This is a genomic window from Salinicoccus sp. ID82-1 (genome assembly GCF_021991715.1).
Lineage (GTDB): Bacteria > Bacillota > Bacilli > Staphylococcales > Salinicoccaceae > Salinicoccus > Salinicoccus cyprini.
This window is the reverse complement of the sequence record NZ_JAGFLY010000002.1, coordinates 228,745-286,415: the sequence shown is the minus strand read 5'-3', so window position 1 is coordinate 286,415 and position 57,671 is coordinate 228,745. Positions and strand designations below refer to the sequence as shown.

The following is a 57,671-nucleotide window of genomic DNA, read 5'->3' as shown; positions in this document are numbered from 1 at the left end:
CGACAAGGAACTCGGACATTTCGTTCTGGAATTCTTCGTTATTCGCTACGCTTTCGAGAGCACCTGTGAACTTATCGACAACTTCCTGTGGTGTCCCTTCAGGGAACGCCCAGAAGAAGAACTTGTCGTAGACGATATCAGCACCCTGTTCTGTGAATGTTGGTGTATCCGGTGCACCTTCAAGTCTCTCTTCGCTCATTACACCGAGGGAACGGAAGTCGCCGGAATCAATGTACTCCTGAACCAGTCCTTGCTGAGTCGGGATGATGTCGATCTGATCGCCGAGCAGTGCTGTCGTCTTATCCGCTGCGCCACCCACATCGACTACGTTGAATTCCGTGCCTGTCTCTTCCTGGAACTCAAGCAGCTGCAAGTGCGTAAATGCACCTGTTTCTGTAGCGACCTGGATTTCACCAGGACTTTCCTGCGCCATTTCAATCAGTGTCTCAATATCCTGGATATCGGAATCTGCATTGACAATGAATGCGTTTCCATTATCCTGCACAATTGAACCGACAAGTTCGAAGTTTTCATAGTTGACGTCTGTCAGACCAAGTATATCGTTGATGATCATGGAGTTGTGGAAGGCCAGTACCGTGTAGCCGTCTGCTTCAGCATTATTGACTTCATCCACACCGACTGTACCGCCTGAACCTGTAATGTTATTGACGATCAGTTCCTGCCCGAGTTCCTCGGAAAGGTATTCTGCAGTAACGCGGGTGTTGCGGTCCGTATCTCCGCCTGCACCAGCAGGTACTACTACGTTGATTTCCTGTTCAGGGTAGGAAGCACCTGCATCCGCGGAGTCTCCTCCTTCTCCTTCTGATGAAGCGTCTCCGTTGTTACAGCCTGCAAGCACTACCATAAATAAAAGTGTCAGAAAGATGAATAGTTTTTTCATAGATTAGTCCCCTTATCCAATTAATTTAACTGCTTCTCGTTTTCTTGAATTCCTTATATAGACTGAATGCGATGGAGCCTATGGCGATAATCCAGAATACTGCGGCAATCGGCTGTGTCAGGAATGGCATGAAATCTCCACTTGACATCTGCAGACCTCTTCTCAGATTGACTTCGGCAATCGGGCCGAGAATGAATCCAAGAATCAGCGGTGTAAGTGGAAACTTGCCTTTGATCATCAAGTAGCCTAGAATTCCGAAAAAGATGAGTGCGCCTGCGTCGAAGATGCGGTTGTTCACACCAAATGAGCCAACTACACACAAAGCGATGATGACCGGGTACAGGTAGTGCTTCGGTATGCTCAGAAGCTTTACAAATCCTTTCATTCCGCTGAGCAGCAGTACTGCCATGAATACGTTCGCAATCAGCAATGAAACGAAGATGCTGTAGACGAGCGGCCCATTATTTTCAAAGAGCAGTGGACCTGCCTGCAGGCCGTGGATCATCAGGCCACCAAGCAGCATGGCTGTTACCGTATCCCCCGGTATACCAAGGGAAATCAAAGGAACGAGTGCCCCACCGACTGCGGAGTTGTTGGCAGACTCTGATGCAATGACACCATCATCAATGCCTTCGCCGAACTTCTCAGGCGTCTTCGACTGCCTTTTGGCAGTGACATAGGCGATGATATTTGCTGTACCGCCACCGATGCCCGGCAGTATGCCGATACCGACACCCATCAGCGTTGATCTGATAAAGTTGACCGGTTTTCTGAACACCGCACCAAGTGGGAACCCGACTTTCGTTTCTTCGCTATTGCCGTCTTTCGTCTTTGCAATATCCGGCTTCCGGTCTTCAATCACTTTGAGCATTTCGGATATGGCAAACAGCCCAATCAGGACCGGCAGCAGCTGGAACCCTGCTCTCAGCGAATCTACTCCGAACGTCCAGCGCGGATAGGAATCGATGGGAGCTGCACCGACAAACGAGAGTGTCAGGCCGATGAGTGCTGCAATCAGCCCTTTTACGAGGGAGCCTTCCGAGAGACTGGAAATCAGTGTCAGGGCAAACATCGTTATCGCAAAGTACTCGAAAGGACCGAACTCAAGCGCCACCTGTGCAAGTGGTGGTGAAAGCAGCATGAGGATGATGATACTGATAAGTCCTCCGAAGAATGATGAAATGATGGACAAGCCGAATGCTCTGCCCGCCAGCCCTTTCTGCGCCATCGGATAGCCATCAAATGTCGTTGAGATGCTTGATGGTGTACCGGGCAGATTAAGCAATATGGCTGGAATCATCCCTCCGGATACGCCGCCTATGTAGAGGCCCATCAGAAGCGCCATCCCGTTCGCGGCGTCCATTCCGAACGATATCGGAAGACATATGGCCACTGCCATTGTCGCGGTCAGACCGGGTATCGATCCGAAGACCAGACCCAGTGCGACACCTGCCAGTATGATCAGTATTGTGTTAAAGTTGAATATCAGCGCGAAGCCTTCAATGAATAAATTCATGCTTTTCCCCCTATCCTAGTAGCCCGGCTGGCAGCATAAGGTTGAAGAAACCTTTGAAGATCCAATATATCAGCACAGAACTCGCAATAGACAGTACTGCAAAAATGATATATTTCATCTTATCTCGCTGAGTCGCCATGATCACCATCTGTATAAAGAGATACAGCGAAGTGGAAATGATGAACCCAAGAAGGCTCATTACTGCTACATAGGCAATCAGCAGCAGAAGTGTCAAACCGACCAGACCGTAGTGTTTCTTATCTTCTTTCTCTGATGTATCGTCAGCAATATGCTGCTCCTCGGAAACTGCGAGTGTGCCATCTGCGCCTGTTTCAGCTGCATGATCTTCTTTTACCGGTTTCTTTAGAAATGCAGTGATCATCATGATCAGACTCAGTACTCCGATGCCGATGGAGGCAACTTGAGGGAAAAACGCTGATCCGATTTTTGCAACAGTCATCTGCTGGAACGATAAGGTCGAAATGAACAATCCAATTGCCAGGACCAGCAGTACGGCACCTGAAATGATGTCCATTTTTCTGCTTGATTCCATATTCTCACCTCCTGATGGCTAAGTTCTCATCATGCTTTGAATTTCTCGTAGGTCTTGCTCGGATATTTCTCAAGGGCTGCCTTCAATACGGCTTCCATCTCCTTGAAGTGTGCAGGATCAACAGGTGTCACCGGCGGTCTGACCGCCTTGTCCACAGGCAGACCGACAATTTCCATGCCTGCTTTTATCAGTGAGACTGCGTATCCTTTTCCTTTGCCCCTGATTCTGTTCAGCGGCAGAATGACATCCTCATAGATTTCTTTGGCAGCTTCCTGGTCCCCTGATTTCAATGCATCGAAATATTGCCTTGAAATGTGCGGGATGTAGTTGGAGATTGCCGAAGAGTAGGAATCGTAGCCGAGTGGCATGTAGGCTGCCATGGTCACTTCGGCCATCGGCATGCCATTCAGGAAGTCGATTCTTCCGGCGAACCTGTGTGTAAACTCATTGTTCCTCTCCATATTGCCATTGCCATCCTTGAAACCGACAATCTGCTCGATCTCTGTCAGCCTTTCCAATGTATCCGCTTCCAGAATTGCGTTGTTCCGCTGATAGACGATTGCATTCAGATTCGTTGACTTTGCGATCTGGGCAAAGTACTCGTAAAGTCCATCCTGTGAACCTTGGACGAGATAGGGTGGCATGATCAGATAGCCTTCAACACCTTGAGCCTCTGAAATCCTCGCTCTTCTCTTTGCTTCCTGGATGTTGCCGCCTACACCTGTGTAGACCGGCACTTTGCCATCCACTGTTTCCATCGTGAGCTCAATCAGCTGCTCATATTCCTGATCGTCGAGGTTCGTATACTCCCCTGCCCCGCAGACCGGGAAGATGGCATCCAGACCATTTTCCAATAGAAATTCTACATTTTTCACGAAAGCTTCAGTATCGATTTCTCCATCTCTTTTCATTGGTGTTACAGGAAATCCGAGGATTCCTTTCGGTGAAGTTCTATTCATAGCAATACTCCTTCTGTAATTTGATTTTTGTCTATGCATCCGCAATGTACAGCTTATGACCAGCCCTCGCCCAGTACACTTTTAGAAAGCCCTTTCATAAATGAGTACAGTCATCTGTCTGAAAATCCCAACTGATGCATATGACAGTTTTTCTTCTGAATACCTCCTTTTAACTAGTTTGTTAATTGGAGTATATCTTTAACATAATTTTCTGTCAATAATTTTGTAAGACAATTAACTAAAAAATGAAAACGCTCTCAAAAGAAGCGCTATTGCAACTCCGATAATCAGCATGACAGCAACATAGGGACCATTCCATCTGAAAGCGACGATCGACCACCTTGTCTTAAGAATATTGCTCACCAGCAGGTTTGTCAGGCTGATTGGAGATGTCACGACGGACAGGGACCAGGCCAGGATAAATACGAATGCCATCGTTACTGGTGAAAATCCCACTGCTTCCGGACTGACCTGCAACATGATCAGAGGCACGACGATGATCTGATGGAGACCAATCATCGTCAGCCCTATCGTCAGCAGTATGATGGCCAGTATCAGCAGCAGGGCTGACATGTCTGCGATAGTCATGAAATATGGTGTGAGCAGATCATTGAAATCTGTCTGCATCATGACACTCGCAAACAACCCCGCAGTGAGGAACATGAGCGTCTCGTTGCTCGCACGAGACACCGTCCGGACCGTCTCCTTCATGTCTGTAATAGTGGGACCGAGCTTTCCTGAAAGTACTCCCCAGAGTAATGGAATCAGTACTGTAGAGAATGTAATGATGGAAATCATCTCAAGCGGCAGGAATCTCTCTGTAATGATCAGCATCCCCATAAGCAGAATGATGAATAGAAATATCTTCTGGACATTCGACCAGTCTTGCTTATGCATCTCGTTCTGTTTCAAACCTGCTCCATGAGCTTCTGATCCCGACTGCCTTGAAACGAACAGCAGAAGGCTTATAAATATCTGCAGAATGCCGAATATGAGGCCAACCATGACATAGCTGCTGAATGAGACATCCATCATGAAAAGAACGGTCGCAACTGAAGCAAAGTACGGCGACCATACGACTGCAGAAAGATACCCGCTGACATAAGCTTTGCCGAGAAAGCTTATGTCAAAGCCGATATCCTTTACCACCTCATGTGTCAGTCTGACTGCCCCGATATTCAAAACGGGTGAGAGCATGAAGAGAATCATGAGCAGACCGCCATATGCTCTATTCGGCTTCTCTTTCTGCGAGATGAGCACACTTTCAATGGAAGACAGATAGCCGCTCAATCTCAACGGCACAGCTATCAGCGGCGCCAGAAGTATCAGCACCAGAATCGGGATGTTCTGCTGAACGCCGAGAATGATGGATGCCGGTTCCATGCCATATACGATTCCAAGAACGATGCTCAGAAGGATCAGTATTCCGGATATCGTCCGGGTAATTGTACGGGCTCCCTGGAAACTGAGTCCAAGCACGACACACGCCACCAGCGAAAGTAGTACCCCTATGAGGATGCTGTCATGAATGACCGACAGAAAATACAGGATGAAGAGAAGGACGAAGGCGTACTTTTTCATTCCATTCTCCTCCGTTCCGCTATTTTGTCGAAGTTCTGTCCTGGAGCTGGTGGACAGTCACCTCTCCCCATCCGAGATCGGACACCTTATACTCTTCGAGCAGTTCCTCATCGAGTTCGACGCCGAGACCGGCAATGTTACGGTCAGGTGCAATCAGATAGCCATCTTCATACTGGACACCGTTCTTTACAACATCCCCTATGTAGAGCTTTGGACCTGTCGGATCTGAAGTGAACTTGAGATGCGGTAGAGCACACCCAAGATGGGCCATTGCAGCAGTACCAATCGATAGTTCCTGGGTGGTACCGATGACAATCGACTTCCTGCCATTCTCTGCAAGTGCCGATGCTTTTCTGGCTGCAGTGAGCCCGCCGATGAATATCGGAGAAATATTGAATATGTCCACCGAATCTTTTTTCAGCATTTCACTCTGCTGCATCGAACTCCAGACATGCTCACTGACTGGATAGTCGATTCTCGTTCTGAAATTGTACAGTCCTTTAAAATCGTTTCTTGGTGCCGGACTTTCGACCATTTCAAGACCGACTTCATACGGCACCAGTGCCTTGAACGTTCTCAATGCCTCTTTCCAGTCGAGCAGATGGCTGAAATCAAAGGATTTTATCGTGACTTTACTGCCGAATTCTGATTTGATCCGCTTCAGCAGTTCAATATCCGCTTCGGTATTCTTGCCGACATAGAGTCTGAAGACGTCGAAACCTTGCCCGTATCTCTCCCGGACCGTCTCCATATTGCTTTCGACCTCTTCCATGAAACGCTGCCTGAATATTGGATAGCAGACCTTCATTCTGGAGCGTACACGCCCACCAAGCAGTTCAGCGGCTGAGACCCCGAGAATTTTCCCGCAAAGGTCATAAAGCGCGTTGTCTATGCCATTGCGTATGAAGCTACCCTTTTCATAGTAGTACATCGCTTCAGGGAAGTTGTCGAGCAGCTCCCTGTTGATGTCCTCGATGTCGAAAGGGTTTCTGCCGACCAGCAGAGTGTTGAGCGTCCTGCTGAGATCGATGAGATCAATGGAATATTTGGGGAGGTGCGAGAAATCGGACATCTCCCCAATGCCTGTGACGCCTTCATCCGTTTCAAGCTTTACAATGACATGCTTGTTGACGAACCCGGTATGTCTTGGTATGCCGACAGCATGCAATCTGACATTGCTTATTTTCATTTAGTGATTCCTCCACACTTCATTTTCTTCAGTTCACCCGGTTCAGTGGCGCTTCACCGGAAAGGACCCGCAGGATTTCCTCCGCTGCTGCGACCGACAGGTTCTCCATCGCCTCTGTCGTCTGAGCACCGAGGTGCGGTGTGGCGATGACCCGATCATGCGCAATCAGCGGATGATCGGAAGATGGTGGTTCCTCTTCGAATACATCGAGTGCAGCCATGCCGATTTCACCGTCGTCCAAAGCTTCGAGAAGGGCTTTTTCATCAACCACACCACCTCTCGACGCATTGATCAGAACACAGTTCTCCTTCATCTGCCTGAACTGGTCTGTACCGATCATGTTTCTCGTCGCTTCCATCAGTGGAACGTGCAGACTGACGTAGTCGCATTCAGCCAGAAAGGCTTCAAGATTCTCAACGGCTTCGACGCCGTTTTCAAGCGTCGCTTCGTCCAGGAAAGGATCATATACTCTGATCTTCATGCATAGACCTTTTCTGCACTTTTTTGAAACAAGTCTTCCGATATGGCCATAGCCGACAATGCCGAGTGTCTTCCCTTCGACTTCGGAACCAATGGCAGCATCTCTGATTTCATAGTTGCCTTTGGCGAATTCCCGATTCACTCCAACGAGGTTTCTTGACGCAGCCATGATGAGCGTCACAACAAGTTCAGCTACTGCGTTGGTGTTGCCGAGCGGCACATTGGTCACGGTGATGCCCATCTCACTTGCCTTTTCAAGTGAGATGTTATCATAGCCTGCGCCATGTCTGGCAATCACCTTCAGCCGAGCAGCCTGTTCGATGACTTCATCCGTGATGGGTTCTGTTCTGGCGAGAATGGCATCTGCATCCGCTGCGTATTCCCGCAGCGTCGATGCACGCGTATCTGGAGGCCGGACGATTTCACATCCGGCTGCCTCCAGCAGCTGTATGCCGCTCTCATGTACTTTTTTGGGGATCAGTATTCTGTACGTCATCATAAACCTGCTCTCTTCATGTTATGACTGGTTGAAAATCCACTTGCTCCGGTACATTCAAATGCATCTGGATCAACCAAAGAACTTGATGGCACAAGTTTTCGTATGCGTGTAGAATTCGAGTGCTGCCTGACCCTGCTCTCTTGTATGGGAGCTTGACTGCTTCATTCCACCGAATGGCGACTGGTATTCGACGCCTGCCGTCTCCTGGTTGACACGGACCATTCCTGCTTCCGTCTGATCGAGGAATTTGTGTGCATTTGCCAGGTTTTCCGTGAAGATTGCAGCACTCAGTCCGTAGATTGTATCATTGGCCATCTCAATGGCTTCGTCGAAGTCTTTTGCTTTTTGGACAGTGGCTACCGGTCCGAAGATCTCCTCTTTCACAAGTGCGTGATCGGAAGGTGCATCAGTAATGACAATCGGAGAAATGTAGTAGCCGTCCTTATCGATACTCACTTCTTTTTCAGCGATGATCTTCGCTTCGTTGCGTGCCAGTTCGATGTAGGAGCTGACTTTGTCATACTGCTCTTTTGAAGCAACTGGTCCGAGGTAGGCATCTGCATCGAGTGCGTTCGACAGTGTGATTTCCTCTACACCTTTCTGCAGGCGTTCGATGACCTCATCATAAATGTCGCTTTCCACAATGATACGGCTCGTCGCTGTACATTTCTGCCCGGCCGACTTGAATGCACCGCTCAGAACAATCGGAATCGTCTTGTCCAGGTTGGCATCCTTCATGATGACAGCAGCGTTCTTGCCGCCCATCTCCGTCTGGAACTTGATATTTCGTTTCGCGCAGGTTTCAGCAACATATAGACCTGTATTTTCAGAACCTGTGAAGGATACACCATCAAGGTCTGCTTCCTCGAGCATCGCCTTGCCGACGACACTGCCCTTGCCGATGACGAGGTTCAATACACCCTTGTCGAGCCCCGCTTCTTCGAAAAGTTCCACCATTCTCGTTGCAGTCAGGGATGCATTTTCAGCCGGTTTCCAGATGACTGCATTCCCGCAGATCAGTGCCGGAGCCAGTTTCCATACCGGAATGGCAACCGGGAAGTTCCAAGGGGTGATCAGACCAATCAGTCCGACAGGTACTTTCTTCGAGTACTGCAGTACATCCACATCACTTGATGGGATGAGCTGTCCGTCTGATCTGACACCTTCCCCAGCATAGTAGCGCAGAAGGTGGATGCCGCGTGTCACTTCACCTTTCATTTCACCAATCGGCTTGCCCATCTCCCTGCTGCCGAGCTCTGCCAGTTCGACAAGATTCTCTTCCAGAGCAGAAGCCATGCTATAGAGCACCTCAGCACGCTTCACGCCAGTCTTGCGGGCCCATTCCCCTTGGGCTGCCTTGGCTGCCCTTTCCGCCTGGAATACATCTTCTGCTGTGCCCTGGTTGACTGTTCCGACTTTCTCGTTCAGATCGGAAGGGTTATATACCTCGACCTGACTATTTGACGGTGTGCTCCATGATCCATCGATCCAGTTCTTAGTTTCCATTATAAAATCTCCTTTGTTGTTGTTTTTAGTATGATTTGAGTGCCCATCTGGACAGCAGCTGTGAAACTGCCTCCCTGTCCGCATCATTCAGTGGTGCAACAGGCGGCCTCGGCGGCCCGGCAGTCATATTAAGTATCTCCATCGCCTCTTTGATGACGACGACGTTGTTTCCGGAACTGTACTTTTCACGCAGATCCTCAAACTCCACAATTTCATGCCATATGCCAAATGCTGTGCTGTAGTCCTGTTGCTGCAGTGCATCAAGCAGTTCGAATGACTTCTTCGGATGTACATTGACAAGGCCCGAAGTGAATCCTTCAGCACCCGCACTATAGTAGAAAGGTGCCCATTTCTCAGCAGTGCCGCATATCATAGTGACACCTGCATCCTGAGGGAGGGATTCCAGGGCTTTGGCAAAGCGTGGCAAGTCATTGATGGCGTATTTCACGCCGACCAGCTGCTCCAGATCGGCAAGCTCAACAAGAATGTCATCACTGACAGACGGATTCTTGAAATAGATGACTGCGGGCAAGTCTACAGCCCTGATGATTTCTTCGAAGTAGTCTTTCGCGCCTTCCGAAGTAATGTAGGGGTGAACCGGCATGTGGATCATGATGGCATCCGCGCCGTCAGCTTTCGCTTTCTGTCCCATTTCTATGGCTGTGCCTACAGAATAGCCGATACCTGCAACGACCAGACATCGACCACGAGCAATTTCAACAGTCCTTTTCGTCTCTTCCATGGCCTCTTCAATGGTCAGTGCATAAAACTCACTCGTATTTCCGCAAGGGACAATGACTTTCAAACCGTTCTCAATAAGAAATTCGACGTTTTCCTCTACACCTTGCCAATCAATTTCTCCAGTTTCACCATCGAAAGGCGTAACAGTAATTCCTGAAATCGTTTTCAATTCTTCTGAAATTTTTTTGCTCATCTTTACCTCCTATATCTATTTGTAATACAAATATAAAATATAGTAATTATAAAGTCAATGTATTCGAATAATTTAGATAAATAATTGCGCAAAAAAGAGACCTGATTCATTTCAGATCTCTCATATGATTCACACACCTTTTTGGTTGGCAAGTATCTTTTCACGTACATACTGCAGATGGTTATACATCTCTTTGAACGCTTCGACAGGATCCCTGCCTTTCAACGCTTTGACAATTGCGCTGTGGTGTCTGACTGTAATGTCCGGTTCACGGAAAGTGATCAGACTATCCGTTTTCTGATGGGTGATCAGAAGTGAATCAATCATACCACTGACAACCGGGTTGTTCGCACTCTCTGCAATAATTCTATGGAACTCGCGGTCCAATGCGCCGTAATCATCATCGACAGTATTGGCAATCGCAACAATTGTCTCCTCAAGACGGGCAATCTGATCTTCCGAAATCTTCTCCGCAGCAAGCGTCACCAGGCCAAGTTCCAGCGTCATCCGTGCTTCAATGACTGCCGGCACGTTGTTGATGGATAGTGCCAGCATGGCTCTGAACGGACTACTGCCGATCTTTTCATTGATGTATGTACCGCCACGCGGCCTTCTCTTGACGATTTCAAGTGTCTCGAGGGAACTCAACGCCTCTCTCAGTACCGGTCTGCTCACATCAAACATGTGCATCAGATCCATCTCGGGCGGAAGCTTGTCCCCCGGCTGCAGGTCCCCTTCCATAAGCAGCTGTATGAACTTTTCCAGCACTTGCCGGGATAGAGTATTCCTTGTTACAGAATCAATCTTGAACTCGACCATAATTCCTCACCTAATTCGTCAAATTTCATTTATTTTAAAAATAGCGCTTTCATTAAAAACTAATTATTTATAATTGTATGACAAAATGAAATTTATGTCAAACTACCATACATATACTTCACTACCCTTTAAGGAATATCCTTACTCCATTTAGCACAGCAACCAGACGGTAATCGTCTATCGTCCCGTTTCGGAAAAATCTGAAGTTGGAGACCGTATTGCGCTGAAGCCGCTGGATGAATAGAAAAAGAAAGCTTGCTGGAATCGATCGTTTCCAGCAAGCTTTTACTATTTGAATCTATAACTTTTCCAAAATACCATAGAGATCCGTATAGGCCTGATCCGGCTGGACATCGAGTGTTTCAGGTTCAACCCTGTTTCTGTTGATCCAGGCTGTCTGGAAACCGAAACTTGCGGCTCCCATGATGTCCCATGTATTGGACGACATGAAGAGTATTTCGTCCCGCTTCAGTCCAAGCTGATCCAAAGCATACGCGTATGCTGCAGGGGTTGGTTTATACTGTTTGATCTCATCGGCACTGATGACTTTATCAATGTGATCATGGATATCCGAGCTTTCGACAAGCGGAACAATCATATCTTCCGAACCGTTCGAGAAGACGACACGCTGCTTATCGCTGCATTTTTCAAGCACATCGGAAACTTCCTCAAAGAGTTCGAGGTTCAGATAGGCCATCATCAGCCTTTCCTCGTCCTCCTGCTCAAGTTCAACACCTTCTGTCCGGCACGCGTAGCGCAGAGCGTCACGTGTCACTTCATCGAATGGACGGTAGCGCCCCATCAGCTGACGCTGGAAGAAGTACTTCACCTGCTTTTCCCGCCAGGCGGTGCTGATCTTCTCCCCTTTTTCCGGAAAGACCGATTCACATGCCGCTTTTATCGAATGCACGTCAAAAAGTGTGCCATAGGCATCGAACACGAGTGCTTTGATCATATCCATTCCCCTTTCACCTGCTGTGATACTCAACTGCTACCCTATATAGAAAATAGAAAACAAGATAAGGTGTTCATTTCCTAACCCGCAGGGGTGATGGACACACCATTCTCTTCCGCCTGGAAGACCCAGTTCTGCGACAGCATATTTTTCAGATCCTGCTGTTCTTCTTCATCCAGCTGCAGGCCGGTCACCTGGTTGTTATCGTATATATAGTCTAGGCCATCCTCTTTGCCGTACTTCATTCTGATAAGGTTCTTAAGTCCATTTTCTGTTAAGAACTTCACCTTGTATCCCTCATTCAATATTGATTCCAGGTTGCCGGATGCATGCATCTCTTCAAGTGCGCTGTAATCCGTATTTCTGCTGACTGACTTGAAGTCTTCAGTTTTCCCGTTCTTCACCTTCTCAATGATGTCCGTGCTGCTGTAGCCATTGCTTCTTAAAGATTCTATCGCATATGCTTCTGCTAGTGTAATCGACTGCATGATGATTCCTCCTTGGGTTGTTCCAATGTGTTTAATTCATATCATAACAAAAAAAGACCCTTCACCTGGATGGATTTGCATCCCCAGTGAAAGGCCTTCTATAATATCAGATTTCAGGATAGAACATGACTTTACCAAAATTCTCATCCCGATTGATGATTTTACTGAACGTTTCAGGTCCTTCGATCAGTGAGAGCCTGTGCGTAATGATCTTCTCGACATCAATCTGTCCGGTGCTCATATAATGGAGTGATGCATGCCATTCCTTGCCCGGGAAAGGCGCTGAGATGGCATTCCAGGAGCCGAGTACTGTCAGTTCATTTCTGACGATCCGCTCAAAGTAGAAGCGTTCGATATTGATGTCTGCATACGGAATGCCAAGGTAGACGACCTGTCCGCCTTTTTTCGGCAATGCCAGCACATGGGCGGAGGTGATGGGTGATCCGGCACTCTCCACTGCCAGATCGACGCCCTGTCCGCCTGTATGCTTCGCCACTGCTTCATGTGCCGGCTTTTCCATGGAGTTGATGGTGACATCGGCACCGATAGCCCTGGCTGTCTCCAGTTTGGCGTCATCGATATCAATCGCATAGATTTTCTTTGCACCGAATATCCGTGCCCACTGGATCGCAAGGAGACCGATGTTGCCACAGCCGATGACAGCCACTTCTGCACCCGGCTGGATATTGGTCCTATAGAATCCATGGGCGACGACAGCTGAAGGTTCGACCATTGCCGCCGTATCAAAGTCCACATTGTCCGGGACAGGTATCACGTTCTCCTCCGGCAGTCTGGCAAATTCGGCAAATGCGCCGGGGTGGTAGGCCCCCATGACATGCAGGTTCTCACAGCGTGCCAGTTCGCCTTTCCTGCAGCTTTCACATTCTCCGCAATAGAATGCAGGACATCCGGCGACGCGGTCGCCGACTTTGACTGTCTTCACTTCAGGACCGACTTTGACCACTTCCCCGGCAAATTCATGCCCGAATGTCGTCCCTTCCACATAGGGACCGAGCTTTCCATATCTCGAAATGTCCGACCCACAGATGCCTGCCGCTTTGACTTTGATAATGACATCATCTTTGTTCTCTATCATCGGTTTCGATGCATCTTCGAATCTTAGATCTTGTTTACCATAGAGATTTAATGCTTTCACCATCATTCCTCTTTTCCTAGCTTACTGCTTTTTCTTCCTTTACATGTTCATCAGATTTCTTTTTCTTCCCAAAGAGAATACTGATCAGCGCCGCCCCGATGATAATCGGATTGAAGATCATCTGATTTTCAAAATAGAAGTCCCCAATGTTACGCATCGGTCCAAGCATGAATTCCAGCATTACATCTACCATATTCAACCCTCTTTATAATCGTATTTGATTTCTCTCATATTACTTGTAATCAATAGGTACTTGATGACTGCTCCCCGGAAATGAGTGCCACAGCGCCACTCGTACCGATACGGTTGGCGCCCGCTTCAACGATGTTCACCGCATCTTCGTACGTTCTGATGCCGCCTGCCGCCTTGACGCCGAAGTCAGGACCTGTGACAGAACGGAGCAATCTGATATCTTCCACTGTCGCACCACCGCCATTGAATCCAGTCGCCGTCTTTACGTAGTCGGCACCTGCTATCTGGATGATCTTGCAGGCCGTCACTTTTTCGTCTTCAGTCAGTAGTGCAGTCTCGATGATGACCTTGGTCGTCAGTCCATCGGATGCTTTGACGACTTCACGGATATCATTCTCCACAACATCGAATTCACCGGATTTCAAAGCGCCCAAATTGATGAGCATATCAATTTCCTCTGCCCCGTTTCCGATGGCCTCTTTTGTTTCGGCCACTTTCGTCTGTGTCGTTCCGCCACCGAGTGAAAAGCCGATCGGTACACCCACTTTGATGCCGTGGTCTGACAGGATGCTATGGGCATGCGTGACGTAGTATGGATTCACGAACACCGTCCTGAATCCATGTTCGATTGTCGTGTTGCAGAAATCCGTAATATCATCTTTCGTCGCCGTCGGCTTGAGCAGTGTAAAATCGATCATTTCAATCAGTTGCTGTCTATTCAAGAAATCACCCTGTTTTAAAGATTTTAGTCGACTGGTGTCAGCAGTACTTTGATTGCTTCGCCGCTTTTGATCTTGTCGTATGCTTCTTCCCACTGTGTAATATCGTATTCGTGCGTGACCAGTGCTTTCGCATCCACACTGCCGTTGTTCATCAGCTCAAGGGAGGGTTCCCAGTCCGCAGATTTCTGGCTTCTGCTGCCGACAATCCGGATCTCCTTCTGGATCACCTTCTCCATATCGAAGTTGATCTTGGCGTCTGCAAATATGCCAACCTGGCAGTAGTGCCCCTTCTTCCTCAGAAGATCGAGTCCCTGATGGGTTGCAGGTACGGCACCGGAGCATTCGAATACAACGTCCGCCCCGTAGCCGTCCGTCAGATCATCCACAAGCGCTTTCAGATCCTGCTCCTGTATATTGACGACATGGTCAATGCCAATTTCTTCCGCCTTATCGAGACGCACCTTGTCGTTTGTCAGTCCGGTAATGATCACTTCAGCGCCTCGGCTTTTGGCTACCTGTGCCGTAAACAGACCGATTGGACCTGGACCCATGACGACCACGACATCGCCTGCCTTCACTTCCGTCTTCTCGACGGCGTGATGTGTGCATGCCAGCGGTTCCGTCATCGCAGCAGACTGGTAGTCGACGTTATCAGGCAGATGATGGACGCTGTCCTTCCTTGCGATCAGATAGCTGGCAAACCCGCCATCCTGCTGCGTACCAAGACCTTTGCGGTAGCTGCATAAATTATAGTCGCCGCTCTGGCAGTATTCGCATTCTCCGCAAATATAGAATGTCGTCTCCGAAGTGACACGGTCACCCGCCTTGAACTCGGTGACGTTGTCGCCGACTTCAACCACTTCGCCTGAAAATTCATGGCCCAGAGTGACCGGGACTGCGACCTTGTAGTGGCCTTCATACGTATGGATATCGGAACCGCATATGCCAGCATACTTCACTTTTATCTTGACCTGGTCTGGACCAGGTGTACCTGTTTCCTTTTCCTTGATTTCAAGGTTGCCGAAGCCGAGTTCGGTCTTTACCAATGCCTTCATCATAACGTCCTCCTAATGATTGATGTATCAGTTGAACAGAGCGAAAATCTTGAAGATGATCCAGTTGACGATGTTACCACCCTGGTCGATACTGGAAACTTGTACTGAACCTTCCGGCATGTCGAGATCTGCTGTCTGTGCCATTTCCGTAAATATCGGAGCAACGTCTGTTGCGATGTAGAGTGAGATCGCAATCATGACAGTACCGACGATGACCGAGTGGACGATGTTTCCGCGTGCAGCACCAACGATGAATGCGACGATGAACGGAATGGTCGCCAGGTCACCGAATGGCAGGACTGCGTTACCTGGAAGGATGATCGCCATAAGGACAGTGATTGGAACGAGAATCAGTGCAGTTGAAATGACCGCCGGGTGTCCGAGTGCCACCGCTGCGTCCAATCCGATGTAGATGTCCCTGTCGCCGAATCTTTTGTTCAGCCAAGTACGTGCCGATTCAGATACAGGCATGAGGCCTTCCATGAGAATTTTCACCATGCGTGGCATGAGTACCATGACCGCTGCCATCGCCATACCGATTTCGATGACTTCCCCTACGCCATATCCAGCAAGTGCCCCGATGACCGCACCGAGGAAGAGACCGATGAAGATGGATTCTCCGAATACACCGAATCTCTTCTGGATGGAATCCGGATCTGCATTCCAGTTTTTGACGCCAGGAATCTTTTGAAGTCCTTTTACGAGGAATATCCCTGGTGCGTAGGAAATTGTACTTCCTGTCGCAATGGATACACCTGGAAGGTCGTAGAATTTGCTCATCATCGGTGCTGTCCAGTCCGCCACTTTAAGTGCGACAATCTGGAAAAGTACCGCGCCGATCAGACCTTGGATGATGCTGCCTGAAACGGCATAGATCATCGCTGCCATGAATGTATAGTGCCAGAAGTTCCATATGTCCACGTTCATTGTCTTTGTCGTTTTCGTCAGAAGCATGACGACGTTGACAATCAGGCCGAGTGGAATGATGAACGGTGCCACAACAGATGCCCATGCGATGGATGATGTTGCCGGCCAGCCGACATCAAGTACGTTCAGACTGACACCGAGCCGCTCAACCATGCCTTGTGCAGCCGGCCCCAGGTTATTGACGAGCAGGTCGATGACGAGGAAGATACCGACGAATGCAACCCCGATGGTCAGACCGGATCGGAATGCTTTCCCTGGCTTCTGTCCAAAGAACAGACCGAGCAGGAATATGGCAACCGGCAGTATGACTGTTGCACCGAGATCTAGAAATCCTTGTATAAAATCAACAAAACCTTGCATGTGATGTTTCCCCCAGACGTTTTTATAATAATGATCGGTTCCTCATTAGCGAGAAACCGAATGGGTCGATCTATTTCTTCAGTTCCTCCAGGATTTGAGCTTTCGTATCTTCAACGCCGATGCCTGTGAGGAAGTTTCTTGCATTGATGACCGGGAAGTCGTATTCCTTCTGCGTCATCGCTGTAGTGACCAGCAGGTCTGCTGAATCTGCATAGGCACCAACTTCCGAGATCTTGATCTGCTTGAGATCCACTTTGATGTTATTGTCTTTCGCGAGTTCCTCGATTGCGTTGTTGACCACTGTTGACGTTGCGATTCCTGCTCCACATGCTACCAATACTGTTTTCATATTATCCATCTCCTTAAAATGTAAAATCGAGTTTATTTTTTAATACTTCAACAATTTTTGTCTTATCTGTTTCGTTCACGAGATACTTGAGAGTATCCTCATCCCTGAATACCTGCATCAGTCCCTGCAGCAGACTCAGCTGCGAATCGGACTTGTCCATTGCCAGCATGAAGACCAGCTCTACATCCACCTTTTCGTTCGGATCTCCCATCATCCCGAATGCCACCGGATTTTTCAGTACGGCTACGCTGATCGTCTTTTTGATGACGTGTTCGACGTCCGTGTGCGGAATGGCGACAGAAACGCCGCCTGTAGGGAGTCCAGTGGCAAATTCCTCTTCTCTTTCGATGACTGCTTTCAGGTAGGAATCCCTGATCAGTCCTTTTTCTTCGAGATTATTTGCCATGGCTGTCAAAACCGCTTCTTTTGAATCCGCTTCCAAATCTAAAAGAATGATGGACTCATCAAAAACCATATCTTTCATATTCTAAACTCCCTTATCACTATTCAACCGAATGTTTTTGTAGTACTTTGCAGATTTCCTCATCTGTCTGTGCATCAAATAAAGCCTTGCGTCCATTTTTGGACTGTGCCAGATCTTTCAGCTGAAGCAGTGCTTTCAGATGCTGCTCCTTATCCACCGCAGCAATGACTACGATGACGTGAATGACTGCACCTGCAAATTCGATTCCCGCATCCACCTTCAGCAGGCTCATCGACACAGTGTTGACGCCGTCCTCGGGTGCAGCATGCGGGATGGCAACGCCTTCCCCAAGGATGATGTATGCATTATCTTCGGTGTTCTGTTCGACCATCTTCTCGACATAGCGCTGTTCGATATGTCCGCTGTCGACCAGTGGTGCCGCACATTGCCTGATTCCTGCTTCGAATGACGGTACCGACTGTGCCAGTGAGATGCGGTCAGCGGTAATCAGTTCATCGAGCGTATAGGAAGCGGCGCCGTTATGGCCGGCATCTTTACTGTTCTCATTACTGATGTACCGTTGCAGATCTTTCGACAGCTGGTTTTCATTCTTCACATCCGCATGCTTTCTGACGATTTCCATGATCTCCTCGACATTAATCTCATGTGCGGTATAGCCTTGTACTTCAAGCATGACCTGGCGTCTGAGACGATTCTTTTCTTCCCGCTTGAGGTAGGAGCTTGCAAGAAACAGCTTCTTCTCGGTCTCAAGGAAGACAGGGGAGAAGATGATGTCGAAGTCGAGCGTATACTCATAGAATTCACGTACCGACAGCGAATCGAGAAAAACGAATTCCGGGAACAGTTCCTTCAGTTCGGTAAACATCAATCTCGAAACGGAAACCCCTTTCGGACAGACGACAATCGCTTTCGTCTTCTGTCTGAGGCTTTCACCCTGCCTGCGCATCCAGCCGCCGATCAGCATCGTAAGATAGGCAATTTCATTTTCCGGGATCCTTGTACCGATCAGCGTCTTGAGCGGCACTGTGGACTGCCCGATCAGGTGAAAGAGCTCCTTATAGTCCTGCAGGATGAAATTTTTGACGTCCCCCACTTCGGTAAGATGATACTTGATGCGGTAGTAGGCGGGCGTCATATGCAGCAGCAGCTTATCCAGCAGTTCGTCCCGCTCCTGAAGGGTAATGCAGGCTGTATTCTCAAAAATTCTGAGCATGTCCTCGAGCGCCTGCTTCAGATGCGGAATGCTCTCTTCCGTCAGCCGGTCCGCCCAATATACGTTTGTTGAAAGCAGATGCAGTGTAATGAACAGCCGCTCCTGCTCCGAAATATCCGTATCGTGAAGAATTTCTTCTGCTGCCTGAAATTCCTTGGTGTGCGAAATCTCCTTGTAGCCGATCTTGAAGGATTCGATTGTGTTGCCCTGGCGGATTCTGCGAAGGACAAGCAGCAGGTCGAAAGGCATGATCAATACTTTTTCATCTGTAAACTTCAAGTTCAGTTTCTGCTCGACACTTTCAATCCTCGATGCAATCTCAGCCAGCTCAGAGCCCTCGATACCGACAAGCGACCTGATCCGCTCCTCACCGCCATTCATCTGGACCAGCGTGTCGAGGACATTGAAAAGCAGCTTGCGGATGTGGAACTCTTCACCCTCGACGAAATATCCATCGATTCTTGAATACTTGATTTCGAGGCTGTAATCCGATGCCAGCTCACGCACTTTCTTGAAATCGTTCAAAATTGTGTTCCTGCTGACATCAAGCTCTAATGCAAAATGATTCAGTGACAGTTCTTCTTGGCTTCCAAGCAGCATCAGCAGAATCATGTACTGCCTCTGGTGCTCTGAATAGATGTTCGTTTCAGCAGCTGACACTTCATGATCATACCTCAGGTTCGTGATGACCGCCTGGTTGATGATGAAGTTTCCCTGGCTGTTCCTTTCTATGCTCGGGAGGTTTTTGGATGCGATGAATTCGTTGATCTTCTTGAAACTGTAGCCGAACTGACGACGCGTAAGATTGTACTTCTGTTCCAGCTCCTTACTCGTTACGCCAGGACTTTTCAACAATTCATCCAGTATGCTTACACTTCTCTCATCCAGTTGCATGTGCCCATTGCTCCTTCCCGTTAATTAAAATATACCAGCCAGAGACTAATATTTGTACACCATTACGGCACAATTAAAGTGCCATGTATTGTACACCCTTGTGATTGAGTATAGCGGAACGGTTGCATAGACCATTGCTTGCAAGCTTTGACCTTATGAAAATGCACAAAAATAAAGACAGCTCATTAAGAGCTGTCTCCTATAGAATACTCTAGGTCGGCACTTCCTCTTCCACTTCAATCAGATAGGAGAGTGCGGTATCTTTTATCGGAATATCGACTTTGCCATTCAGTGCATCGACCGCAACGATGTCATACACACCATTTCGATCGCATGTATAGCCGATCCAGTACGGAATATGGACCAGCCATTGATCGAGTACTTCCACTTCGATCTTCTCACGTCTCTTCTCCTTGGCAAAAAGTTCCCAGTAGATGACGCGCTTTGCACTGTCTTTACCGAGTGTTTTCTGAACAGGGGAAAAGTCTGCTTCCGTCGTCTCAATTTCCAGATCCATCGGCAGAATGGCGTTCATTCCGCTCAACGGCTCAATGGCGATCCGTCCCTGCATCCCTCCTGAAACGGCGTGTGTCCTGGCTTTGTAATCAAAACACCAAAATGGCAGATACATTCTTTCAATCGAAATAAGCTTTACTGATCGATTGATCCTTTTCCACCAGTTTGAATGGAGGAAGTCGTTCATCATGAAAGTTGCTTCTTTCTTATCAATAATAGGCTCTAAATAGTTGACCATGATCCAACCCCCTATAAGCTCTGCAAGTAGAGCAGGAATGCGATGACGACGAAGAAGTAGATGATGAGGTAGAGCGGCCATCTTTTTGTGCTTCTTTCCTCTTTCACGTCTTCCACAGCTTCTGCTTTTTCTGCACGTGTGGCAAGGTCACTCTGCACCTTATGGCTCGTGCGTGTAAGGATCAATCCATCGAGTTTCTCCTTAGGCGGTGCGGGTGCCAGCAGGCTGACAGCATAACCGACAGCAACAGCGACTACGGCACCGACCATGTTGTTCCACAGCCAGGAAATTTCTGCGAATGCTGTAACTGCCCAGACCGAGAGCATCCCGGCGATGACACCGATGAAAGCACCAGTGCCGTTTACCCGTTTCGTGAATATTGCCAGGATGAACACACCGAGCAGTGCACCGTAGAAATATGAACCGATCTGGTTGACCGCTTCGATGACTGGTCCCAGATTGCCTGCGAAGAAGGCAAAGATTGTTGCATAGATGCCCCAGAAGATGGTCGCATAACGTGAGGCTTTCAAATAATGTTCTTCCGATGCATTTTTCTTGAAGAATTTACTGTAGAAATCTCGGACCGATACGGCGGACAATGAGTTCAGTGCGGAGTCGAGACTGGACATTGCGGCAGCAAATACGCCTGCCATGATCAGCCCTGAAATACCCATAGGCAGCTGGTTGACAACAAAACGCGGGAACAGTTCATTCAGGTTTTCAACATTCGGATCGCCTGCATATTGATAGAAGATGTAAAGGAGTACACCGATCAGGATGAAAAGGAGCATCTGCGGAATCAGCAGGACACCGCTTAGAACGAGGGAGAGCTTGCTTTCGCGGATGGACTTGCTGGTCAGTACTCTCTGTATCTGGCTCTGGTCTGTACCAAAGTAGGCCGCATGCAGGAAGAATCCGCCGATGATGCCTGCCCAGATGCTGTATTCGACCGATAGATCAAATGAAAAATCCAGTGATTGAAGCATGCCGGTCTGTGCTGCGGTATTCATCACTTCGCCCCATCCACCAGGCACGTCCTGGAAGATGACATACACACTTAGTATTGCGCCGATCCACAGGACGAACATCTGGATGACATCTGTCCAGATGACGGCGCTGATGCCACCGAGTACGGTGTATGATATCGCGATGACTGCCATGATGATGATGGTCCACGTAATGCTCAGCCCCGTCACGACCGATAGGACAAGTGCCGGCGCATAGAGGACGACACCCGTCGCAAGTCCGCGGGCGATCAGGAACAGACCGGCGGTCAATGTTCTGGTCTTCACGTCGAAACGCCGTTCCAAGTATTCATAGGCAGTGTAGACTTCGGTCTTATAGAAAAAAGGAACGATGGTGGCAATGAGAAAGGCCATCGCCAGTGGTACGTTGATGTAGGTCGCCATGCGGGTCAGACCCCCGTCATATCCCCACCCCGGCGCACCGATGAAGGTGATGGCACTGGCTTGTGTCGCCATGACCGAAAGACCGATTGCCCACCATGGAATGCTCCGGCCGCCGAGGAAGTAGTCCTCCGTTGATTTCTGCTTCTTCCCGAAAGACGCTCCAACAAGCGCGGTACCTAGTATATAGACAATAAAAATCGAATAATCGAGTAAAGTGAAATTCTCCATTTATAAACCCTTCTTTCTTTATCTAGATTTATAGATTTCCATACAGCGGCTGCTTATTCTCCCAGGGAACTCGAGATATTCCATAGCGGCTTTCAGCATCATCTATAATGGGAAGGATTCATGGTGCCAGTCACAAGTCTGATGTCGTATTCAATTCTTCTTCAGCCACATCGCCTGATATGGCTCAAGCTGCAGCACGGCTTCCTCTGCTCCATACGTTGCTTCTCCAATCGCATCCTTGAGATTGTCGGTGCCAAGTTCCCCTTTCAAAGTGTCCAATGAAATCTCAACTCGTTCTCCCGAAACATTGATGAGCGCAAGCAGCTTATCCCCTGTCTTTTCATAAGTACGTAGAATCGCAAATAAACGTGCATCGAGGAAGCACACCTTCTGCTCTGCATTCGGATGCAGCGCTTTTTCAGATTTGCGTTTTTTAATACTCTGCATCAGCTCATTGAAGATCTGCTCACGCAAGCTGCCTTCGAGTTGGATTTCCTGCTCGAGTTGTTCAACAGACAGTTTTTCACGATTGATGGAACGGTATCTGCCAGTGGACTCGACGCCTTTCTGATCATTTTCAGAACCGAGCAGGCTATGGACATAGATGCCCGGCATCCCTTTGACAGAAAGCAGGATGGTCTGTGCTGCAATAAAACGCGCCACAGCCTGGACATCGGAATCCCCTTCTCTTTTCAATGCACTGAAATAGTTGATGTTCAGCTCATATGGGCTTTTTGTACCATCTCCATTATCCTTATAGGAGACGTACCCACCATTCTTTGCGACACTGTCGGCCATTTTCTGGACTTCCTGTTCATCTAGAATGCCTTCCACCGGACGCAGGCCAACGCCGTCATGGGAAGCGAGGAAATTGAAAAATGAAGTATGTGCACTCGTGGGTTCGAGCGCATCCGCCCACTTCGACAGATGCTCTGCATTTTCTGATAGGAAAGCGTGCAGGGTGAGCGGCGGAAGCGGGAACTGGTAGACCATGTGGGCTTCATTCCAGCCATTTCCGAAGTAGCTGATGTTATCTTCATGCGGTACATTTGTTTCAGTGATCAGAATCGTTCCAGGGGAGATCTCCTCAAGGACATCCCGCATGATCTGGATGATTAGGTGCGTCTCCTCCAGATGGATGCTCGTCGTATTTAAGCGCTTCCATAAAAATCCGATCGCATCCAGTCTCAAGTAGCGCGCGCCATGTTTAACGTATTGCGCCAGAACTTCAAGCACGGCGAGGAACAGACCTTCACTCCTGTAGTTGAGATCGATCTGGTCATGACTGAAAGTCGTCCAGACATGTCTTGCCCCTTCCAGATGATCCACCTGTGTCAGCAGAGGCAGCGCCCGCGGTCGCACGATGGAACTGTAGTCGACAGTTGGATCCGACTCGATGAAGTAGTCCTGAAACGCCGGGTCTCCTTTCAGATATCTCAGAAACCAGTCACTCTTGCTCGAAATATGGTTGATCACCGCATCGAACATGAGGTCATAATCCTCAGCAAGCCTATGCACCATTCCCCAGTCGCCGAGCTCCGGACTGACCGTCAGATAATCCTGGACTGAAAATCCATCATCGGATGTGTAGGGATAAAACGGAAGCAGATGCACCGAGCTGATCGTATCGCCAACATACTTCTCCAGGAACTTCCTCAGCGTCTCCAAAGGCTTTTCCCCATCACTTTTAATGGAATCACCATACGTGATCAGCATGACATCCTTCTCATCCACCCACTCTTTCGTCTGGCCGTCCTGTCTATAAGTGCTCATGAGGTCCTGAATCCCTTTGGAAATCCTGTCTCCTTTCTCTTTTCCATAAACTGCGTAAAGGTTGTTCTCGATCCTGTCCAGAGTTCTAGTATCCATCTGTCCCCTCCTTTATGCACTCTCTTCCATAATAAAGAATATTCTGAATATATTCAACTGGGTATGATTGTCAAAACATTGCTTACTGGAGGTTTTCTTGAAAATGAAAAGCATCATGACGCTTCCAATGGGACACCTTTCGCATAATGAAATAACCGGTTCTCTGATGCAACTTGAAGTGTAGCGCACACTTAGGCTTGAGCAAATAAGCGCAAACGCTGAATGACGCCCTGAATTTTCAGAGCGTCATTCGTTTTCCATATGAATGATTCCAGGTTTTTATTATCAGAAATAATCCGCTATCTATATATTATCCCTACACATAGCCTCTTCTCATTCTATGCTCCACCTTATCGATGATGTACGTAAGCAGGACGCATATGCCCCAGTACACAAGTGCTGCTGCGACGAAGGCTTCCAGATAGCTGAAGCTCTGTGCGCCGACGAGCCTTGCCTGCGCAAATATATCCACGACCGTCACGAGGAAGGCGAGCGACAGTGCTTTGATGATGATCAGGAACGCACTCAACGTATCTGGCAGTGCCTCCATCATGACTTGTGGGATGATCACTTTCCTCAGTGTCTGGGTTCTGCTGTAGCCGAGCGACTGGGCCGCTTCGATCTGATTCTTATCCAGTGAATGCAGTGCCCCCCTGATGATCTCCGACTGAAAGACGGAGTAGCAGATGCTGAATGTCACGATGACGATGGCCGTGGAATTCAGACTCGATGGGTCGAGGGCGACATTGAACAGCCCGAGGAACCATGCCGACACAAGCGGCAATGAATAATAGACCAGGTACAGGAGCACGACGTTCGGTGTGCCGCGCAGAAATGACTGCAGGACACCGATGACCTGCTTGACAACCGGTATGCCGAGACTCTGGATGTATGTGATGGTTGCGCCGAGCATGAAGGACAGCACTAGGATGATGAGCGCCAGAAGCAGTGTCTTCGGAACAACTTTGAGGATTTCGATGAAACTTTCGAAAACGGTCATGATATCAAACACTGTAGCCCGCCTCCTCTTCCTTCAACTTGTATCCTGTCTTTTTGAGCACCTTCTTCTTCCGCCGTTCAAGCAGTCTGATGATCTGCTCGGATATCATCGAGATGCCCCAGTAGATGAGGGCCACTGTCAGGAACACTTCCACCTGCTTCATTCCAAAAGTGTCTCCGCTCATTATGGTCGCCATTCCCATGATGTCCACTACCCCGATTGCGAAAACGAGGGAACTGTCGTGGATCAGATGAATGATTGCATTGCCGAGACCCGGCAACGCAATGGGTGCCATCTGGGGAATGACGACTGTCTTCATTTTCTGGAACGGTGTATAGCCGAGACTCTCCGCTGCTTCATGCTGCCCTTTTTCGATGGCCAGGTAGGCCGGTCTCAATACTTCCGACATATAGGCACCATTGAAGACGATCAGGCAGGCCACTGCAGCCGTGATGGCATCGATGTTCGTGATGTCAAACCCGACCAGCTGCAGCAGCACCGGCAATCCGAAGAAGAACAGGAACAGCTGCAGCAGTATGGGCGTACTCCGGGTGAAGGAAATATACGCCCCCATCAGCTGGCTGAGGACAGGAATCTTCCTGATCCGTATCGCAGCCACCAGAATGCTGAGCAGCAGTCCGAATATGGCCGACAGTACGACAATCAGAAGCGTGATGGGAATCACCGATAGGAACCGCGGAAATAATCCTATCATATATTGAATGTCCATGACTGGTCCTCCTCCTCTTCACTCATTACCTCTACTCCGCTTCGTACTGAAGGATGTCTTCCCCGTAGAATTCATTCGACAGCTCTGAGACGACACCTTCTTCTTTCAATTCTGCCAATGCCTCGCTGACCTTATCACGGAGCGCGACATTCTCTTCTGAATCATGGATCAGGAAATAGGTGGGATTGATTTCGACCGGCTCTGTCACGTGGATATCGAGCCCCGCTTCTTCAATGATCTCCTGCTGGCCCAAGTTCGATGGATTAACGAACGCATCATACACACCGTCGTTCACTTCCTGCAGACGGTCTGAAGTGGGAATGCCGCCGTCTGAAGTATCGAATTCAATCTGATTATCCGGGTGCTCTTCGTTATAAGCATTCAGCAGATTGTAGACACCGCCCGTCGGTGTCACCGGGACGACCTTCTTGCCTGCGAGGTCGTCAAGACTCTCGATTTCACCCGCCTGGTCACCTGTGGCGAAAATTTTCATCAGGCTTGGTCCGTTGCTCTCGTCGGGGATCAGGTAACTTTCTTTCCTTTCATCGGAAAGGATCAGACCCTGGGCAAGCAGATCGTACTGCCCGGTATCGAGTCCGATTTCACCTGCACTGTCACTGGCACCTTCGATATTGAATTCGTAGTCTTCCAGCTTTTCATCAACGGCCCTTAGCAGTTCGACCTCATAGCCTGTCAGTTCTCCATCGTCACCAACATAGCTTAATGGACGGGAAGATGAAGACACAGCAACTTCCACCGTCTTGACCGCTTCGCCCTCTTCTGAACTTGCTGCACTCTCTTCTCCGCCGCATCCTGCCAACACCAATAGTAATGCCATGAAAGACGTCAGTAATAGTAATTTTCTCATTGTATGTTTACCTCCTATATAATTGAATTAATGACTTGCCGTATAGAACTTGCGCAGGAACTGCTGGGTCCGCGCATGATTCGAATGCCTGAATATCTGTTCCGGCGGCCCTTCTTCTGCCACCTTGCCCGCATCCATGAAAATCACCCGGTCGGATATATCTTCGGCGAACGACATTTCATGGGTCACGAGGATGATCGTCATTCCGGAACCCGCAACTTCACCGATCGTCTTCAGCACTTCACCGACCAGTTCAGGATCCAGTGCCGAAGTCGGTTCATCGAACAGGATCACTTCCGGTTCCACAGCCAGCGCCCGGGCAATGCTCACGCGTTGCTGCTGACCGCCGGAGAGCTGGTGGGGATAGGCATCCGCCTTCGCTTCGAGGCCCACCCGATCGAGCTCAGCCATGCTCTTATCCCGCGCCGTCGCCTTCGATTTCTTCTGAACTACAATCTGGGCATCCATGACATTCTCGAGAACCGTCTTGTTCTTGAAAAGATTGTACTGCTGGAACACCATCGCCGTCTTCCGCCTGAGGGCGAGCGTCTCCTTTTTGGTGATTGAACCATAATCATATGTATCGCCACCCAGCGTGATACGGCCGCTCTCGGGCTTCTCCAGCAGATTGATGCACCGAAGCAGACTGGTCTTTCCTGTACCACTCGGTCCAATGAATGTGACCACTTCACCCTTTTTGACTTCCAGGTTTATGTCATCGAGTACTTTGCTGTCGCCAAATGACAGATCCAGATGCTCTATATTCAGCATTTTGCACACCCACTTTCACTGTATATTCAGAATAATAAAAAATGATATGCTCCATTATAGCTTTTATTTCCTACTTGTCAAATATGAATTTAAAGTATAATATTACGCTTTTCTATTGAAAAACGATGGGTTTGATGGAATAATGAAATAATTCTTACGCTACAGATATGGTTTAGAGAGGAGCATCACTTTGGATACATTACAGGATCTTGAAATGAACGAACGCTTCCAACTGATAGAAGAAACAGCCAAACAATTCCAGGAGACTTCACAGGAACATGATGAGAATATCACTTTTCCTTTCGAAAACTTCGAAGCACTGAAGAGGATCGGCTACCCGCAGCTATCCGTGCCGGCAGAATACGGCGGAGGCGGCATCTCACTGCATGAACTGATGAAGCATCAGGAGATCATCGCGAAATATGATGGGGCTACCGCCCTATCCATCGGATGGCATATGGGCATCATCATGGATATTGGAGAGAAGAAAGCCTGGAAGGAAGGGAAGTATAAAAAAGTTGTGGCTGATGTAATCGAAAATGGTGCCCTCATCAACAATCTTGCGACAGAACCCGCCACAGGCAGTCCGACAAGAGGCGGCAGACCCGAAACCACCGCTAGAAGAGATGGCGATGAGTGGGTGTTGAACGGCAGGAAGACATTCGCCACACTGTCACCGATATTGAAATATGCCGTCGTCAGTGCGTCCATCGAAGGCAGTGACGAAGTCGGGAACTTCGTCGTCGATACCGCACTCAAAGGCGTCCAGGTCGATGAGACATGGAACTCCGTCGCCATGCGCGCAAGCGGCAGCCATGACTTCATCATGAAAGATGTCAGAGTCCAGGAAGAAGACCTCGTCTCCTTCAGGACACCAGGCAGAAAAGCACCCGCAGGATGGCTGCTCCACATCCCGGCATGCTACCTCGGCATCGCACGTGCTGCACAGGATTCAGCTTTGGAATTCGCAACCACCTACTCCCCCAACAGCATCAAAGGCACCATATCAGAGCTGCCGAACGTCCAGGAGAAGCTTGGACGTATCGAGATGCTGCTGATGGAATCAGAGTACTTCCTCTATTCCGTCGCCAGACAGTGGGATGAAAGTAATGAAGAAGAAAGAAGCAGGATGGGCAGCGAACTCGGGGCCGTCAAAACATCCATCGTCAACAAGGCAGTCGAAGCCGTCGACCTCGCCATGCGCGTCGTCGGCGCAAAGAGCCTGTCTGCAGACAACGAAATGCAGCGGTACTACAGAAACGTCCGTGCCGGCCTCCACAACCCACCGATGGACGACATGGTCATCATCGGCCTCGCAAAAAGTTCAATCGGCAGAGTGGAAAGTGCGAAGAAGGAGAAGCAGGAGATATAGCCTCAAAAAGGAATACACCAAAGTGTTCATATTGAAACTATGTGGCCCTTGAACCTGGAAATGAAATCCAGATTCAAGGGTTTGTTTTTACGGTCAGATACATATTGAGCTGAAAATTTAACATGATGACGATACCTTGATGGACGATGACCATAATCATCCGTGGTAAGCCGAACTGCAATAGGTGGGTAGAAAGACCCTTCATCCTGTTCAATTTAAAATGAATGCGGTAGAGTTATACCTGAAGACACATCTGTCCTTTACAGCAGAGTGGCCAGGTCGTCGAATATGTGACCGTTTGAATATGAAAGCATCGAAGAAGGGGTATAAACCATAAAGTTTGACCAGACGATGCATGAGCCGGACAAATAGATATATGTATTAATAAATCCATACACAACACGCACCAACTATTTTCTACTATGAGGAGATGTCTCGAATGCCACAAAAAAGCGTACTGATCATCGGCGGAGGACTCGGAGGTCTATCCGCGGCCATTTCCCTGACCCAGAAGGGATATGATGTATCATTATATGAGAAGAATGATCACCTGGGAGGAAAGGTGAACCGTCTGGAGCAGGATGGTTTCGGCTTTGATCTCGGTCCTTCGATTCTGACCATGCCGAAAGTGTTTGAAAAGCTCTTTACTGGAAGTGGAAAAAGGATGGCGGACTATGTGCCAACAATCAGACTGGATCATCAATGGCGTTCTTTCTTTCCTGACGGCAATGTGATCGACCTGTATGAAGATATCAATGACATGCAGGAGAAGAATGCGTCACTGTCTGATAAGGACATCAAGGAATATAAGAATCTGCTCGTCTACTCCAAGAAGCTCTATGATACGACCGAGAACAGCTACTTCAAAGGTGTCGATGAGGCGAGGGATATCATGAAATATCAGAGCCTGTTCAGCGCATTGAAGGGCTTTGATCTATTTTCAACGGTGCATCAGGCGATCGACAAGCGCATCAGCAACACGCAGCTGAAGGATATGCTGTCCTACTTCGTCAAATATGTCGGTTCCTCTCCCTACGATGCACCTGCAGTACTGAATATGATGATCTATATGCAGCATGACCAGGGCGCGTGGTATGTACCGGGCGGAATGGGCAATCTGGCCAAAGGTCTGGTACAGCTTGCCGAGGAGATCGGTGTGACGCTCCATACCGGCAAGCATATTACCGAATTGCGTAACACGCAGGGCAGAATCACCGGTGCTGTCCTCAGTGATGGTACGGAATTGAATGCGGACTACTACGTTTCCAATATGGAGGTCCTACCGACCTACGAAAAGCTGATCGGGGAAAATAAAGACTTCACCCGCAAGCTGAGAAAGAAATTCGAGCCTGCGAGTTCCGGTCTTGTCATGCATCTGGGCGTAAAGAAAAGCTATCCTCAGCTTGGCCACCACAATTTCTTTTTCGCGGAGGATATGAAGCGGCAGATGCATCGCATATTCCATCGCCATGAGCTGCCGGATGACCCCGTCATCTATCTGGTCAATGTCAACAAGACAGACCCGGACCAGGCACCGCCGGGACATGAGAACCTGAAAGTACTCCCCCACATCCCGTATATCCAGGATGAGCCTTTTACATCCGAGGACTATGAGCGCTTTGCCGAACAGACACTCGACAAGCTTGAACGCATGGGTCTAACGGATCTGCGCGAAAACATTGTCACGAAAGATGTCTGGACGCCGGAGGACATCGAGCGGGTATACAGCTCCGACCGTGGCGCAATCTATGGCACCTTATCCGATCGCAAGAAAAATAAAGGATTCAAGCACTCGAAACAGAGTGAACACTATGACAATCTCTACTTTGTCGGCGGTACGGTCAATCCCGGCGGCGGAATGCCGATGGTCACATTGAGCGGCCAACATGTATCCGACAAGATCGCCGAAAGGGATGCTGAAGAGGGCTGATGCTCTCATTTAAAATAATGATGTCTGTTTTAAAACTGGTGCTGCAATAGACTTCCGTAAATAATGAAGGTGTTTAGGAGGTGCATACATGCAAGTGTTCTCATTTTCGCTTTTCTGGACCATCGTCATCGACATAGCTGCCTGGGCCTTCTTCCATCTGGCCATTTCAGCCCTCTGTCTGAGGCTCCCGCTCGCAACTTTTCAGAATGAGGCGTTCTGGTCCCGCATCTATCCATGGGAAAAATCAGGGGCGCTTTGGGACCGGCTGTTTCGGGTAAAGGCATGGAAAGGCAGACTGATCGACGGCGCCTCCCTGTTCAGAAGCGGATACCAGAAAAAAACACTGCATGGCACCGGCAGGGAGGATCTGCAGACATTCGCCGAGGAGACGGAACGGGCCGAGCTGACCCACTGGCTCTCAATACTGCCCGCCCCACTGTTCTTTTTATGGAATCCCCCTATGGTGGGATGGCTGATGATTGTATATGCCGTTGTTTTCAATCTCCCCTTCATCATCACCCAGCGGTACAACCGCGGACGCATCAAAAAAATGCTGTCGTGACAAGAAAGCTTCCATTTTTAAAAAATATTGAACAGTAACAGACACGACCGAATATGTATTCAGGGAACGAGGTATAGGCATGACAAAGAAAGTGATCGTCATCGGTGCAGGCGTGTCAGGACTGGCAAGTGCCATCAGACTGCAGCACGCCGGCTATCAGGTGGAAATACATGAAAAGGACTATACTCCGGGCGGAAAGATGAACCGTATCGAGCAGGATGGCTATCAGTTCGATCTCGGGCCAAGCATCGTCATGATGCCGGAAGTCTACCGGGAGATATTCGAGCTTTGTGGGCGTGACCCGGATGACTATATTCCGATGGAGAAGCTGGACCCCATGTACAGGGTGTACTTCAGCGACAGACCGGATACACCCATCGACGTCTCGTCTGATCTGACTGAAATGACGAGAACGATCGAATCCATCAACAAGCCGGATGTCGAGGGGTTTCTGCACTATATGAGTGATATCTATAAAGGCTATACATTTGCCATGGACAGTATCCTCAAGCGGTCGTTCCACAAAAGAAGTGACTTCTATAATCTTCCGATGTTCAGAAAAGCACCGAAAGTCAGACTGGTGGGGACAGCCGATCGTTTCATCGGCAGATATATAAAAAGCGAACGCCTGAAGCAGATTCTCGGCTTCCAGACATTATACATAGGCGTCTCTCCGTTCAGCGGTCCTTCTTTCTATTCGATGATTCCGATGATCCAGTTCCTCTACGGCATATGGTTCATCAAAGGTGGCATGTATACAATGGCGACTGCCATGGAGCGGCTCTTCAAGGAGCTTGGCGGAGAGATCCTCTACGGGAGCCCGGTGCAGGAAATCGCCATCGATGACCAGCAGGCCACTGGAATCATCGTCGATGATAGAAAAATCGATTCAGACTATGTCGTCTGCAATGCGGACTTCCCGTATGCCATGAAAACCCTGGTGAAACAGCCCGAGGCCAAAGGGAAATTCACCGACAAGAAGATTGATGGCATGAAATACTCCTGTTCCGGCTTCCTGCTCTATTTGGGGATGGACCGGAAATATGAAGATGTCGAGCGTGTCCATAACTTCATTTTCAATGAATCACTCGAGAAGAACATGAAGGATATCTTTGAAGGGAAGAAACTCGAGCACGCCTCCTTCTATGTCTATGTGGCATCGAAACTCGATCCAACACTTGCACCCGAGGGAAAGGATGGACTATATATCCTGATGCCCGTATCCGATCTCGATACGGCGGACTATGAGTGGAATGACGAGACGGTGCAGTACTACCGTACATACATTCTCGAAACCTTGAAGAAAATACAGGGATTTGAAAATATCGAGCAGGAGATCGTCACGGAAACATGCTTTACACCACTGGATTTCGAGTCCAGGTTCAATGCATACAACGGTTCTGCCTTCGGGCTGCAGCCCACCTTGTCCCAGAGCATCCACAAGCGTCCGCAAAGCAAATCACCAAGCTGTTCCAATCTGTATTTCACAGGCAGCAGCACCCATCCGGGCGCAGGTGTCCCGATTGTCCTACTATCGGCCGGAATTGCTGCTGATGCACTGATTGAGGACGATAAGGGCTGATTGTGGTACTATTCCAATTACGAAAATAAAGACGTCACACATCCAATCATTGAATTGAAAGGGGAAGATACTTTTGATGGTCAATATATCGCTCGGGCTTCTGGCAATCGGTGCCGGAGCACTCATGTTCTGGTCGCTGCCCCTGCCAAGGAGCCGGGATGAAAACACCGAATACCCTTCCCTGTCCATCATCATTCCTGCAAGAAACGAAGCGGAGCGGATTCCTCATCTGCTGAGAACATTGCAGGAACAGAAATACAAGTCCTTTGAAGTGCTGGTTATTGACGATGACTCCACCGATGATACCGTCTCTGTTGCAGAAGCCTATGGGGCAACAGTACTGCCGAATGAATCCACAGAAGAAGGCGCAGGAAAGTCGGCAGCTTGTTGGCATGGCGTCCAGCATTCGAAAGGACAGTGGCTGCTGTTCCTGGATGCCGATACCCGGTTCTCAAGCCCCGACAGCCTTGGCCATCTGCTGGCACTGTATCAGCGAAAAGGCGCAAAGGGCATCCTGTCCCTCCAGCCTTTCCATCACATTGAAAATCTGTACGAAAACCTTTCCGCCATCTTCAACATCATCGTGATTGCTGGAATGAACAGATTCACTGTATGGGGAGACCGGTTTGAACCCGCCGGCTCTTTCGGCCCCTGCATTTTATCCGACAGGGACGACTACTTTTCAACCGGCGGACACAAGAAGATCCAGACAGCCATCATGGACGACCTGGCACTGGGTCAGGCGTATCTCGATAAAGACCTGCCCGTACATTGCATGGGCGGCAAGGGCGTCATCTCTTTCCGCATGTACCCGGAAGGCTTCAGAAGCCTGGTGGAAGGCTGGTGCAAAAGCTTTGCGCTCGGTTCTCAGTCCACACATCCGGCCGTGATGCTCTTGACCATCATCTGGATTGCCGGCAGTTTCATAACCGGCGGCGCACTGATCTCATCGCTCATACTGATGAATCCAGTGGACATCGTGCTTACTGGCATACTGTATCTGCTCTATGGCCTTCAGACCATGGTATTCGCCAGAAGATGCGGTAATTTCAAGCCGATCATCTTCCTCTTCCATCCCATCCTGTTCTCATTCTTTGCAGGCATATTTGCGTACTCCATCTTCCGGGTACACGTTCTGCGTTCCGTGAATTGGAGAGGACGGAAAATAAATATCAAATAAGATTTCAGTCATCCGTTCCCTTCCTGATGAATACTAGATAAAAAGCGAGGTCAGCTGTCCATGTACAAAGTCCTGTTTGCGAAACTGCTGCGAAGCCTTCCGAATAAATCCGCAAAAAATCCGACGGTCGATCAGCCGCCTTTGAAAGTCAGAAAAGATTTCCTGGTTGAAACATCCATTGAACCGACACAGGTTTCACTCTACTATCCTTTGGAAGCAAGACAGGAAAAGTACCCCGTCTACATCAATATCCATGGGGGTGCCTTCATAATGAACGATAAGGAGATGGATGACCCCTACTGCAACTACCTGGCTAATGAGACAGGATGTGCCATCCTCAATATCGAATATGTGAAAGCCCCCGAGTACCCTTTTCCAAGCGCCATTCAACAAAGCTATGAAGTGCTCCAATGGCTGAAGGAAGAAGCGGATAATCTTCAAATCGATTCCAACAAAATAATGGTGGGCGGCCAGAGCTCAGGCGGAAACATTGCCGCCGCCCTGTGCCTACATCTCGCAAGCAAGCAGGAAAAACAGCCACTCCTCCAGTACCTATCCTGCCCGATGCTCGATTTCGTCACACCGCACGCAGAGAAGCCGGAGCCAGGCATATTCCGCTCACAATTTCCACAAGCCGCAAACTTCTTGAATATGAGCTATGTGCCCGAAGAAGAAATGGCGAGGAATCCCCTCGCCTCCCCAGTCTATGCCGACGTAACCGACACCCTCGCCCCTGCACTCATCATCATTGCCGAGCATGACGCCTTCAGAACAGAAGCCGAAAAATATGCCAAGAAACTAAAAGCAGCAGGCGTAGAAGTTCAAGATGAAATTTTCACAGACTGCAAGCATGCCTTTACACATCTTGGACCAAAAGAAAAAGCCCAGGAAGCCTGGGCACTGCTGGCACGGAGGATCAAGGAAGTTTCAGAGGGTTGATATCAATATAATAAATGGTGACCCTCCTAAAAAAGGGAATATACTTGTTGTTTGTGATTGGATATCATTGCAATTTTGAGTTCAATTACACCTACTGTCTTATTGCGAAACACATACTCCACGTTAAAAAAGCCCTGGATCAGAGAGAAAATCTGATCTAGGGCTCATCATTACTTATTTGTTTTATAGAATACTAGATAAAGACCTCACACACGAACCCCGTATTCATTCAGCAATACCCACTCCAGCTCCTTCAAATCACTATTGAGGAACTGATCCACTTTAATTTTTATATCTTCATGCAGTTTTTCCTGATCGAGTTCATAAATGTCATTGTAATTAAGGATATTTTTCAAATACATCGCCGTATAGGCGGAAGTCAGCTTCTTGTTCCTTCCTCTGAAATAATCCGGGTTAAATGAAACAACTTCATATAACTTGTTTCTTACGTTTTCGTCTCCAGGTCCGATAATCAGCTTGATTCTCAGCCCTTTTGTTGTATTCTGGAATTCGAAAAGTAGTATCCTTCCACTCGAAGTCCAACCGGATCCTTCATTTGGAATCTTCTGATCTAAACTTTTCGTCGTAAAACGAATTAATCCTTTGTTACTGTCGTCCAATATCAGTTCATCATCCGCTTCAATCATTTCTCGCAGAGTGCCAGCTATATCAGACTGTACATCCGGCTTGTATTCGAATATCAAGTCGAGAGCACGCTTGTGCTTGAAATAGATTTCCTGGCATATTTTTTCAATCTCGTTATCTCCCACAACGTACCTCCTGAGTGTATCTATGTACTGTTCAATAAAATGCTTTACACTTGTTTCCATCATATTCTGTTTCAGGATTAGAGCAGATTCTATCATTTCCACAATCTGACGGTAGTTCATGCTCATCCACACATCCGGATTGCTGGCATCATCCCCAAAAGGCGTTAGATAGATGAACAGTTTCTGATATTCCGGATACTCATTCTCTACGATATCCTGATACTTCTTCAACTGGTGTGCGGATTCCTTGCTCCAAACCTTGTTCTCGATAACAAGCATCAGCTTGTTTGTTTCAGAAATGGCGAGCAAATCTATATTGCGCCACTCTCTCCTGACGACCAGATCATGATAGTCCCTTAACAAAAGCTTCAAAGGATCATGGCCTTTCAGCTCAACATCATAATTGCGGGTGACTTCCTGTATGATTTTTGAAATGAAAGTCTCTCCTATCCCATGCTGCTCATTGGGAGACATCAGCCACCCCAGTATATTGCTGTGGCGGATTTCCGTATTGACGATGCCCAGCGTTTCAAAAGCATTGAACTTTGAAGTCTTCTCCTCTATTCGATTGAGGTCATTGATATCCATCAGGAAATCTTGAAGTGCTTGTTTATCTTCGTTGACTCGTTCTCTTTCCAATCTTTTGCCCTCCATATTTCTTGCGGTGCAAATTCTATTATTATAACCTAACTATTCACAATAGAAATTAAACAATCCTGATATTTTCCAGTTTAAATTAAGAATCAACCGGATACTTCTCTCTATTCTTCTTTAACTTCCTCAATATTGCTTCATTCATATCGATATTCAAATCATCCGCCAACATTAATCCATATATAAAAACATCAGCTAGCTCTTCTTCGATATTTTGTCGATTTTTCTCGATGCCTTCTTCAGCAGTGATCCATTGAAAGTTTTCAAGAAGCTCAGATGCTTCCAAAGATAAGGATAAGGATAGGTCTTTGGCGTTATGATATTGTCTCCAGTTTCTTTCGTCTCTGAATTTATTTACCTCTTTAGTCAATTCATCCATCTTGTTCACCCTCTTTGTACTTCTCTGCTAAAACTTTTTTGAGTTTGTCATCACTAGCATATAAGTATAGTCCTTTTACGCCTCGTTTCATCAGAACATTAATTGAGTTAAGTATGATCTGCTCCTTCATTTCCTTCACATTGTATTCAACTTGTACCTCGGAAGAAGTTCTAAAAGCTTCTTTATCTTTATACTTTTGCGGCAGAAGTTTCAACTCCTGCTTTTCTTCATCATATGAAACGGAAGGACCTAGAATGACGCCGACATAGTTGAGGTCAAACCCTTGGATTGTATATATTGAGCCGACTTCCTTAATGGTTTCAGGGTGCTCTGCCCATGTCTCCTTATATTCGGTCCTGTTCCAGATACCTTTAAAACCTGGTTCTTGCACGTAGTATTCTGCCCCATCCTTCTTATGTTCATAATCGAAAGTTGCGACCACTCGCGACAATTGGTGCTTTCTATCTTTATCTTCAATCGCCTTGAACATTTCAGCAGCACTGTCGAAAAGCTTCAACTCATAATCCCCGGTCTTCTCTGGAAATCTTTTAACCTTCTTATCTACAAAAGAATCAATCCAGTCGACGACTTCCTGGTCAGCCTGTATTCTGAACTGATCCGTAAGTTCAAACCTTTCCACCTTGGCTCCCTTAGTCATTCCTTCAAGAAGATCGCTGGACCAGTGACTCTTTAGCTTGAGAAATTGTTTTTCATCAAATACGACTACGGTCACCTTGCTTCTCAGACTGATATCTCTGAGCTGGTTATCTCCTGTATAGCTATTATACTTGTCACTTCTGGAGAGAAGCAGATGCGCTTCATCCACAAAAGTGATATCAGCAATTTCTCGGGTCTTATCCATTTGATTGATAAAGGATGTCGGTTTCATGAAGTTCTTTTTCTTAAGATTCGGCAGACTTTCGGAAATGGATTCATAAGTCTTGATCATCTCATTATGGTTGACCAGTAAATAATTATTGGTTCCTTTCAATGCCGACTCTTCATCCTTGCTCAAGTCTTGTACCGCGTTGAATGTAGAACTCAGAACAACACTTTTCCCTGTACCCGCATCCCCTTTCACTAGAAATATCGAACGTTCACCTGTTTGTATATGTGTTTTACAAAACTCCAGTATCTCTTCTTTCAATTCCACTTGAGATTCCGATAGTTCTTTATAAGGAGATAGCTTGAATACATCCTTGTTCTGGAGATATTCCAAAGTATTGTCTACTAGTTTATCTGCCCTCAGCTTCTCCCAAAGCTCACTGAATATCTCGTTATCGTATTTGTATTTTTCATAGTAATTATGAGTCATTGACTTTGTCGTCTGGCTGACGTTTCTAAGAGTATACTTGTTGTCCGCTATGAAATAGTTGATCAGGTTTGTTTCAATGTTATATGTAGCAGATTGATTGAACATCTCATGTGAAACCAGCAGCACCTTATCCAGCCCCTGCTTATTTTTATCTTTGAGGTGTGCTTTCATCCTATTTCTCATCTGAACCGTCTGACCGATATACGCACTTTGTTTCTTCTTATTATTATGCAGTATGTAGACAATAGGGAAATTATTATAGTTCATGCCAGTTAAAGTTCTAATACCAATCTCATTAAAATCAAGAGCTTTCAGTTGCAAGTCGGTCATATTTCCACCTCAAACTTAAATGTTATGAATATTCTATCATACATAATAAATATTAAAGTCTCGATTGTTAAAATCGAGACTTTAATATTTATACTTCCTATTTTTTATTATCTTAGTTTTTAATTGAAGACACCATTCCCTATCTCGCTCTGAAAATAGAGTTGAAGAAACTGTAGAGAGCATCGCCTGCGATAAATCCGGCTGCTGCTGTGTACATAGTATTTTGAGCTTCTTCTCCTTTGATCTTAAGAATTGCAACTCTGATTGCCAACCCTGCAAGCACTGTCCAACCGGCGATCGGATTTACCAGCAGTAGACCAGTCGAGAATAGAATGCCCATCTGTCTTTTTGGTCCGCCAATCAGTTGGAGCAACGCACCTGGAATGGCCCATAGTACAATGGCCCATGCGACGGAGCTGTCTGCACCCGCTTCTATCGTCGCTGCGAATACATAATCGACAGGCGGTACAAGATCTTGAGCAAAATAACTGCCGTGGAACAATGCGACCATCACTATGGCGATACCAAATCCGATCAAGGAAACGAAGAACTGCATTCTTCGTCCTTCCAATTCAAACTCCAATGATTCTTTCGACCTTAAAATGAACCCTGCTTTGAAGTCATATCCCATATCTGCAAATGCGGGACCTGTCGCAGCAGTGTATCCTACAAGCATGGCAAGGGCTGGTACTGGAAATCCGAACAGGATACCTACTACCAATGAAATCAAGGAGACGGCAAATGCTGGGAACCATCCGGAGTGCATTGCAGCAATACCTACTATTATTTCAGTGATGATTGCAGCGAATGCAGCATAGACAATAAACAAGAGAACCATAGGCAAAGACATATCCGTTATCACACCTGCTATTACTGCAAGCAGTAGTGCTCCGATTATGTAGGCAACATATCCAAAGCCAAGGGCCTTACCGACATCTCTTTCGGTTCTTGTAACACTTCTATCTGGTTCAACGTCCTCATTGACCTGCATTGCTGGATCATTTTCATCTCTTTTTCTTCCTTTGCTCCCTTTAACCATCAAGTAGATGAACTGACCAAAGGCGACGAGTCCTGCACCTACCATGATACCATGTGGAATGTACGCGTCAGTCATGCTGATGCCGAATAGAAATTCCGAATATCCGCTCAGCAGTAAACCAAGACCAAACATGGTCAGGGCGATAATGTTACCAATGAATGCAACACCAAATGCGGACATTGGTATTCCAGCCATAGCACCGCCTATTCCAGCTAGGATTCCTAGCCCTAGTACGCCCGCTTTCTTCCCACCTTCATCACCGGCTTTGATAGCTTCTGCGGTTGCGATACCAGGTGGCCATGCACCTGAAGCAGGGAATACTTGTGAACCGAACATTTTATACATTATTGTACCATCAATGAGTAGAGCAATCCCTGCTCCAATGAGCATTGGGGTTATCAGTTCTGGCATACCTAATACAAACGGAACACCAATCGGTATGAACAATGTATTACCTGCACCGAATGTTGCAGCGGAAATCGCAGTTTGTATCAGGTTCTGATTATGTACTGATCTAAACTTATACAGAAAAGCAAATGGTATTCTTCCAAGCACCATTGCAAACAATGCACCGATAATGGAAGTATTGGCCGTTATCCCTAATGTAGTGATCAATTGCATCCCTATGATTGCACCCATTACAGTAAGTACTATGATTAAAATAATGAATGTAGGATCAAAAAAAATATTCCTCTGTTTTGTGTCTTTCATCTTACCCACCCCTTAATATAAATGACAGTATGTTGCCTTCTGCTTCAACCGGATCGATTACTGGTATGCCAAGCCGGTCTTTAAGTATTTCTCCAAAGCCGATAGTTACATAGCCTGTACATGCAAATACTATTGTTTCGGCTCCATCGCCTATCAATTCTTCAGCTGAAGAAATCGATTTTTCTATTGCTTCTTCCTTAAGCAAGTCAGCCGTGTTATTCACACCTTCCGGTTTTCTCCATGAAACCAGACTGTTACCCAGGATTTCTGTCATGGGAGCAGGCACTTCGTTGGCAATGGTCAGAACGCCTATCTTCCTGGAAACCATCTTCGCCATATGTGCTGCACAACTACCGGCTCCTACAACAGGAATGGTAACTGCCTGTCTAACTAGCTCCAAACCTGGATCAGCTGCACAACTTATTGCGATACCATCGACTGCGTGCTGCTCTTCCATTTCTTTAGCCAGCTCTATGATTTTAGGAATGGCTTTATGCTCGCTTTCATCATCATAGATACCTTTTGGCTGATCAGGAATACACCGGTTGACGCAATTGATATTATAGAGTTTCTCTATCTTATTACCATGTGCATGAAGTATCTGCTGATCTTCGGTCGTGAACACTCTTATGATTCCTATTGACAAAACATCCATCCCCTTTGCTGAGATATAGATACAACGTTTAAATTTCAATCAGATCTTTCTCAAGGTTCATCAAATTTATATGTCCGTCTTCAGTGACGGCAATTGTATCTTCTATCCTTATACCGAACTTATTGGGCATGTATATCCCTGGCTCGACTGAGAAGACCATTCCAGGTTCCAAGACCTGTTTATTACCTTGCATGATGTATGGTTCTTCATGTGGATTGATTCCTAACCCATGTCCAGTACGATGGTTGAAATACGCTCCATAACCATGGGAACGAATGATACTCCTTGCCGCTTCGTCTATTTCACCCGCTGGTATTCCAGGCTTTATAAGGTTGACGGCATGCTGCTGGGCTTCTTTTACTATTTTATAAGCCTTTCTTGCTTCATCCGATATGTTGCCTACAGCCACAGTTCTGCATATATCACCGACATAACCATCTATTATGCAACCAAAATCAATGACGACCAGTTCTCCTGCAGCTATCTTCTTTGCACCTGCTCTGCCATGCGGACTTGCGCCTCTTGGACCTGAAGCAACGATAGTTTCGAATGGTGTTCCAGCAGACCCTCTCTTTTTCATTTCGTATTCCAGTTGTGCAGCAATTTCGACCTCCGGAACACCCGTCTTGATAAACGGAAGCGTTGCTTTAAAACTATCCTCTAATACTTTTGCAGCATTCTGCAGCTCAGCAATTTCCTGATCCTCTTTTATTAACCTGAGAGCGTTGATCAGATGATCTGCATCCGTCAATTCACAGCCAAGTGATCGAAACACTCGATATTCCGTCACTCTGCAATTACTGTATTCCACACTTGCTCTAAAATCTTCTTGAGGCAACACTGCCTTTAATTGCTGCAAGGCACCTTCAATGCCTTCCTCGTCCTTATAGCTGATTACATTATTTTCAAATACCGCTTTGAACTTATCTTGTTCCACTTCTGGTACAAGTGAATGAATTTCTCCATTTCTGAGAATCACTATGAATGTCACTCTTTCACTCTGTTTGATCTTCAGTCCAGTGAAGTAGAGCATGTTAGGTCCTGGAACTATGAAAGTGGCATCCACATCATTCTGACGCATCAATGTCAATAGCTTGTTCATTGCTGTATCATTAATTTGCAACATCTCCTTAAAGAAGCTCGGATAGAATTTTTACCATCAGCGTATTTGATAATATTACGGGTACAGTAACTTCGGCTGAAACCGCCTTTTTCATTTCCTCCGTGTATCCCATGCAATCCATCAGTATGAAGTCGGCGTTGCTTTGTTCCAGACTTTTGGCTGCCACAACTATTTCATCCAGATCCAAGTAGGGAGAGGCACTTGCTATTAATGGATCCAGACCATATTCCCTCCACTTATCTTCCATCATTGACTTCTGATTCTCATGTGGTATCAGTAGGCCCATCCTGCGATGCTTCGCAATATTACTGATCACGGGGGAGATGATCTGATCTGGCAGATACAAATTCGAAGTTTTTAGCACAATATCAGGAAAACTGCCCGTACATAGCAAAAGTATGTGCTTATATCCTCTTTTTTCAGCATTCTGAATGATGTTCTGCAAGTGGTCTTCGACAACCTTTGCATTTAATTCAATGGAATGTTCATCATCCACTCTGGAAACAAGCACTTCATCATGGGGCTTATAGGTAGAAATCAAGGACATTTCATGATCACTCAGATCATCTAATACACCCATCTGTTTTACAGTAATGTCGTCACCCAGATAGCGTTCCATTATTGGACTGATATCTTTTCTTGGCGACCTGCCAATTGTGATTGCAAGCAAATTGGTCATTGGTTCAGATCACCTTCTTCAAAGACGTCTCCAATATATTTAAGTATTTCTTTATCCAATATTTGTTCTACAACTTCGTAGTTCGACTTCAACCTCATTCCACTGCCGAGGATCAAATTATCTCTGGATGTATATATAACTGTAAGTTCTTGTCCGTTCCGCAATTGTGCACTCGTAATCGGATCTCCACTCTCGCTTTCGAAGGTCATCAATAGATCAGGAAAAGTAGCAAGTCTCTTACCAGAATCATTTTCACATGTCATGTACTCATTCCATATCGTGAGTTCGAATTTTTCTTCCCCCGAATTGATTACGACTTTGCCAAGATCAAAGCCGTCTACTGTTTCAAACACCAATGACTCGACTGCGCCCTTGCACACTATCTTTCCTTTTAGAACTTCTACTACCTTATCTATTTTTTCCGCACTGCTATTACCATACTGGTGGGCGACACCAACATCGTAGGCCTGCGATAGGGCATTGACCGCTCCGTTGGATGCCAGATAGTTCTTTGTTACGGGATTTCTCGCTACCGCAACAAATCCACCTGCTGAAATTGAAGCCTGCCTGACCAGCTTTGAAGCAGTATCCAGACTGCCTTGTATCGTCTGGCTCAACCGGAAGTCAGTACCCGGCCTGCCGCCTACGGCTGTCTGGAAAGATTCATAATCCTCTATAATGTTCAGTTGCATTGACCCCATGACTCCGGTAGGATGTGCCCGTCCATTACAGGAAACATCAAGAATGGGAATGCCCGTTACAGCGGACTGGAAAAAGCCATTGATTGTTGCAATGCCCCCATTTTCATTTGTGATCATTGCTTTGGGCTTTTTGCCAGTCACCTTTTCAATCAGTTCAATGGTTTCAACATAATCAAGCGGTTGTACAAACTGATCTTTAGCCGCAGGTGCACCTACGGCGGATACGGTAATGATCATATCGTCATCTTCCAGTTCATCCAGAGTCATCAGACTTGGCTGTCCAACCTCAAATGCAAGTGCCCCCATTTTCAAACCTTCATCGATGGCGCCACCGCCGCCACCTCCGAGAATGCTGCCTCCAACTACCAAAGGTTCCACCATTTCCGGTCTCAGTTCATTAATACTCATTTTGTTCTCCCCTTTTCAGTATCATCGGTAAAAGATAAGAGACACTATTTTTTCCCTAGAGTTTGAAGATGGGCCATTGAACCATATAGACTGCGTAATTTTGCGTATTCTTCTGCATCGTGGAAGAAAGCTTTTTGCTTACCGAACTGTTTGGCGACTTCAACTGAGAATCTTGCCGCTTCTTCCACATCATTCAACTGAGAGGCGCCACTGCCACTCCCTGGTACTGCAACCCCTGATGTAATTGCGAGACCAACGACAGGCTTATCAGTAGCAGTACATGGCTGTAGAATGCTGTTTATATGATATACATCATTACCATACGGGGTGATATCCTGCATGGTAATCGGCAGTACAGAGGCCGGCTTGCCGGTAACGTTCTGTAGAATATCAATCATTGTCTCACTGACCCTGAGAATGTACCCTTCCTTGACAGTTGGTGAAATGCATATCCCTCTGAAGTTTGTAATCCGGTTGCCTTTAGTGGCATCGATGGTTATGATTGCATCCATTTCATCATCAATTTCGTGCTTGTTCATTACGGTCATATCCACTGAAGAACCCATGAATGGCACAGGATCATGCGGTATGGTAGGCGCATTGGGATCGACATGTGTTGCGATGATGACATCGCCTTCCAGACTCTCTCCGTTATTTTTCATATCGACAATCTTCAGTGCAGAAGTTAATGCTGCTAATGCACCATCACCATCTGAAACAAATCCTGTCTGCTCAGGTCTCGCGCCTATTCCTCCAAGCCTGCCGATAATACCCAGGGTTGGAGCATCTCCTCCGGCTGTCTTGCCGTTGGTACCCGGGATTTTGATTTTCAGAAAATCGGTACCCCCATCATCCTCTCTGATTTCAGTTACCGTTATCTCCTTATGCCCATAAGACTTGAATAGATGTTCAATCTTCTCACCATTTGCGTCAGGTCTGTCTAATTCTTTGAATAGTTTCAGGACAAGTTCATGCAACATGCGAAGTCCTCCTTAATGTGATTTGATCAAAAGAGTAATTAACAAATTATTCAGAACTAAAAGGGTATATATCGGTTCTTTAAGAGAACCAATTGTTCTTATCATGTTTCGATTATACAGCTACACTTTATTCAATGCAATAGTTTACTGAAAAATCAAAGTATTCTTGTCAATCAAAATAAAAAGCACAAACTACTAATAGTGTAGTTTGTGCCTGATACCAAGAATAATTAAAGGTAATTATCTTTATCAAAAATACTTATGATTTCTGTTATTTTTTCTGTCGATTCCATCAGCATGGCAAGAATCGTCTGCCTGTTATCTTCATTTATTCTATAGACTGGCCCAGCTATCGTCAGTGAAGCCAGGATCTTCCCTTCAGAGTTGAATAACGGGGTACTGATTCCGAATACATCATCGGAATATTCTCCTTCTGTATAAGCCCATCTGCGAGATTCTATTATCCTAAGGTCCTTGAGCAGATCTTCTTTTTCAGTAGTGGATTTTTCGGTCATTTTTTTCAACCCTTGGGCTATGATCTCATTTTGCTGCTCTTCTGACAAAAATGCCATAATCGACTTGGCTGAGGCTCCCAAGTACAGAGGGGTCCGCGTCCCTTTCGAAACTGCAAACCTGATATTACTTGAACTTTCCGCTATTTCAACAGTGACACCCTCATACCCTTCTTTCCATGTCAGGAATACCGATTCCCCAGTCCTTTCACTCAATGCTTCCATTATCGGCAGTATCAGGTCGGACATTTTATTCTTGCTTCGATAGGCTGCAAGCAGAGGGGCAAGTCCTGGACCAAGTTCATATTTTTTTGAATCTGGATTCTGAGTCAAAACCCGCTTATCTTCAAAAGTCCTCAGTATCCTATAGATGATGGTATGGTTTACTCCCATTTCTTTTGACAGATCCCTCAACCCCCATGAAGGATTCTCCTTCGTGAACATTGAAAGTACTTCAATTGCAAAACCTAAAGATTTTAACGTCATAGCATTACCTCTGTTTATATCCAAATTGGTCTATGGCTTCCTCTTCAGTATAAAAGCCATTTTTAATATCCCTCTCAACCTTACCATATTCCCGGTCGGAAGGGTTACCGTATCCACCACCGGATGGTGTGACAAGATCGACCACATCGCCTTTGTCCAGACGGAGTCTTGTAGTCACACCCAGAGGACCTATGATATCTCCATTGCTCTTATGGACTTCAATATAGCTGGAAGCACCTTTTTCTCCACCTTTCATCCCCCATGGTTTAAATTGATGTCTTCCGTAGGTCGCAGACAGATACTGGTTGTCACTCAAGATCTCATATGATCTAACAACACCGCGTCCACCGATATACTCTCCTGCACCACTGCTGTCTTTTCTGAAACCATAATTGTCGACAAGAACACCGTACTTTGCTTCAGCAACCTCTATCGGGACATTATACGTTTCACCATTCCCCATACAGAATTGCCCACTTTGTCCGTCCGCTTCATTTGCTGCTCCCCATCCACCGACAGATGGTTCAACTATCAGAAAGTCTTCCCCATTATCTGGATGGGTACCGGCTACGGTGACGGAACATACAGATAGGGAATGACCTGCGGGTAATTTTTCGGGGATTTCAGGTGCTAAAGCCTTCCAGATCAATTCTGCGCCACCCAACCTGGCCTCAAAGTTCATGGACACAGGTGCCGGTCGTTCAGCGGAAAGTATGGATTTTTCATCCGTTATGATCTTCAATGGTCTGAACAATCCTTCAGTAATATTGAACTGTGGCTGAACAATTGCCAGGTACATCACCCTTACACTGGCCAAGAGCCCAAAATAGGAACAGTTCACTGGATGGGCTACTTGGGGATGGGACCCTCTGAAGTCACAGATGAATTCATCCTCTGTAATCGTTACCTTAACTTTTATTTTGTAGGGTCCTCCTTTTTCCGGATCACCTTCTATATAATCCTCAGCCTCAAAAACGCCTTTGGGCAGTGAAGAAATGACTTGTTGGGAATATTCTTCTGAACTTGAAATCAAATCATTGATCACTTGTTCTATAGTCTCTTTCGAGTGGAGGTCACACAATTCTTTGAACCTTTTTTCTCCAGTTCTTAGAGCCGCTACTTGCGCCCACATATCTCCGATTGAGAATTGAGGTAGCCTGATATTGTCCGTAATGATTGTTTCAACACCTTTATTCAAAATGCCTGCATCAAACAGCTTCACCCCTGACAGCTGCAATCCTTCTTGATATATTTCACTGGAATCGCTTGTCAATGAACCTGGATTCTTGCCCCCGACATCTGTCCAATGCCCTTTATTCGCTGAAAAAGCTACCAGCTTGTTTTCATGGAATATAGGCATTACCAGACCGACATCAGAGAGGTGTGATCCCCCACCGATGTAAGGATCATTGATAATGATGATATCCCCTGCTCTAAGGTCCTCACCGCCTTCGAACTTATCCAATACGGATTTTACCATCGGACTCAGCATTCCGATAAATGATGTCACACCGTTGCCCTGGCTGATCAGATTGCCTTTGGCATCGGTCAATCCGCATGCATAGTCCAGAACTTCATAAATGATGGGACTCATTGATGTCCGGGCCAATGCAACAAACATCTCTTCACCAATGGACATCAGTGAATCCTTGATGATCTCCTTGACGTATGGGTTTGTTCTAGTCATATGATTTCACCTCAACTGTTAGAATAATATTGCCATACACATCAATATCCGCTTGCTGGTTTTCAAGAACCAATGTGGATGAAGTCTTTTCTTCTATGACTGCCGGCCCCTCTATTGAGTGACCTTCCCGAAGCAGATTCCTGTCGTAAATTTTTGTTTCTACCCATCCATGTTCCTTATAGTAGACATTTCTGGTTTCTTTTATGGTCTCTTCAATTCGCAGACCATTGGTTTCCAATTCTTTCAGATCCGGTTTTTCTATTTTACCAATAGTCGTCAGATGCATATTCACAATTTCAACTTCAGTATGCTCAAGCTTGAATGAGTAGGTGAATTCATGCATCTCATGGAACTTGAGTTTGGCTTCCTCTATGAAAGTTCCATCCCATTCATCATTTTCAATAGGCATCTTCACCGTATGTTCTTGACCTTCATACCTTAAGTCGACAGATCTTTCGAACTCGATGGGGAATCTATCCAGATTATTTTTGGAAAAGTCCTCTAAAGAAGCATTTTCCATATCAGTCCATTGCTTATTGATATCTTCAAAGTCAAGTGCGCTGAATTTTTTCAGATAGGTCTGTATGTTATCCTTTCTTGCATCCGACATAAGCATCCCCCAGGCAGAAAAAACTGAGGCAGCATGCGGAATAACAACTTTCTTGATCTTCAAATCTCTGGCCAACTCTGCAGCATGCATGGGGCCGCCTCCCCCGAACGCTATCATGGTGAAGTCCTGGGGATTGTATCCTTTTCGAACTGAAATCAATTTTAACGCATTGAGCATATTCGAATTCGCAATATCAATGATGCCCAAGGCTCCGTCTTCTGTTGAAGTTCCAAAAGGTCCTGCCACCTGCCTATCTATTGCTTCACGCACGTGTGAAAAATCAACATCACTATCAAAGTTTTTATCAGACAATCTGCCAATATATAGGTTTGCATCTGTAGTGGTTGCTTTTTCACCACCTTGTCCGTAAGAGACCGGACCAGGGACCGATCCCGCAGACTGCGGACCGACTTTCAATGAACCCAGTTCATCAATCCATGCAATGGAACCCCCACCATTACCGATTTCCACAATATCGACAACCGGTACTTTGATCGGATATCCTGCATACTTATCATTCTTCTCAATGTAGTAGTCTGTGGATACCTTCACGTTGCCTTCACTTATCAATGAGCATTTTGCTGTTGTTCCGCCAATATCAAAAGATATGATGTTGGATTCTCCTATGATTTCACCAAGTATGGCAGCACCATAAACCCCTGCAACTGGGCCGGATTCCACTAGATTGAGTGGATACTTCTTGGAATCGGAAAAAGAAGTGATTCCACCATTGGATTGCATGATATAACGATTATTATTGGAAGTCTTACTGTTAAGCCGGCCATCAAGGCTATCGATGTAACTTTCCATTACCGGTTTTACATATGCATTCAGAACAGTTGTATTGGTTCGCTCGTACTCTCTCCATTCCTTGATCATTTCGTGGGAAGCAGTAACAGGCAGTTCCGGCCACTTCTCGTTGATCAGTTTCGTGATTTCAATTTCGTGTTCAGGGTTTTTATAGGCGTGCAATAGACAGACGGCGATGGCCTCTACTCCCTCGTCTCTGAAGTGTTCAATGGCATCTATAACATCCTGTTCATTGAGCGTCTGCAACACCTCTCCTTTATAGTTCATCCGCTCCTCTACTTCCAATCTCAAATATCTTTCGACAAAAGGTTCAGGTTTTTTGTATTTGAAATTGTATAGATCTGGCCTGTTGCCTCTTGCAATCTCAAGAACATCCCTGGTGCCCTTTGTCGTAATCAATCCAACCTTCGCCCCTTTTCTTTCCGTCAAAGTATTGATCACCACGGTGGACCCATGTATGAACATTTCAATCGACCCGTAATCCAGCCCCGATTGGGCCATGACATTCATGACACCGTCTTCAAAATTTGGTGGCGTTGTATGTGCCTTATCGAAAATAAAATCACCATTATCGTCCAAATAAAGTAAATCAGTAAAAGTCCCGCCTATATCTGTTGTTACTTTCATATTGCGCCTCCTTTTGGTTCTTTAAAAGAACCATTGGTTCATATAATATTAATAATAGTATTGTTTCTGAAAATTATCAACAATTAAAAGTAAGCGTTATTTATTTTTTAGTAGGTTAAACTTCAAATGCAGTTACTTTTTCAATACATACCAACGCAGTTAATCCACGACTGTACCTTTGGTTCTGAACAAAAAATTACTGAAGGAAAATTTATATTGCATATCACCGCATATTTATTTAATATATATACATATTGTTTAATATTTATAAATACGGAGGTGCTTTTTTGGAATTTGAAGCCTACGGCATGCTGTCACTGCTGCCGGTCATCATCGCAATTCTGCTCGCATTCGTCACCAAGAACGTCATCCTGTCTCTATTTCTCGGCGCATTGACAGGCGTATTCATCATTAACGGTCTGCACCCGATCGATTCAGTCACGACATTCATCGGTGACTATGTCTTCGTCCAGCTGACGGACAACTATAACGCTGCTGTCATCGCCCTGCTCGTCTTCATCGGCGGATTTGTATCATTGATGGAGAAATCCGGAGGGGCAATGGCTTTTGCGAAAAGTGTATCGAAATACATCAACACACGCATGAAAGCAAAGTTCGCAACGTGGTTTGGCGGTATCATCATTTTCTTCTCGGATATCGGCACACCGCTGATCGTCGGACCGATATTTGAATCTACATACGATAAATTGAAGATTTCCCGGGAAAAACTAGCCTGGATCCTCGACTCCACAGCAACGCCTGTAGCGGTACTGATTCCGTTCATCGGCTGGGGCATCTATATCATGGGGCTGATCAATGAGGAATTCGAAAGACTCGGCATCGCCGAGTCCGACTTCAGTGCCTATATGAATGCCTGGCCCTACTTCGTCTATCCGATTCTTGCTGTGCTGATCGTTCCGGTCGTCATCCTGATGAAAAAGGATTTCGGTCCGATGCGTACCGCTGAAAAGAGAACAGTGGAAGGTGGGGAAAGATACTGGCCGAATGCGGCACCGCTGAGGCAACCGGCGGCACCGGACCTGCAGACAGAGAACAACAGCCGTCCGGTACTCATCTGGCTGCCGCTCGCTGTACTATTCGTCACCCTATTCGGTCTGCTGATTCCTGAAGGTTTCCCATTCGAGGCAGTTTCCGGTTCGACATTCAGAGTGGCGCTGAGCACCGCCTATCTCTTCGCATCCATCACGCTGATCATCCTGATGCTCATCTTTAAAGTGCATACATTCAAAGCATCCTTTGAAATCTATACGACAGGCATGCAGCGCATGCTTAATGTCATCGTCATCATCGTACTGGCATGGGCGATCGGCATGGTGCTTGAAGAGATGGGAACTGCCAACTATATTGTCCAAGTCATTGATGACAATATTCCCCTTTCGATCATACCGATGCTGATTTTCATCGTCGGTGCAGTAATGGCATTTGCCAGCGGTACATCATGGGGGACGTTCGCAATTATGCTGCCCATCGCAATTCCGATTGCCGCCCAGCTCGATATCTCCATCTATATCTGCATTGGCGCAGTTATCTCAGCGGGTATATTCGGCGACCACTGTTCACCGATTTCCGATTCGACGATTCTTTCATCCACAGGTGCAGGGAGTGACCATATCGACCATGTTAAAACGCAATTGCCGATGGCGCTGCTGAACGGTGCAATTACAGTCATCGCCCTATTCGTCGGTACACTCACCGATAGCCCGCTCGTTGTCTTCGGTGCCATTATACTGATGATCATCAGCGTGTTCATCATGAGCAGACTGCCAAACAAGAAAACGGTATCGGAGTGATGACATAGGAGAATATCTCCCTATCAGAACAACTTCTTCGGAGTCATGCGTTGTTTCAAGGAATGCTTTATTCTATAGTTGATATGTAGTGTAAAATGGAAGATAGATAGGAAGGGAGATACATATGGACATACAAACGTTTGTAGACCGATATTATGTAGAACGGAAAAATACAAACTCAACGAAATGGGATCTGCTCGAGGAACGTTTCGGCGATGCAGACCTACTGCCGATCTGGGTGGCGGATATGGAATTTAAGGCACCGGATGGTGTCATCGGAGCACTGACGGAACGGGTTCAGCATGGGGCTTACGGCTATTCATTTATTCCGGATACCTACTATGACACCTACTCCAACTGGATGGAATCACGCTTCGGCTATAAGGTGGAGAAGGAATGGTGCCGTCCGGCGACGGGTGTGGTATCCGCACTCTACTGGTTTATGAATTGTTATACGGAAGAAGGGGATGCGGTGATCATCACGCCACCGGTCTACTACCCATTCTTCAATGTCATCAAGGATCTCGATCGCAAGCTTGTGACTGCGGATATGACGGATAATGATGGCCGCTTCGAACTGGATTTCGACCTGTTCGAGCAGCGTATTGAAGAGAATGATGTCAAACTCTTCATCCTATGCTCACCGCATAATCCGGCTGGTCGCGTGTGGACGGAAGTGGAGCTTGAACGCATGCTTGCCATTTGTGAGAAGCATGATGTCCTCGTCATTGCCGACGAGATCCATCAGGACTTCACCTACGGTGAACACGCGCATACGCCGGCACCCCTTGTTGCCGATGGCAAGTACGCCGACCGCATTCTGCTCGTCAATGCTGCCTCCAAATCATTCAACCTGCCGGGACTGCTCCATGCCAACATCGTCATCCAGAACGCCGAGTTGCGCAGGCAGTTCGACAACTATGCCGGCCAGCACATCAAGAGCGAGAAGAATATCCTCGGCCACATCGCAACGCAAGCTGCCTACGAGACGGGAGAAGAATGGCTCGATGGACTGAAATCCGTCATCTTGTCGAACTTCGACTACTTGAAGACACAGCTTGCAGAACATATTCCGGAAGTGAAAGTATGCAAACTGGAAGGCACCTACCTGCCGATGATCGATCTGCGCGGTTTCCTCGCCCCTGAAGACGTGAAGGATTTCATCCAGGGGAAATGCAAACTCGCCGTCGACTATGGTGAATGGTTCGGCGATGCCTACCAGGGCTATGTGCGCCTGAACCTTGCGACCCATCCGAAGTTCGTCGAAGAAGCTGTCAATCGTATCGTTACCGAATATAAAAAACTGAAGTAAATAAGACGCCCTAGACTCCGTTGCGGATCTAGGGCATTTTTTGTATGATCTCTTTTGATCAATAGGCGTTTTGACCGGCTCCTCCGTTTATGCAACAATGAATACAAATGAACCGGAGCGGAGGGGATCGGTATGGCAAAAGAAAAACTGGAGAATAAGGGCGTCGTTGTGGTGATCATCGCCGCAGCTTTTCTTTTGACCTTCAACCAGTTCCTCCTGATTACAGCATTCCCAACAATCATGGCAGAATTCGATATTAATGCGACCCAGGTACAGTGGCTGACCAATGCCTTCATCCTCGTCGCATTGATCTTCATCCCGATGTCGGGATACCTTTCCACCACCTATTCCGCCCGGACGCTCATCATCTTCTCACTCACCTGCCTATTGGTCGGGACCGCAATCGGCGGCTGGTCACCGAACTTCGGTGTACTGCTGCTGTCGCGCATGATTCAGGCAATTGGTGCAGGCATCATCCTGCCGCTGATCCAGACGATACTGCTGATCGTCTTCCCCTACCACCGGCGGGGATTCGCGATGGGACTGCTCGGTGCAGTGACGAACATTGCGCCTGCTTCCGCGCCATCCATTTCAGGCATCATCATCGACTATCTCGACTGGCGGTCGCTCCATTGGGTGATACTGCCATTCATCCTGATTACATTCCTACTCGCACTCTTCCTGATGAAGAACGTGCTTGAACAGAACCGGACGACACTCGACATCCGTTCCGTCATCCTATCAGCTGCCGGGTTCGCCCTGTTCATACTGGGCCTCAGCAACATCAGCACCTATGGATTCCTGAATGTATTCACCATGCTTCCGATGATTGTCGGGTTCATCAGTGTGCTGTTCTTCATCAGCCGGCAATTCAAAGTCCCGGTACCCATACTGAATCTCGACCTTTTCCGAAACAGGACATTCAGCCTGGCCATCATCCTGATATTCATCAATATGATGCTTCTGCTATCGACCGAGACAATCCTTCCGATGTTTGCTCAGAATGCGCTTGGCACCAGTGCATTCCTATCCGGGTTCCTGCTCGTTCCAGGGACCATCATCCTATCCATCATCACTTTCATTTCAGGCAATCTTTACGACAAATATGGCGGCAAACGGATCGCCACGATCGGATTCATCTGCACCACTGTTTCCCTCATCCTGCTCAACACTGTTGGCATCGATGATTCACCCTACTGGGTCATGGTCCACTTCTGTCTGTTCATGACCGGATTCGGCCTAACACTCATGCCACTCGTCACCGTCAGCATGTCGGAGCTCGGGAAGTCGGACATCCCCCACGGCTCAGCGATTGTGAATACCGTGCGCCAGTTCGCCATGGCCTTCGGCATCATCATACTGACATCCATCATCAGCATCACCGTTGCGGTCATGGATGCACCATATGCAGAGAGCAATTATGCCGGCACTTCCTATGCCCTGATGGTCATGGCAGTGCTTGCCGCAATTGGATTTATTCTGACGCTGCGGCTGAAGGAGAAAAGATACTGATCACATAAAGATGCCCCTCAGAATATTTCTGAAGGGCATTTTTCTATTTATCTTCCAGCATATTGATATACTGCTCAAGCCGGTCCGCCGCTTCTGTCAGCTCTTCCATGCTGCAGGCGAATGACAGACGGATATGCCCTTCCCCATATTCCGAAAATGAACGACCGGGGACGACGGCGAGCTGGACACTCTCCAGCAGATCGGTCGCAAACTTGAAAGAGTCGGCTTCATACTTCCTGATGGATGGGAAGATGTAGAAGGCACCGGTCGGTCTGGATACTTCGAGTCCCATGTCGATCAGCCGCTTGTAGATGTAGTCACGGCGCTCGATATACGCTTTATTCATCTCACCAGGCACATGCCTCTGGTTCTTCAGTGCCTCGATGGCCGCATACTGGCTCGGGATGGCGGCACAGATGGTGTTGTAGAGGTGCACGGCGGTGATGTCTTCCATGATGGCCCTGTCGCCTACCACATAGCCGATCCGCCAGCCGGTCATGGCATGGGACTTGCTGAGACCGTTGACGACAAGCACCTTCTCCTTGATGTCGGTATAACTCGACAGACTGATATGTTCGCCTTCCAGTGTATTCTCCGCATAGATTTCATCGGTGATGATGAATATGTCATGCTTCCTGAACACTTCGACAAGCGCATCCATCTGCTCCCTTGTATAGGTCACCCCTGTCGGGTTGGTCGGATAGTTGAGGATGATGGCCTTCGTCCGCTCGGTGATATTCGATTCGATCAGTTCCGGTGTGGTAATAAAATCCGTCTTCGTCATATCGACGAATTTCGTGACACCACCCGAAAGCTCGACAATCGGCTCATATCCAAGATACGTCGGTGCCGGGATAAGCACTTCATCACCCGGATCTAGAATCGCACGCAGAATGGCATCGATACCCTCACTGCCCCCGACCGTCACCAGCACTTCCCCATTCGGGTCATACTCCGCTTCATATTTCTCCCTATAGTACTGGCTGATGGTCTCCCTGAGTTCAAAGAGCCCTGTATTATGGGAATACTTCATAGATTTCGTATCGATCGCCTCGATAGCGGCATTCTTGATTGCTTGCGGTGTTTCAAAATCCGGCTGACCAAGCGTCAGATCCACCGCATCCGGAAACTCATCCACCCGGTTCGCAAACTGGCGTGTCCCCGGCACTTCAATATCTTTCATACGTCTATTCGCCTGTGGCATCGTATCCCTCTTTCACTATGATTTCCCTACCGATTATAACAGATATTTTATCTTTGATTTCGATGTGCCTGATTACAGTATAAAAACTCAATGAGTTTTACGCATGCTGGACAAAGATAACTGTACGTGTTTTTGTACTTATAATCTATAGAGAAAACAACTATATTTCATCTCCTTCTAATCGTTCCAATAAACGGTCGTTTTTTAAACTTAATTTTACATGTAGTTTTTGTCATATTAAATACTCATTTTATGCACGGATTCTCGAAAATTATAATCTAGTCTAATACATAAAGGAATGACAAGTTCTTTATTAAAAGTAGAAAGAAGGGATTGTAAAGTATGAGAAAAAAGAACCTATTGATAAGCTTGTTTTCTCTAATGATGGTCATTGTTTTATCAGCTTGTACAAGCAATGACGGAGAAGCATCTGTAGAAGATACTAGCAATGAAAAGAATTCAAATGAAGAGATGAACATGAATGAGGACAATGAAGGTTCTATGGAAGAAAATATGAATGGCTCCTCCAGTGAAGGAGAAATGAATAATGGTTCCATGGGTAATGGTCATATGGATCATGATGATGTGGTAGGTCTAATTGATTCGACAGGAGAGAACGAACTGAGTATCCCCTCTGTACTCAAAAGCGACAGCAACAAAGGAACTGAGTATACAATACGCGCGCAAAAAGGAGAAACAGAAATATTTGATGGCGTTCAAACAAAAACATATGGCTATAATGACTCGTTTCTAGGTCCCATGCTTCAATTTGAAAAAGGAGATACTGTGAAAATAAACTTAATCAATGAACTCAATGAAAATACCACTTTTCACTGGCATGGATTGGAAGTGCCAGGGAATGACGATGGTGGTCCACACAATGTATTGGAGCCAGGCGAAGAGAGTACTATTGAATTTGAAGTGACACAGGAAGCTGCCACATTGTGGTTCCATCCCCACCCGGAAGGAAAAACCTCTGAACAAGTGTACAACGGACTTGCTGGGTTAATTTATATCGAGGACCAAAATTCAAAAAATCTCGAATTACCAAGTGAATATGGAGAAAATGACATCCCTCTCGTTTTCCAGGACAAAGTATTTAATGATGAAAAACAACTGAATTACAAAGCCGTAGCAAATGAAGATGGCACAGTCGGGGATACATCATTAATTAATGGCACATTGAATCCAAAATTAACTGTAGATAAAGAAAAAGTAAGGCTTCGACTTTTAAATGGATCAAATGCAAGAAATTACACCTTTAAACTAAATACAGGGGATTCTTTTGTACAAGTCGCAACGGACGGCGGGTTTTTAAATGAACCGGTCTCAATGGAAGAAATCACACTCACGCCTTCAGAGCGGGCCGAAATAATCATTGATTTTTCTAAAGTCGATGGTAATGAAAATATAGCGTTAATGAATGAAGATGGTGCCACGCTCTTACCTTTTGAAATCACAGATCAAACAGGTAAGAACATGGATATACCTGATGAAATGAATGACTTTTCAGTTACGGAAGAAGAAAAGAACCTGCCAGTGACAAAAGAAATTGAACTTTTCGGCATGATGGATCAGGTAACGATAAACGGAAAAAAATTTGATCCTGAAAGAATTGATTTTACGCAGGAACAAGGTGTTACAGAAGTATGGGAAATCTATAATAAACCTGACATGATGGGCGGCATGATTCATCCGTTCCACATCCATGGTGCTCAGTTTAAGATCCTTTCCAGGAATGGAGAAGCACCACCTGAGAACGAAAGAGGCTGGAAAGATAGTTTTTCCGTTGCCCCGGATGAGACTGTAAAAATTGCCATTCAGTTTAAAAATAAAGGCATATATATGTTCCACTGTCACATACTTGAACATGAGGACAATGGGATGATGGGACAGGTTAAAGTAGAGTAAGCTCCAAAGCTTCAATCTAATAACAAAAAAGGAACTATTTCTTGATTTTTTCTAGACGAATTACAATATTGAGTAAGTTGGAGAAGGACAATCATCATTAAAATTATGTGCAGTTTCTATGGAGTTTTACCATATCGGTTTATATGCGAAATGGATGGGAATTCAATTAATGTAAGTGCATTCAATTCTATAGGAGGGATTTATAATGGCTCATGAACAACATCAACAACTGATTCAGACGTTACATGAATGTATGGAAGCCTGTAACCACTGTTACGATGCTTGTCTGAGGGAAGAAGACGTAAAAATGATGGCGGAGTGTATCCGACTGGATCGTGAATGTGCAGATATCTGTGCATACCTGGAAAACGCATTAACAAGAGGGACCCCGTTTGCTTCTGATTTGGCAGCAGTATGTGCCAAGATTTGTGAAGCATGCGGAAATGAATGCCAGAAACATGACCATGACCACTGCCAGAAATGTGCAGATGCGTGCTTCAAATGTGCAGAGGCTTGTAAAGAAATCGCCTAAGCACAACACTTAGAAAGAAGTGGTAT

Annotated in this window: 51 protein-coding genes (1 of these 51 running past the window's edge); 11 read left to right on the top strand and 40 right to left on the bottom strand. The window is 46.8% G+C overall.

Going from position 1 to position 57,671, the window contains the following annotated elements:
* From J4760_RS06880 to J4760_RS06750, 27 genes are all read right to left on the bottom strand, one after another.
* Positions 1-901, bottom strand: the 5' portion of a protein-coding gene (locus J4760_RS06880; protein ID WP_237605222.1) for a tripartite tricarboxylate transporter substrate binding protein. It extends 92 nt beyond the left edge of the window; the window shows 901 of its 993 coding nt (coding positions 1-901); the start codon lies at positions 899-901; the stop codon falls past the left edge of the window.
* A 25-nt stretch (positions 902-926) separates the two neighbouring features.
* Positions 927-2,417, bottom strand: a complete 1,491-nt coding sequence (locus tag J4760_RS06875) for a tripartite tricarboxylate transporter permease (RefSeq protein WP_145289538.1) — start codon at positions 2,415-2,417, stop codon at positions 927-929.
* A gap of 10 nt (positions 2,418-2,427) precedes the next feature.
* Entirely contained in the window at positions 2,428-2,970 is a 543-nt protein-coding gene (locus J4760_RS06870; protein ID WP_237605221.1) for a tripartite tricarboxylate transporter TctB family protein, read from the bottom strand.
* Positions 2,971-2,999: 29 nt separating this feature from the next.
* Positions 3,000-3,935: a 5-dehydro-4-deoxyglucarate dehydratase gene (kdgD, locus tag J4760_RS06865; RefSeq protein ID WP_237605338.1), complete on the bottom strand. Its 936-nt coding sequence runs from the start codon at positions 3,933-3,935 to the stop codon at positions 3,000-3,002.
* A gap of 228 nt (positions 3,936-4,163) precedes the next feature.
* Positions 4,164-5,510, bottom strand: a complete 1,347-nt coding sequence (locus J4760_RS06860; RefSeq protein ID WP_237605220.1) for a TRAP transporter large permease subunit — start codon at positions 5,508-5,510, stop codon at positions 4,164-4,166.
* Between the two features lie 19 nt (positions 5,511-5,529).
* Entirely contained in the window at positions 5,530-6,699 is a 1,170-nt protein-coding gene (locus tag J4760_RS06855) for a mandelate racemase/muconate lactonizing enzyme family protein (protein ID WP_237605219.1), read from the bottom strand.
* Between the two features lie 28 nt (positions 6,700-6,727).
* Entirely contained in the window at positions 6,728-7,678 is a 951-nt protein-coding gene (locus tag J4760_RS06850; RefSeq protein ID WP_237605218.1) for a hydroxyacid dehydrogenase, read from the bottom strand.
* Positions 7,679-7,747: 69 nt separating this feature from the next.
* Complete coding sequence (locus tag J4760_RS06845) at positions 7,748-9,184, bottom strand: aldehyde dehydrogenase family protein (protein ID WP_237605217.1); 1,437 nt, start codon at positions 9,182-9,184, stop codon at positions 7,748-7,750.
* Positions 9,185-9,209: 25 nt separating this feature from the next.
* Positions 9,210-10,118: a dihydrodipicolinate synthase family protein gene (locus J4760_RS06840; protein WP_237605216.1), complete on the bottom strand. Its 909-nt coding sequence runs from the start codon at positions 10,116-10,118 to the stop codon at positions 9,210-9,212.
* Between the two features lie 129 nt (positions 10,119-10,247).
* On the bottom strand, positions 10,248-10,937 hold the full coding sequence (locus J4760_RS06835) for a FadR/GntR family transcriptional regulator (protein ID WP_145289561.1): 690 nt from the start codon (positions 10,935-10,937) through the stop codon (positions 10,248-10,250).
* A gap of 298 nt (positions 10,938-11,235) precedes the next feature.
* Positions 11,236-11,892 carry a haloacid dehalogenase type II gene (locus J4760_RS06830; RefSeq protein WP_237605337.1) on the bottom strand — a complete coding sequence of 219 codons (657 nt, stop codon included), beginning with the start codon at positions 11,890-11,892 and terminating at the stop codon, positions 11,236-11,238.
* An 80-nt stretch (positions 11,893-11,972) separates the two neighbouring features.
* Entirely contained in the window at positions 11,973-12,380 is a 408-nt protein-coding gene (locus J4760_RS06825; RefSeq protein WP_237605215.1) for a hypothetical protein, read from the bottom strand.
* Between the two features lie 106 nt (positions 12,381-12,486).
* Entirely contained in the window at positions 12,487-13,536 is a 1,050-nt protein-coding gene (locus J4760_RS06820; RefSeq protein ID WP_237605214.1) for a galactitol-1-phosphate 5-dehydrogenase, read from the bottom strand.
* Positions 13,537-13,552: 16 nt separating this feature from the next.
* Positions 13,553-13,729, bottom strand: coding sequence for a hypothetical protein (locus J4760_RS06815; RefSeq protein WP_186365545.1), 177 nt, complete (start codon positions 13,727-13,729; stop codon positions 13,553-13,555).
* 49 nt (positions 13,730-13,778) lie between these two features.
* The gene (gene deoC, locus J4760_RS06810; protein WP_237605213.1) at positions 13,779-14,450 is read right to left on the bottom strand and encodes a deoxyribose-phosphate aldolase; all 672 of its coding nucleotides are present in this window, start codon (positions 14,448-14,450) and stop codon (positions 13,779-13,781) included.
* 23 nt (positions 14,451-14,473) lie between these two features.
* Complete coding sequence (locus J4760_RS06805; protein WP_237605212.1) at positions 14,474-15,505, bottom strand: zinc-binding dehydrogenase; 1,032 nt, start codon at positions 15,503-15,505, stop codon at positions 14,474-14,476.
* A 27-nt stretch (positions 15,506-15,532) separates the two neighbouring features.
* Entirely contained in the window at positions 15,533-16,792 is a 1,260-nt protein-coding gene (locus J4760_RS06800) for a galactitol-specific PTS transporter subunit IIC (RefSeq protein WP_145289575.1), read from the bottom strand.
* A 70-nt stretch (positions 16,793-16,862) separates the two neighbouring features.
* On the bottom strand, positions 16,863-17,141 hold the full coding sequence (locus J4760_RS06795) for a PTS sugar transporter subunit IIB (RefSeq protein ID WP_145289578.1): 279 nt from the start codon (positions 17,139-17,141) through the stop codon (positions 16,863-16,865).
* Between the two features lie 13 nt (positions 17,142-17,154).
* Complete coding sequence (locus J4760_RS06790; protein WP_145289581.1) at positions 17,155-17,625, bottom strand: PTS sugar transporter subunit IIA; 471 nt, start codon at positions 17,623-17,625, stop codon at positions 17,155-17,157.
* A gap of 19 nt (positions 17,626-17,644) precedes the next feature.
* The gene (locus J4760_RS06785) at positions 17,645-19,693 is read right to left on the bottom strand and encodes a BglG family transcription antiterminator (RefSeq protein WP_237605211.1); all 2,049 of its coding nucleotides are present in this window, start codon (positions 19,691-19,693) and stop codon (positions 17,645-17,647) included.
* Positions 19,694-19,904: 211 nt separating this feature from the next.
* A complete protein-coding gene (locus J4760_RS06780; RefSeq protein WP_237605210.1) occupies positions 19,905-20,447 on the bottom strand; it encodes a hypothetical protein in 543 nt (180 codons plus the stop codon).
* Between the two features lie 11 nt (positions 20,448-20,458).
* The gene (locus tag J4760_RS06775; RefSeq protein ID WP_237605209.1) at positions 20,459-22,084 is read right to left on the bottom strand and encodes a sodium:solute symporter family protein; all 1,626 of its coding nucleotides are present in this window, start codon (positions 22,082-22,084) and stop codon (positions 20,459-20,461) included.
* A gap of 150 nt (positions 22,085-22,234) precedes the next feature.
* The gene (locus J4760_RS06770; RefSeq protein WP_237605208.1) at positions 22,235-23,953 is read right to left on the bottom strand and encodes a sugar phosphorylase; all 1,719 of its coding nucleotides are present in this window, start codon (positions 23,951-23,953) and stop codon (positions 22,235-22,237) included.
* A 316-nt stretch (positions 23,954-24,269) separates the two neighbouring features.
* Entirely contained in the window at positions 24,270-24,965 is a 696-nt protein-coding gene (locus J4760_RS06765; RefSeq protein ID WP_237605207.1) for an amino acid ABC transporter permease, read from the bottom strand.
* Positions 24,958-25,683 (bottom strand): amino acid ABC transporter permease, encoded by a 726-nt coding sequence (locus tag J4760_RS06760; RefSeq protein WP_237605206.1) that lies wholly within the window; start codon positions 25,681-25,683, stop codon positions 24,958-24,960. Before J4760_RS06760 ends, J4760_RS06765 begins: the two co-directional genes overlap by 8 nt.
* Positions 25,684-25,714: 31 nt before the next feature.
* Complete coding sequence (locus J4760_RS06755) at positions 25,715-26,551, bottom strand: transporter substrate-binding domain-containing protein (RefSeq protein WP_237605205.1); 837 nt, start codon at positions 26,549-26,551, stop codon at positions 25,715-25,717.
* A 27-nt stretch (positions 26,552-26,578) separates the two neighbouring features.
* Positions 26,579-27,322: an amino acid ABC transporter ATP-binding protein gene (locus J4760_RS06750; protein WP_237605204.1), complete on the bottom strand. Its 744-nt coding sequence runs from the start codon at positions 27,320-27,322 to the stop codon at positions 26,579-26,581.
* Between the two features lie 190 nt (positions 27,323-27,512).
* Here J4760_RS06750 and J4760_RS06745 point away from each other — a divergent pair, with 190 nt between their 5' ends.
* From J4760_RS06745 to J4760_RS06720, 6 genes are all read left to right on the top strand, one after another.
* The gene (locus J4760_RS06745; protein WP_237605203.1) at positions 27,513-28,694 is read left to right on the top strand and encodes an acyl-CoA dehydrogenase family protein; all 1,182 of its coding nucleotides are present in this window, start codon (positions 27,513-27,515) and stop codon (positions 28,692-28,694) included.
* 439 nt (positions 28,695-29,133) lie between these two features.
* Positions 29,134-30,624 carry a phytoene desaturase family protein gene (locus J4760_RS06740; RefSeq protein ID WP_237605202.1) on the top strand — a complete coding sequence of 497 codons (1,491 nt, stop codon included), beginning with the start codon at positions 29,134-29,136 and terminating at the stop codon, positions 30,622-30,624.
* Between the two features lie 88 nt (positions 30,625-30,712).
* Positions 30,713-31,186 carry a glycosyl-4,4'-diaponeurosporenoate acyltransferase CrtO family protein gene (locus J4760_RS06735; RefSeq protein WP_237605201.1) on the top strand — a complete coding sequence of 158 codons (474 nt, stop codon included), beginning with the start codon at positions 30,713-30,715 and terminating at the stop codon, positions 31,184-31,186.
* Between the two features lie 79 nt (positions 31,187-31,265).
* Positions 31,266-32,768 carry a phytoene desaturase family protein gene (locus J4760_RS06730; RefSeq protein WP_237605200.1) on the top strand — a complete coding sequence of 501 codons (1,503 nt, stop codon included), beginning with the start codon at positions 31,266-31,268 and terminating at the stop codon, positions 32,766-32,768.
* Between the two features lie 76 nt (positions 32,769-32,844).
* Positions 32,845-33,948, top strand: a complete 1,104-nt coding sequence (locus tag J4760_RS06725; RefSeq protein ID WP_237605336.1) for a glycosyltransferase family 2 protein — start codon at positions 32,845-32,847, stop codon at positions 33,946-33,948.
* A gap of 60 nt (positions 33,949-34,008) precedes the next feature.
* Positions 34,009-34,887 carry an alpha/beta hydrolase gene (locus J4760_RS06720; protein WP_237605199.1) on the top strand — a complete coding sequence of 293 codons (879 nt, stop codon included), beginning with the start codon at positions 34,009-34,011 and terminating at the stop codon, positions 34,885-34,887.
* Positions 34,888-35,093: 206 nt separating this feature from the next.
* On the opposite strand, the gene J4760_RS06715 is transcribed toward J4760_RS06720, so the two are convergent.
* The 12 genes from J4760_RS06715 to J4760_RS06660 form a co-directional block, all read right to left on the bottom strand.
* Entirely contained in the window at positions 35,094-36,296 is a 1,203-nt protein-coding gene (locus J4760_RS06715) for a PDDEXK-like family protein (RefSeq protein WP_237605198.1), read from the bottom strand.
* Positions 36,297-36,393: 97 nt separating this feature from the next.
* A complete protein-coding gene (locus tag J4760_RS06710) occupies positions 36,394-36,690 on the bottom strand; it encodes a MazG-like family protein (RefSeq protein WP_237605197.1) in 297 nt (98 codons plus the stop codon).
* Complete coding sequence (locus tag J4760_RS06705) at positions 36,683-38,335, bottom strand: DUF2075 domain-containing protein (protein ID WP_237605196.1); 1,653 nt, start codon at positions 38,333-38,335, stop codon at positions 36,683-36,685. The genes J4760_RS06710 and J4760_RS06705 overlap by 8 nt, the downstream gene beginning before the upstream one ends.
* A gap of 139 nt (positions 38,336-38,474) precedes the next feature.
* Positions 38,475-40,085 (bottom strand): OPT/YSL family transporter, encoded by a 1,611-nt coding sequence (locus J4760_RS06700; protein WP_237605195.1) that lies wholly within the window; start codon positions 40,083-40,085, stop codon positions 38,475-38,477.
* 1 nt (position 40,086) lies between these two features.
* On the bottom strand, positions 40,087-40,731 hold the full coding sequence (locus tag J4760_RS06695; RefSeq protein WP_237605194.1) for an aspartate/glutamate racemase family protein: 645 nt from the start codon (positions 40,729-40,731) through the stop codon (positions 40,087-40,089).
* 37 nt (positions 40,732-40,768) lie between these two features.
* The gene (locus J4760_RS06690; RefSeq protein WP_237605193.1) at positions 40,769-41,842 is read right to left on the bottom strand and encodes a M24 family metallopeptidase; all 1,074 of its coding nucleotides are present in this window, start codon (positions 41,840-41,842) and stop codon (positions 40,769-40,771) included.
* A gap of 28 nt (positions 41,843-41,870) precedes the next feature.
* Positions 41,871-42,542 carry an AroM family protein gene (locus J4760_RS06685; RefSeq protein ID WP_237605192.1) on the bottom strand — a complete coding sequence of 224 codons (672 nt, stop codon included), beginning with the start codon at positions 42,540-42,542 and terminating at the stop codon, positions 41,871-41,873.
* Entirely contained in the window at positions 42,539-43,651 is a 1,113-nt protein-coding gene (locus J4760_RS06680) for an S-methyl thiohydantoin desulfurase family protein (RefSeq protein ID WP_237605191.1), read from the bottom strand. Before J4760_RS06680 ends, J4760_RS06685 begins: the two co-directional genes overlap by 4 nt.
* 44 nt (positions 43,652-43,695) lie before the next feature.
* On the bottom strand, positions 43,696-44,631 hold the full coding sequence (locus J4760_RS06675) for a DUF1177 domain-containing protein (RefSeq protein ID WP_237605190.1): 936 nt from the start codon (positions 44,629-44,631) through the stop codon (positions 43,696-43,698).
* A gap of 230 nt (positions 44,632-44,861) precedes the next feature.
* Positions 44,862-45,629 carry an IclR family transcriptional regulator gene (locus J4760_RS06670; RefSeq protein WP_237605189.1) on the bottom strand — a complete coding sequence of 256 codons (768 nt, stop codon included), beginning with the start codon at positions 45,627-45,629 and terminating at the stop codon, positions 44,862-44,864.
* A 4-nt stretch (positions 45,630-45,633) separates the two neighbouring features.
* The gene (locus tag J4760_RS06665; RefSeq protein WP_145289628.1) at positions 45,634-47,316 is read right to left on the bottom strand and encodes a hydantoinase B/oxoprolinase family protein; all 1,683 of its coding nucleotides are present in this window, start codon (positions 47,314-47,316) and stop codon (positions 45,634-45,636) included.
* Positions 47,309-49,363: a hydantoinase/oxoprolinase family protein gene (locus tag J4760_RS06660; RefSeq protein WP_237605188.1), complete on the bottom strand. Its 2,055-nt coding sequence runs from the start codon at positions 49,361-49,363 to the stop codon at positions 47,309-47,311. The genes J4760_RS06665 and J4760_RS06660 overlap by 8 nt, the downstream gene beginning before the upstream one ends.
* Positions 49,364-49,650: 287 nt before the next feature.
* Between J4760_RS06660 and J4760_RS06655 the strand changes: the two genes are divergently transcribed.
* The 3 genes from J4760_RS06655 to J4760_RS06645 all read left to right on the top strand — a co-directional run bounded on the left by J4760_RS06655 (position 49,651) and on the right by J4760_RS06645 (position 53,998).
* The gene (locus J4760_RS06655; RefSeq protein ID WP_237605187.1) at positions 49,651-51,174 is read left to right on the top strand and encodes a Na+/H+ antiporter NhaC family protein; all 1,524 of its coding nucleotides are present in this window, start codon (positions 49,651-49,653) and stop codon (positions 51,172-51,174) included.
* Positions 51,175-51,298: 124 nt separating this feature from the next.
* Positions 51,299-52,486, top strand: a complete 1,188-nt coding sequence (locus tag J4760_RS06650; protein ID WP_237605186.1) for a MalY/PatB family protein — start codon at positions 51,299-51,301, stop codon at positions 52,484-52,486.
* A gap of 132 nt (positions 52,487-52,618) precedes the next feature.
* Positions 52,619-53,998 (top strand): DHA2 family efflux MFS transporter permease subunit, encoded by a 1,380-nt coding sequence (locus tag J4760_RS06645; protein WP_237605185.1) that lies wholly within the window; start codon positions 52,619-52,621, stop codon positions 53,996-53,998.
* Positions 53,999-54,041: 43 nt separating this feature from the next.
* On the opposite strand, the gene J4760_RS06640 is transcribed toward J4760_RS06645, so the two are convergent.
* Positions 54,042-55,202, bottom strand: coding sequence for an aminotransferase class I/II-fold pyridoxal phosphate-dependent enzyme (locus tag J4760_RS06640; RefSeq protein WP_237605184.1), 1,161 nt, complete (start codon positions 55,200-55,202; stop codon positions 54,042-54,044).
* 342 nt (positions 55,203-55,544) lie between these two features.
* Here J4760_RS06640 and J4760_RS06635 point away from each other — a divergent pair, with 342 nt between their 5' ends.
* Positions 55,545-57,113 (top strand): multicopper oxidase family protein, encoded by a 1,569-nt coding sequence (locus tag J4760_RS06635; protein ID WP_237605183.1) that lies wholly within the window; start codon positions 55,545-55,547, stop codon positions 57,111-57,113.
* 205 nt (positions 57,114-57,318) lie between these two features.
* The gene (locus J4760_RS06630; RefSeq protein ID WP_237605182.1) at positions 57,319-57,645 is read left to right on the top strand and encodes a four-helix bundle copper-binding protein; all 327 of its coding nucleotides are present in this window, start codon (positions 57,319-57,321) and stop codon (positions 57,643-57,645) included.
* Positions 57,646-57,671: the final 26 nt, after the last annotated feature.

Coding starts and splice junctions, on each gene's coding strand:
- J4760_RS06875 (WP_145289538.1), bottom strand. CDS start 2,417: ATGAATTTATTCATTGAAGGCTTCGCGCTGATATTCAACTTTAACACA.
- J4760_RS06870 (WP_237605221.1), bottom strand. CDS start 2,970: ATGGAATCAAGCAGAAAAATGGACATCATTTCAGGTGCCGTACTGCTG.
- J4760_RS06860 (WP_237605220.1), bottom strand. CDS start 5,510: ATGAAAAAGTACGCCTTCGTCCTTCTCTTCATCCTGTATTTTCTGTCG.
- J4760_RS06855 (WP_237605219.1), bottom strand. CDS start 6,699: ATGAAAATAAGCAATGTCAGATTGCATGCTGTCGGCATACCAAGACAT.
- J4760_RS06850 (WP_237605218.1), bottom strand. CDS start 7,678: ATGATGACGTACAGAATACTGATCCCCAAAAAAGTACATGAGAGCGGC.
- J4760_RS06845 (WP_237605217.1), bottom strand. CDS start 9,184: ATGGAAACTAAGAACTGGATCGATGGATCATGGAGCACACCGTCAAAT.
- J4760_RS06840 (WP_237605216.1), bottom strand. CDS start 10,118: ATGAGCAAAAAAATTTCAGAAGAATTGAAAACGATTTCAGGAATTACT.
- J4760_RS06835 (WP_145289561.1), bottom strand. CDS start 10,937: ATGGTCGAGTTCAAGATTGATTCTGTAACAAGGAATACTCTATCCCGG.
- J4760_RS06830 (WP_237605337.1), bottom strand. CDS start 11,892: ATGATCAAAGCACTCGTGTTCGATGCCTATGGCACACTTTTTGACGTG.
- J4760_RS06825 (WP_237605215.1), bottom strand. CDS start 12,380: ATGCAGTCGATTACACTAGCAGAAGCATATGCGATAGAATCTTTAAGA.
- J4760_RS06815 (WP_186365545.1), bottom strand. CDS start 13,729: ATGGTAGATGTAATGCTGGAATTCATGCTTGGACCGATGCGTAACATT.
- J4760_RS06805 (WP_237605212.1), bottom strand. CDS start 15,505: ATGAAGGCATTGGTAAAGACCGAACTCGGCTTCGGCAACCTTGAAATC.
- J4760_RS06800 (WP_145289575.1), bottom strand. CDS start 16,792: ATGCAAGGTTTTGTTGATTTTATACAAGGATTTCTAGATCTCGGTGCA.
- J4760_RS06795 (WP_145289578.1), bottom strand. CDS start 17,141: ATGAAAACAGTATTGGTAGCATGTGGAGCAGGAATCGCAACGTCAACA.
- J4760_RS06790 (WP_145289581.1), bottom strand. CDS start 17,625: ATGAAAGATATGGTTTTTGATGAGTCCATCATTCTTTTAGATTTGGAA.
- J4760_RS06785 (WP_237605211.1), bottom strand. CDS start 19,693: ATGCAACTGGATGAGAGAAGTGTAAGCATACTGGATGAATTGTTGAAA.
- J4760_RS06780 (WP_237605210.1), bottom strand. CDS start 20,447: ATGGTCAACTATTTAGAGCCTATTATTGATAAGAAAGAAGCAACTTTC.
- J4760_RS06775 (WP_237605209.1), bottom strand. CDS start 22,084: ATGGAGAATTTCACTTTACTCGATTATTCGATTTTTATTGTCTATATA.
- J4760_RS06770 (WP_237605208.1), bottom strand. CDS start 23,953: ATGGATACTAGAACTCTGGACAGGATCGAGAACAACCTTTACGCAGTT.
- J4760_RS06760 (WP_237605206.1), bottom strand. CDS start 25,683: ATGGACATTCAATATATGATAGGATTATTTCCGCGGTTCCTATCGGTG.
- J4760_RS06755 (WP_237605205.1), bottom strand. CDS start 26,551: ATGAGAAAATTACTATTACTGACGTCTTTCATGGCATTACTATTGGTG.
- J4760_RS06750 (WP_237605204.1), bottom strand. CDS start 27,322: ATGCTGAATATAGAGCATCTGGATCTGTCATTTGGCGACAGCAAAGTA.
- J4760_RS06740 (WP_237605202.1), top strand. CDS start 29,134: ATGCCACAAAAAAGCGTACTGATCATCGGCGGAGGACTCGGAGGTCTA.
- J4760_RS06735 (WP_237605201.1), top strand. CDS start 30,713: ATGCAAGTGTTCTCATTTTCGCTTTTCTGGACCATCGTCATCGACATA.
- J4760_RS06730 (WP_237605200.1), top strand. CDS start 31,266: ATGACAAAGAAAGTGATCGTCATCGGTGCAGGCGTGTCAGGACTGGCA.
- J4760_RS06725 (WP_237605336.1), top strand. CDS start 32,845: ATGGTCAATATATCGCTCGGGCTTCTGGCAATCGGTGCCGGAGCACTC.
- J4760_RS06720 (WP_237605199.1), top strand. CDS start 34,009: ATGTACAAAGTCCTGTTTGCGAAACTGCTGCGAAGCCTTCCGAATAAA.
- J4760_RS06710 (WP_237605197.1), bottom strand. CDS start 36,690: ATGGATGAATTGACTAAAGAGGTAAATAAATTCAGAGACGAAAGAAAC.
- J4760_RS06705 (WP_237605196.1), bottom strand. CDS start 38,335: ATGACCGACTTGCAACTGAAAGCTCTTGATTTTAATGAGATTGGTATT.
- J4760_RS06700 (WP_237605195.1), bottom strand. CDS start 40,085: ATGAAAGACACAAAACAGAGGAATATTTTTTTTGATCCTACATTCATT.
- J4760_RS06690 (WP_237605193.1), bottom strand. CDS start 41,842: ATGAACAAGCTATTGACATTGATGCGTCAGAATGATGTGGATGCCACT.
- J4760_RS06685 (WP_237605192.1), bottom strand. CDS start 42,542: ATGACCAATTTGCTTGCAATCACAATTGGCAGGTCGCCAAGAAAAGAT.
- J4760_RS06680 (WP_237605191.1), bottom strand. CDS start 43,651: ATGAGTATTAATGAACTGAGACCGGAAATGGTGGAACCTTTGGTAGTT.
- J4760_RS06675 (WP_237605190.1), bottom strand. CDS start 44,631: ATGTTGCATGAACTTGTCCTGAAACTATTCAAAGAATTAGACAGACCT.
- J4760_RS06670 (WP_237605189.1), bottom strand. CDS start 45,629: ATGACGTTAAAATCTTTAGGTTTTGCAATTGAAGTACTTTCAATGTTC.
- J4760_RS06665 (WP_145289628.1), bottom strand. CDS start 47,316: ATGACTAGAACAAACCCATACGTCAAGGAGATCATCAAGGATTCACTG.
- J4760_RS06660 (WP_237605188.1), bottom strand. CDS start 49,363: ATGAAAGTAACAACAGATATAGGCGGGACTTTTACTGATTTACTTTAT.
- J4760_RS06650 (WP_237605186.1), top strand. CDS start 51,299: ATGGACATACAAACGTTTGTAGACCGATATTATGTAGAACGGAAAAAT.
- J4760_RS06645 (WP_237605185.1), top strand. CDS start 52,619: ATGGCAAAAGAAAAACTGGAGAATAAGGGCGTCGTTGTGGTGATCATC.
- J4760_RS06640 (WP_237605184.1), bottom strand. CDS start 55,202: ATGCCACAGGCGAATAGACGTATGAAAGATATTGAAGTGCCGGGGACA.
- J4760_RS06635 (WP_237605183.1), top strand. CDS start 55,545: ATGAGAAAAAAGAACCTATTGATAAGCTTGTTTTCTCTAATGATGGTC.
- J4760_RS06630 (WP_237605182.1), top strand. CDS start 57,319: ATGGCTCATGAACAACATCAACAACTGATTCAGACGTTACATGAATGT.